General features: G+C 67.0%; 56 protein-coding genes and 1 tRNA gene (1 of these 57 running past the window's edge). 29 read left to right on the top strand and 28 right to left on the bottom strand.

What is annotated here, in order from left to right:
* From nhaA to LGY53_RS34300, 3 genes are all read left to right on the top strand, one after another.
* A protein-coding gene (nhaA, locus tag LGY53_RS34310; protein WP_225730856.1) for a Na+/H+ antiporter NhaA crosses the window boundary here: on the top strand, window positions 1-122 show its 3' end. Its footprint begins 1,108 nt before the window's first position; only the last 122 of its 1,230 coding nucleotides appear in the window; the start codon falls outside the window, past its left edge; it ends in the stop codon at window positions 120-122.
* Window positions 123-217: 95 nt separating this feature from the next.
* The gene (locus LGY53_RS34305) at window positions 218-724 is read left to right on the top strand and encodes a phage holin family protein (RefSeq protein ID WP_225730855.1); all 507 of its coding nucleotides are present in this window, start codon (window positions 218-220) and stop codon (window positions 722-724) included.
* Between the two features lie 28 nt (window positions 725-752).
* Window positions 753-1,703, top strand: coding sequence for an alpha/beta fold hydrolase (locus tag LGY53_RS34300; RefSeq protein WP_225730854.1), 951 nt, complete (start codon window positions 753-755; stop codon window positions 1,701-1,703).
* Between the two features lie 26 nt (window positions 1,704-1,729).
* On the opposite strand, the gene LGY53_RS34295 is transcribed toward LGY53_RS34300, so the two are convergent.
* From LGY53_RS34295 to nth, 4 genes are read right to left on the bottom strand one after another with little or no spacing between them, the layout of a single operon-like run.
* Window positions 1,730-2,914: a MarP family serine protease gene (locus LGY53_RS34295; protein WP_225730853.1), complete on the bottom strand. Its 1,185-nt coding sequence runs from the start codon at window positions 2,912-2,914 to the stop codon at window positions 1,730-1,732.
* Window positions 2,911-3,630, bottom strand: coding sequence for a CoA pyrophosphatase (locus LGY53_RS34290; protein WP_225730852.1), 720 nt, complete (start codon window positions 3,628-3,630; stop codon window positions 2,911-2,913). The genes LGY53_RS34295 and LGY53_RS34290 overlap by 4 nt, the downstream gene beginning before the upstream one ends.
* A 34-nt stretch (window positions 3,631-3,664) precedes the next feature.
* Complete coding sequence (locus tag LGY53_RS34285; protein ID WP_225730851.1) at window positions 3,665-4,330, bottom strand: TlpA disulfide reductase family protein; 666 nt, start codon at window positions 4,328-4,330, stop codon at window positions 3,665-3,667.
* Window positions 4,327-5,160, bottom strand: coding sequence for an endonuclease III (gene nth, locus LGY53_RS34280; RefSeq protein ID WP_225730850.1), 834 nt, complete (start codon window positions 5,158-5,160; stop codon window positions 4,327-4,329). The genes LGY53_RS34285 and nth overlap by 4 nt, the downstream gene beginning before the upstream one ends.
* 106 nt (window positions 5,161-5,266) lie before the next feature.
* Here nth and LGY53_RS34275 point away from each other — a divergent pair, with 106 nt between their 5' ends.
* Together LGY53_RS34275 and LGY53_RS34270 are read left to right on the top strand one after the other, a co-directional pair.
* The gene (locus tag LGY53_RS34275) at window positions 5,267-5,494 is read left to right on the top strand and encodes a hypothetical protein (protein ID WP_167471573.1); all 228 of its coding nucleotides are present in this window, start codon (window positions 5,267-5,269) and stop codon (window positions 5,492-5,494) included.
* A gap of 256 nt (window positions 5,495-5,750) precedes the next feature.
* Window positions 5,751-6,425, top strand: a complete 675-nt coding sequence (locus tag LGY53_RS34270) for a Crp/Fnr family transcriptional regulator (RefSeq protein ID WP_011206875.1) — start codon at window positions 5,751-5,753, stop codon at window positions 6,423-6,425.
* An 83-nt stretch (window positions 6,426-6,508) separates the two neighbouring features.
* Here LGY53_RS34270 and LGY53_RS34265 read toward each other — a convergent pair whose 3' ends face one another.
* The 3 genes from LGY53_RS34265 to LGY53_RS34255 form a co-directional block, all read right to left on the bottom strand.
* Window positions 6,509-7,312, bottom strand: a complete 804-nt coding sequence (locus LGY53_RS34265; protein ID WP_225730849.1) for an MBL fold metallo-hydrolase — start codon at window positions 7,310-7,312, stop codon at window positions 6,509-6,511.
* 118 nt (window positions 7,313-7,430) lie between these two features.
* Window positions 7,431-7,889 carry a RidA family protein gene (locus LGY53_RS34260; protein ID WP_225730848.1) on the bottom strand — a complete coding sequence of 153 codons (459 nt, stop codon included), beginning with the start codon at window positions 7,887-7,889 and terminating at the stop codon, window positions 7,431-7,433.
* Window positions 7,890-7,902: 13 nt separating this feature from the next.
* Complete coding sequence (locus tag LGY53_RS34255; RefSeq protein WP_225730847.1) at window positions 7,903-8,064, bottom strand: DUF4177 domain-containing protein; 162 nt, start codon at window positions 8,062-8,064, stop codon at window positions 7,903-7,905.
* A 130-nt stretch (window positions 8,065-8,194) separates the two neighbouring features.
* Here LGY53_RS34255 and LGY53_RS34250 point away from each other — a divergent pair, with 130 nt between their 5' ends.
* Window positions 8,195-9,232: an ArsA-related P-loop ATPase gene (locus LGY53_RS34250; RefSeq protein ID WP_174867244.1), complete on the top strand. Its 1,038-nt coding sequence runs from the start codon at window positions 8,195-8,197 to the stop codon at window positions 9,230-9,232.
* Window positions 9,229-10,356 (top strand): ArsA family ATPase, encoded by a 1,128-nt coding sequence (locus LGY53_RS34245; protein WP_225730846.1) that lies wholly within the window; start codon window positions 9,229-9,231, stop codon window positions 10,354-10,356. The genes LGY53_RS34250 and LGY53_RS34245 overlap by 4 nt, the downstream gene beginning before the upstream one ends.
* A gap of 84 nt (window positions 10,357-10,440) precedes the next feature.
* Here the strand turns inward: LGY53_RS34245 and LGY53_RS34240 are convergent, their stop codons facing one another.
* Window positions 10,441-10,764: a WhiB family transcriptional regulator gene (locus tag LGY53_RS34240; protein ID WP_014981178.1), complete on the bottom strand. Its 324-nt coding sequence runs from the start codon at window positions 10,762-10,764 to the stop codon at window positions 10,441-10,443.
* A gap of 1,034 nt (window positions 10,765-11,798) precedes the next feature.
* Here LGY53_RS34240 and LGY53_RS34235 point away from each other — a divergent pair.
* Complete coding sequence (locus LGY53_RS34235) at window positions 11,799-14,174, top strand: transglycosylase domain-containing protein (RefSeq protein ID WP_225730845.1); 2,376 nt, start codon at window positions 11,799-11,801, stop codon at window positions 14,172-14,174.
* A 55-nt stretch (window positions 14,175-14,229) separates the two neighbouring features.
* Here the strand turns inward: LGY53_RS34235 and LGY53_RS34230 are convergent, their stop codons facing one another.
* The gene (locus tag LGY53_RS34230) at window positions 14,230-14,694 is read right to left on the bottom strand and encodes a GatB/YqeY domain-containing protein (RefSeq protein ID WP_225730844.1); all 465 of its coding nucleotides are present in this window, start codon (window positions 14,692-14,694) and stop codon (window positions 14,230-14,232) included.
* A 157-nt stretch (window positions 14,695-14,851) separates the two neighbouring features.
* Here LGY53_RS34230 and LGY53_RS34225 point away from each other — a divergent pair, with 157 nt between their 5' ends.
* The 3 genes from LGY53_RS34225 to LGY53_RS34215 all read left to right on the top strand — a co-directional run bounded on the left by LGY53_RS34225 (window position 14,852) and on the right by LGY53_RS34215 (window position 17,939).
* Complete coding sequence (locus tag LGY53_RS34225) at window positions 14,852-15,814, top strand: metallophosphoesterase (RefSeq protein ID WP_225730843.1); 963 nt, start codon at window positions 14,852-14,854, stop codon at window positions 15,812-15,814.
* A 592-nt stretch (window positions 15,815-16,406) separates the two neighbouring features.
* Window positions 16,407-17,804 (top strand): hypothetical protein, encoded by a 1,398-nt coding sequence (locus LGY53_RS34220; protein WP_225730842.1) that lies wholly within the window; start codon window positions 16,407-16,409, stop codon window positions 17,802-17,804.
* Window positions 17,805-17,865: 61 nt separating this feature from the next.
* A tRNA-Pro gene (locus LGY53_RS34215) sits at window positions 17,866-17,939 on the top strand.
* Between the two features lie 108 nt (window positions 17,940-18,047).
* On the opposite strand, the gene LGY53_RS34210 is transcribed toward LGY53_RS34215, so the two are convergent.
* Window positions 18,048-18,464, bottom strand: coding sequence for a nuclear transport factor 2 family protein (locus LGY53_RS34210; RefSeq protein ID WP_225730841.1), 417 nt, complete (start codon window positions 18,462-18,464; stop codon window positions 18,048-18,050).
* 63 nt (window positions 18,465-18,527) lie between these two features.
* Here LGY53_RS34210 and LGY53_RS34205 point away from each other — a divergent pair, with 63 nt between their 5' ends.
* Window positions 18,528-19,502: a YafY family protein gene (locus tag LGY53_RS34205; protein WP_225730840.1), complete on the top strand. Its 975-nt coding sequence runs from the start codon at window positions 18,528-18,530 to the stop codon at window positions 19,500-19,502.
* Here LGY53_RS34205 and LGY53_RS34200 read toward each other — a convergent pair.
* Together LGY53_RS34200 and LGY53_RS34195 are read right to left on the bottom strand one after the other, a co-directional pair.
* On the bottom strand, window positions 19,484-20,041 hold the full coding sequence (locus LGY53_RS34200; RefSeq protein WP_225730839.1) for a TetR/AcrR family transcriptional regulator: 558 nt from the start codon (window positions 20,039-20,041) through the stop codon (window positions 19,484-19,486). The genes LGY53_RS34205 and LGY53_RS34200 overlap by 19 nt on opposite strands.
* Window positions 20,038-21,261 carry a cytochrome P450 gene (locus LGY53_RS34195; protein ID WP_225730838.1) on the bottom strand — a complete coding sequence of 408 codons (1,224 nt, stop codon included), beginning with the start codon at window positions 21,259-21,261 and terminating at the stop codon, window positions 20,038-20,040. The genes LGY53_RS34200 and LGY53_RS34195 overlap by 4 nt, the downstream gene beginning before the upstream one ends.
* A 404-nt stretch (window positions 21,262-21,665) precedes the next feature.
* Here LGY53_RS34195 and LGY53_RS34190 point away from each other — a divergent pair, with 404 nt between their 5' ends.
* A complete protein-coding gene (locus tag LGY53_RS34190) occupies window positions 21,666-22,070 on the top strand; it encodes a GNAT family N-acetyltransferase (RefSeq protein WP_225730837.1) in 405 nt (134 codons plus the stop codon).
* Between the two features lie 1,007 nt (window positions 22,071-23,077).
* Here LGY53_RS34190 and LGY53_RS34185 read toward each other — a convergent pair.
* From LGY53_RS34185 to LGY53_RS34170, 4 genes are all read right to left on the bottom strand, one after another.
* Entirely contained in the window at window positions 23,078-24,544 is a 1,467-nt protein-coding gene (locus tag LGY53_RS34185; RefSeq protein WP_225730836.1) for a catalase, read from the bottom strand.
* A 72-nt stretch (window positions 24,545-24,616) separates the two neighbouring features.
* Complete coding sequence (locus tag LGY53_RS34180; protein ID WP_225730835.1) at window positions 24,617-25,039, bottom strand: Fur family transcriptional regulator; 423 nt, start codon at window positions 25,037-25,039, stop codon at window positions 24,617-24,619.
* 67 nt (window positions 25,040-25,106) lie between these two features.
* Window positions 25,107-26,111, bottom strand: a complete 1,005-nt coding sequence (locus tag LGY53_RS34175) for a tetratricopeptide repeat protein (RefSeq protein WP_225730834.1) — start codon at window positions 26,109-26,111, stop codon at window positions 25,107-25,109.
* A 10-nt stretch (window positions 26,112-26,121) separates the two neighbouring features.
* Entirely contained in the window at window positions 26,122-27,378 is a 1,257-nt protein-coding gene (locus LGY53_RS34170) for a 26S protease regulatory subunit (RefSeq protein WP_225730833.1), read from the bottom strand.
* A gap of 330 nt (window positions 27,379-27,708) precedes the next feature.
* Here LGY53_RS34170 and LGY53_RS34165 point away from each other — a divergent pair, with 330 nt between their 5' ends.
* A complete protein-coding gene (locus tag LGY53_RS34165) occupies window positions 27,709-28,938 on the top strand; it encodes an APC family permease (RefSeq protein ID WP_225730832.1) in 1,230 nt (409 codons plus the stop codon).
* Window positions 28,939-29,099: 161 nt separating this feature from the next.
* Window positions 29,100-30,440 (top strand): serine hydrolase, encoded by a 1,341-nt coding sequence (locus LGY53_RS34160; RefSeq protein ID WP_225730831.1) that lies wholly within the window; start codon window positions 29,100-29,102, stop codon window positions 30,438-30,440.
* A gap of 1 nt (window position 30,441) precedes the next feature.
* Here the strand turns inward: LGY53_RS34160 and LGY53_RS34155 are convergent, their stop codons facing one another.
* Window positions 30,442-30,945, bottom strand: a complete 504-nt coding sequence (locus LGY53_RS34155) for a PaaI family thioesterase (protein ID WP_225730830.1) — start codon at window positions 30,943-30,945, stop codon at window positions 30,442-30,444.
* Window positions 30,946-31,023: 78 nt separating this feature from the next.
* Between LGY53_RS34155 and LGY53_RS34150 the strand changes: the two genes are divergently transcribed.
* On the top strand, window positions 31,024-31,653 hold the full coding sequence (locus tag LGY53_RS34150) for a TetR/AcrR family transcriptional regulator (protein WP_225730829.1): 630 nt from the start codon (window positions 31,024-31,026) through the stop codon (window positions 31,651-31,653).
* Window positions 31,654-31,668: 15 nt separating this feature from the next.
* Here LGY53_RS34150 and LGY53_RS34145 read toward each other — a convergent pair whose 3' ends face one another.
* Entirely contained in the window at window positions 31,669-32,091 is a 423-nt protein-coding gene (locus tag LGY53_RS34145) for a nuclear transport factor 2 family protein (protein ID WP_225730828.1), read from the bottom strand.
* Window positions 32,092-32,182: 91 nt separating this feature from the next.
* Here LGY53_RS34145 and LGY53_RS34140 point away from each other — a divergent pair, with 91 nt between their 5' ends.
* On the top strand, window positions 32,183-32,737 hold the full coding sequence (locus tag LGY53_RS34140; protein ID WP_225730827.1) for a TetR/AcrR family transcriptional regulator: 555 nt from the start codon (window positions 32,183-32,185) through the stop codon (window positions 32,735-32,737).
* Window positions 32,738-32,793: 56 nt separating this feature from the next.
* Here the strand turns inward: LGY53_RS34140 and LGY53_RS34135 are convergent, their stop codons facing one another.
* The 3 genes from LGY53_RS34135 to LGY53_RS34125 form a co-directional block, all read right to left on the bottom strand.
* Complete coding sequence (locus LGY53_RS34135; protein WP_225730826.1) at window positions 32,794-33,828, bottom strand: aspartate-semialdehyde dehydrogenase; 1,035 nt, start codon at window positions 33,826-33,828, stop codon at window positions 32,794-32,796.
* Between the two features lie 3 nt (window positions 33,829-33,831).
* Window positions 33,832-35,097, bottom strand: coding sequence for an aspartate kinase (locus tag LGY53_RS34130; protein WP_167471549.1), 1,266 nt, complete (start codon window positions 35,095-35,097; stop codon window positions 33,832-33,834).
* Between the two features lie 105 nt (window positions 35,098-35,202).
* Window positions 35,203-35,664 (bottom strand): SgcJ/EcaC family oxidoreductase, encoded by a 462-nt coding sequence (locus LGY53_RS34125; protein WP_225730825.1) that lies wholly within the window; start codon window positions 35,662-35,664, stop codon window positions 35,203-35,205.
* A 97-nt stretch (window positions 35,665-35,761) separates the two neighbouring features.
* Here LGY53_RS34125 and LGY53_RS34120 point away from each other — a divergent pair, with 97 nt between their 5' ends.
* Together LGY53_RS34120 and LGY53_RS34115 are read left to right on the top strand one after the other, a co-directional pair.
* Entirely contained in the window at window positions 35,762-36,226 is a 465-nt protein-coding gene (locus LGY53_RS34120; RefSeq protein ID WP_225730824.1) for a MarR family winged helix-turn-helix transcriptional regulator, read from the top strand.
* 29 nt (window positions 36,227-36,255) lie between these two features.
* Window positions 36,256-36,666 (top strand): YjbQ family protein, encoded by a 411-nt coding sequence (locus LGY53_RS34115; RefSeq protein ID WP_225730823.1) that lies wholly within the window; start codon window positions 36,256-36,258, stop codon window positions 36,664-36,666.
* Here LGY53_RS34115 and LGY53_RS34110 read toward each other — a convergent pair.
* A complete protein-coding gene (locus LGY53_RS34110; protein ID WP_225730822.1) occupies window positions 36,646-39,393 on the bottom strand; it encodes a LuxR C-terminal-related transcriptional regulator in 2,748 nt (915 codons plus the stop codon). The two genes, LGY53_RS34115 and LGY53_RS34110, sit on opposite strands and share 21 nt — an antisense overlap.
* A 167-nt stretch (window positions 39,394-39,560) precedes the next feature.
* Here LGY53_RS34110 and LGY53_RS34105 point away from each other — a divergent pair, with 167 nt between their 5' ends.
* Window positions 39,561-40,163, top strand: a complete 603-nt coding sequence (locus LGY53_RS34105) for a dihydrofolate reductase family protein (protein WP_225730821.1) — start codon at window positions 39,561-39,563, stop codon at window positions 40,161-40,163.
* 213 nt (window positions 40,164-40,376) lie between these two features.
* Here the strand turns inward: LGY53_RS34105 and LGY53_RS34100 are convergent, their stop codons facing one another.
* Window positions 40,377-40,949, bottom strand: a complete 573-nt coding sequence (locus tag LGY53_RS34100; RefSeq protein ID WP_225730820.1) for a dihydrofolate reductase family protein — start codon at window positions 40,947-40,949, stop codon at window positions 40,377-40,379.
* Between the two features lie 73 nt (window positions 40,950-41,022).
* Here LGY53_RS34100 and LGY53_RS34095 point away from each other — a divergent pair, with 73 nt between their 5' ends.
* Together LGY53_RS34095 and LGY53_RS34090 are read left to right on the top strand one after the other, a co-directional pair.
* A complete protein-coding gene (locus tag LGY53_RS34095; RefSeq protein ID WP_225730819.1) occupies window positions 41,023-41,595 on the top strand; it encodes a TetR/AcrR family transcriptional regulator in 573 nt (190 codons plus the stop codon).
* 76 nt (window positions 41,596-41,671) lie between these two features.
* Window positions 41,672-41,863 carry a DUF1918 domain-containing protein gene (locus tag LGY53_RS34090; protein WP_167471541.1) on the top strand — a complete coding sequence of 64 codons (192 nt, stop codon included), beginning with the start codon at window positions 41,672-41,674 and terminating at the stop codon, window positions 41,861-41,863.
* A gap of 4 nt (window positions 41,864-41,867) precedes the next feature.
* Here LGY53_RS34090 and LGY53_RS34085 read toward each other — a convergent pair whose 3' ends face one another.
* Entirely contained in the window at window positions 41,868-42,200 is a 333-nt protein-coding gene (locus LGY53_RS34085) for a sporulation protein (protein WP_225730818.1), read from the bottom strand.
* 249 nt (window positions 42,201-42,449) lie between these two features.
* Here LGY53_RS34085 and LGY53_RS34080 point away from each other — a divergent pair, with 249 nt between their 5' ends.
* Window positions 42,450-42,914, top strand: a complete 465-nt coding sequence (locus LGY53_RS34080; protein ID WP_225730817.1) for an SRPBCC family protein — start codon at window positions 42,450-42,452, stop codon at window positions 42,912-42,914.
* Between the two features lie 100 nt (window positions 42,915-43,014).
* A complete protein-coding gene (locus LGY53_RS34075; protein ID WP_225730816.1) occupies window positions 43,015-44,223 on the top strand; it encodes a low temperature requirement protein A in 1,209 nt (402 codons plus the stop codon).
* A gap of 79 nt (window positions 44,224-44,302) precedes the next feature.
* Here LGY53_RS34075 and LGY53_RS34070 read toward each other — a convergent pair whose 3' ends face one another.
* Window positions 44,303-45,139: an ion transporter gene (locus LGY53_RS34070; RefSeq protein ID WP_225730815.1), complete on the bottom strand. Its 837-nt coding sequence runs from the start codon at window positions 45,137-45,139 to the stop codon at window positions 44,303-44,305.
* Between the two features lie 195 nt (window positions 45,140-45,334).
* Between LGY53_RS34070 and LGY53_RS34065 the strand changes: the two genes are divergently transcribed.
* Complete coding sequence (locus tag LGY53_RS34065) at window positions 45,335-46,504, top strand: FAD-dependent monooxygenase (protein WP_225730814.1); 1,170 nt, start codon at window positions 45,335-45,337, stop codon at window positions 46,502-46,504.
* Between the two features lie 27 nt (window positions 46,505-46,531).
* Here LGY53_RS34065 and LGY53_RS34060 read toward each other — a convergent pair whose 3' ends face one another.
* The 3 genes from LGY53_RS34060 to LGY53_RS34050 form a co-directional block, all read right to left on the bottom strand.
* The gene (locus tag LGY53_RS34060) at window positions 46,532-48,190 is read right to left on the bottom strand and encodes a GMC oxidoreductase (RefSeq protein WP_225730813.1); all 1,659 of its coding nucleotides are present in this window, start codon (window positions 48,188-48,190) and stop codon (window positions 46,532-46,534) included.
* Window positions 48,191-48,275: 85 nt separating this feature from the next.
* Window positions 48,276-49,871, bottom strand: a complete 1,596-nt coding sequence (locus LGY53_RS34055; RefSeq protein ID WP_225730812.1) for an alpha/beta hydrolase — start codon at window positions 49,869-49,871, stop codon at window positions 48,276-48,278.
* A gap of 110 nt (window positions 49,872-49,981) precedes the next feature.
* Complete coding sequence (locus tag LGY53_RS34050) at window positions 49,982-50,749, bottom strand: sulfite exporter TauE/SafE family protein (protein ID WP_167471535.1); 768 nt, start codon at window positions 50,747-50,749, stop codon at window positions 49,982-49,984.
* Window positions 50,750-51,045: 296 nt separating this feature from the next.
* Between LGY53_RS34050 and leuA the strand changes: the two genes are divergently transcribed.
* The 4 genes from leuA (at window position 51,046) to LGY53_RS34030 (ending at window position 55,723) form a co-directional block, all read left to right on the top strand.
* Window positions 51,046-52,842 (top strand): 2-isopropylmalate synthase, encoded by a 1,797-nt coding sequence (gene leuA / locus LGY53_RS34045; protein WP_225730811.1) that lies wholly within the window; start codon window positions 51,046-51,048, stop codon window positions 52,840-52,842.
* 305 nt (window positions 52,843-53,147) lie between these two features.
* Window positions 53,148-54,713 (top strand): AAA family ATPase, encoded by a 1,566-nt coding sequence (locus tag LGY53_RS34040; RefSeq protein ID WP_255665125.1) that lies wholly within the window; start codon window positions 53,148-53,150, stop codon window positions 54,711-54,713.
* A gap of 56 nt (window positions 54,714-54,769) precedes the next feature.
* On the top strand, window positions 54,770-55,171 hold the full coding sequence (locus tag LGY53_RS34035) for a VOC family protein (RefSeq protein ID WP_225730809.1): 402 nt from the start codon (window positions 54,770-54,772) through the stop codon (window positions 55,169-55,171).
* Between the two features lie 21 nt (window positions 55,172-55,192).
* A complete protein-coding gene (locus tag LGY53_RS34030; protein ID WP_225730808.1) occupies window positions 55,193-55,723 on the top strand; it encodes a GtrA family protein in 531 nt (176 codons plus the stop codon).
* Window positions 55,724-55,808: the final 85 nt, after the last annotated feature.

Genomic DNA, 55,808 nt, shown 5'->3' with positions numbered 1-55,808 from the left:
CTGTGTTGGTGACGTCAATGGCGGCATCACTCGCCGGTTCGGCGCTACTGTTGCGGCGTGGGCGTGCGCACCAGGCCGCCCGCGATGCGGGTCAGCTAGAACGAGAACAGGGCGCGGCGTGATCAGGCAGGCCCGCAGGCGGTAGCTTGGGGCACCGGGACCGCCGCGAATCGGACGGAGCCGAAGCAGTGCCGGGACAGGGAGAAGGGTCGATCAAGTGAGTTTCAACCAGGGCGGTAACGGAAACGACGCCGGGCGCGGCCACACGGTGACCTCCATCCCGCTTTCCGATGCCAACCCGAATGGCTCAGCCAGCTTCGGCAGCCTGGTCCGCGATGCCACCGAACAGATGTCGACGCTGGTGCGCGCCGAGGTCGAACTCGCCAAGGCCGAGGTCACCGCCGAGATAAAGAAGGGCCTGCAGGGCAGCGTCTACTTCATCACCGCGCTCACCATCCTGCTGTTCAGCCTGTTCTTTTTCTTCTTCTTCCTCGCCGAACTGCTCGATGTCTGGCTGTATCGCTGGGCGGCGTTCGGCCTCGTCTTCCTGCTGATGCTGGTCGGCGCGGGCCTGTTCGGCTGGCTCGGCTACCTCAAGGTGCGCAAGCTGCGGGCCCCGCAGAAGACCATCGACTCGCTGAAGGAAGCGCGCACGGTGCTGCCGCACGGCCTCGGCGCCGGCGCGCACGAGGAACAGCTTTCGCTCGACAAGCCGGCTTCCTGAGTCACGCGACACGGCAAGGCGGACAATCGTGTCGGTGAACTTCGCTCCCGATCCGTCCAGCGTCCGCTACGACGGCCCGTGGACACATCGAGACGTACACGCGAACGGCATCCGATTCCACGTGGTCGAGGCCGAATCCGGGCTCGGCGAAGCCGAATTGGCGCGGGCGCGACTGGTGGTGCTGCTGCACGGCTTCGCCGACTTCTGGTGGTCGTGGCGGCATCAGCTGACCGGACTGGCCGCCGCGGGCTATCGCGCGGTCGCGGTGGATCTGCGCGGCTACGGCGACACGGACAAACCACCGCGCGGCTACGACGGCTGGACGCTGGCCGGCGATATCGCCGGACTCGTTCGGGCACTCGGCCATACCGAGGCCACGCTGATCGGGCACGCCGACGGCGGACTGGTGTGCTGGACCACCGCGGTGCTGCATCCGCGCCTGGTGCGCGCCATCGCGCTGGTGAGCTCGCCCCATCCGGCGGCGCTGAAGAGCGCGGTGCTGCGCGACCGCGACCAGCGCCGGGCCTGGCTGCCGAACTTCCTGCGCTATCAGCTGCCCCGCTACCCGGAGAATCTGCTGACCAAGGGCGACGGCTACGAGATCGAGCGGCTGCTGCGGCTGCGGGTGAGCCCGGCCTGGTCCGGCACCGCCGAATTCGTCGACACCGCACGGCGAATGCGCTCGGCCATCCAGATCCCCGGCGCGGCCCACTGTGCGCTGGAATATCAGCGGTGGGCGTTCCGCAGCCAGTGGCGGCCGGACGGTCGACGGTTCATGGCGACCATGCGGGAGCCGATCGATATTCCGGTGCTCGCGCTGCGCGGCGAGACAGATCCGTATCTGCTGCCCGCCACCTTCCGGCGCGGTCATCAGCTCTCGCCGAACCGGCGGATGGCGACCATCGCGGGCGCCGGTCATTTCGCGCACCAGGAAAATCCGGATGAGGTGACCGCGGAACTGGCCAAACTCCTGGCCTGACCGTACCGGCCGGGCCAGGAGCGATTTCAGCTCAGCACGCAGGCGCCCGTGTCAACCGGCGTTGTCGAGCCAGGCGCCGCGTCGATCTGCTTCTGCACCTCGTTGAGCGTGAGCACATAGCCCGTTTCCTCATCGGTTACCGCGGCACCGAAGACGACGCCGAGCACTCGGCCCTCGGTATCCACCAGCGGCCCACCGGAATTGCCCGCCCGCACCAGGCCGCGGATGGTGTAGACCTCGCGCTGGACCGTGCCGTTCCGATAGATGTTCGGCCCGCTCAGCGGGATGACGTCCCGGATGCGGGAGGGGCTGGCGGTGTACTGGCCGCCGCCCGGATAGCCGAGCACGATCGCGCTGTCACCGGGGCGCGCGTGATCGCCCAGCGGGATCACCGGGGCCGTAAGCCCCGGAATGGCAAGTACCGCAACGTCGGTCGACGGGTCGAACAAGACGACGGTCGCCTGCAGCTGACGCCCAGGGATGTCCACCTTGAGCTGTGTGGTCCCCGCGACGACGTGCGCATTGGTCATCACCCGCTCCGGCGCGATGACGAAGCCGGAACCCTCCAGCGCGCGTTGGCAACTCGGCGCGACACCGTGGATGCGCACCACGCTGCGCTGCAACTGCAGGGGCACCGGGCTGTCCTTCAGCGCCGGATCCGGCGGTGCCGCATCCGCTATCGGGGTGTGGCCGAACGGCGCGATGACCTCCGGCAGGCCGGAAGTGTTGAGCAGCTTGGAGAATTCGTTCGGAACATGCCGCAGCCAATTCGGCGCGACATCGTTGACATCGGCGAGCACCTTCGACCCGTTGATCGCCGACGCGATCGACGGCTGTGCGGAGGAGGCCAGCGGCAGCGCGAGCAGCCACGCCGCGACCAACACCGCGACGCCCTGCAGCAGCGCGCCGAGCACGCTGTCGACGGCGCGGGTAAACGGATGTCGCAGCCCGCCGCGCGCGGCCCGGCCGAGCACCATACCCGCGATCTCGCCGACTACCACCAGCGCGACGATCAGCAGGAATCCGATGAAGACGCGGCCCTTGTCCACGTGGATGAGGATGTGCGGTGCGATCAGGATGCCCGCCACCGCACCGAGGACGACGCCGAGGAAGGACAGCGCGGAGGCGACCGCGCCGTGCCGCCAGCCGGTGGAGGCGAAGACCAGGGCGACCACGACGACACCGATGTCGAGCCAGGCCGAATTGCTCATAATGTCATCCCAACCGCGGCCAGCGCGGATTCGAGGTCACGAACGTCGGCGCGGTCCCAATCTTGTTCCCAGCCAGCGGTTTTGGCGATGCCGGCCAGTATGCCACCGGTGAGGCCCCACACCAGCATGCCGTCCACCTGGAAGGCCGGACTCTGGTAGCCCATGCTGCCGCGCACCATGAATCTGTTTGCCGGATCGAGCAATTCGGTGAGCGGCACGCGAACCACTCGTTCGGTCTCGCTCTGGTCGACCACGCGCACCTCGCTCGGGGTGCGCCAGTAGGCGACCACCGGGGTCACATCGAACCGGGATGGCGGCACGAACAATTTCGGTAGCACCGCAAGGGGTTCGACGCCGTCGCGGAGCAGTCCGGTCTCCTCCCACGCCTCGCGCAGGGCGGTGTCGACCGGACCGGTATCGCCCGGATCCACCGCGCCGCCCGGGAACGCGACCTGGCCGCGGTGCTGGCGCAGCGACGAAGCCCGTTGCGTCAGCAGGATATCCGCGTCGGCGGGCAGTCCACCGGGGCCGCTGGGGTCGCCGTTCGCCGCGCCGCCGAACAGCACGAGCACCGCCGCCTGCCGCGGCGTTCCGGTGATGGTCACCGCCCTGCGCAGGGCTCGGGCCAGCGAGAGCGTGTCGTTCGGGTCGGCCTCGGGTGACTCGACGGCAGCCCGCAGCCACACCGGAATATCCTGTGGCACAGGGATTGTCATGCGGTCACCTCCATTGCCGAACGATCCGTCGTCATCATGCCGACACCCCTAGGTCGTTGGCGACGGTGGCCGCGATGTCGTCGACCCCGGTGAAGGGCCGAACCACGGTTCGGGCGATGGATCCGTCCGGCCGCAGCAGCACGGTGACCGGCAGCACATTCGGCGCACCGACGGCGGCGCGCACCTTCGCCCCGGGATCCTCGACCCCGGGAAAATGAACCTGCGCACGGCCTTTGGCGTTCAGATCGCCGTTCAGGTCGGTGAGCATGGCGAGCGCCTTGGCCGCATCGGGGTCCGAATGCACGGTCAGCACCGTCACCGCGCCACCGGCGCGCTGGGCGTACGCGGCGAGGGCCGGCAACTCCTCGCGGCACGGCGTGCACCAGTAGGCCCACAGGTTCAGCACCGCCGGTTTGCCCGCCAGGGCGGCGGCCAGCGAGACCGGCCGGCCGTCGGCGAGGCAGTCGAGCGTGATACCGGCCAGCGGGCCGCCCCCGGTCACGCCGGGCGCGGGTTCCGGGCACCGCGCCAATTGCGCCGCGGCGCGGTCGGATTCGTCGATTCGCGGGGCGGGCGCCGGGGCGACCGCTCCGGTAGCGGCGGTGTCGCGGGAACCCCGCGGCCACACCGCGACGGCGAGCGCGACAACGGCGATCAACACCGCCAGCGTCCACCGCCACGCCACCGGAAAATCTTTCACCGGCTCACCAGCTCGAGCAGATGCTCCGCCTCGGGTCCCTTGATCAATTTGGCGGCGACATCCGGATCGGTCGGCCCGGCGCCGTACGACGGGCAGTCGGCGGCGAGCAGGCAGGCGCCACAGGCCGGCTTACGGGCATGGCAGACCCGGCGCCCGTGGAAAATCACCCGATGGGACAGCATCGTCCATTCCTTGCGCTCGATCAGCTCGCCGATCGCGTGTTCGACCTTCACCGGGTCTTCCTCGGCGGTCCACTGCCAGCGGCGCACCAGGCGCCCGAAATGGGTGTCGACCGTGATTCCCGGCACCCCGAAGGCATTGCCGAGGATGACGTTGGCAGTCTTGCGGCCGATGCCGGGCAGCTTCACCAATTCGTCGAGGGTGTGAGGCAATTCACCGTCGTGCCGTTCCAGCAGCGCCTGACCGAGCCCGATGAGCGAGCTGGCCTTGTTGCGGAAAAAGCCGGTCGGCCTGATGTATTCCTCCAGCTCGGCGCGGTTCGCCTCGGCATATGCACGGGCATCACGATATTTCGCGAACAGCGCGGGCGTGGTGAGATTCACGCGTTCATCCGTGCATTGGGCGGAAAGGATTGTCGCGACGGCCAATTCGAGCGGAGTAGTGAAATCCAGCTCACAGTGGGCATCCGGGAACTCTTCGGTCATCGACCGGTACATCCGACGCGCCCGGCGGACCAGACCCAACCGCGTTTCGGCCTGTCGCGCCCGCGTTTTCCGCTTGCGCGGCACCGGTGCGGCGGACTGCGCATCGGTCGCCTCGGCGGCGGGCAAAGAGCCGGTCAAGGCGTCTGTGGAGGGGGAGACACGCACGCGTCCACCATACGGAACCATGGCCCGGCGTCGCCCTCCCAGTTCCGCTGCCGTGTTCCATCTGAGACCTAGACCGTGTTTACTGCTCGACATGCAAGGACTCGCTGTGGTGCTCTTCCCAGTGTTGTTGATGCTGTTCGCACTGGGTATGGAGCGGGTCGAGAATCGGCTCCGCAAACTTCTCGAACCCGACGAAGAGGTTCAGCAGTACCTGGACAAGGCAAGCAACGCAGAGGTGAAAGAACTGACCAAGCTCGGATTGCCCGCAGCGGTCGCCAGGATGCGACGGCGCCGGGCCCGGGCCGAGGAGCTCGATGTAGCTCGCGCAAGCTGATTCCGCGACGCGCCCGTCCAGCCCGGGAAACAACCCCAGGGAAACGTCGCGAATCAGGTACACAAGTTGCGGGGCAGGTAAGCACGCAGGGCCCGTAAGCGCCGCAAAGCAGACGCTGCTAGGGTTTACCGCTGCGCCACGCAATCCACTCTTTACGTGGTGTCTGTCACTATGCGATCACTATGCCGCGTAGACTGCACTGTCGGCCGAGTCGCTTCGGCCCAGGACAGAGCCATATCCCATAAGGAGCACATTCGTGGACGAGGCCCTCGCCAGAGCAGGCATCTTCCAAGGCGTCGAGCCCACCGCGGTGGCGGCTCTCGCCAAACAGCTGCAGCCCGTGGATTTCCCGCGCGGGCATGTCATCTTCAACGAGGGTGAGCCCGGCGACCGGCTGTACATCATCACCTCGGGCAAGGTGAAGATCGGTCGGCGCTCCCCCGACGGCCGGGAGAACCTGCTGACCATCATGGGTCCCTCCGACATGTTCGGTGAGCTGTCGATCTTCGATCCCGGCCCGCGCACCTCCACCGCGACCACGGTCACCGAGGTGCGGGCGGTCACGATGGATCGCGACGCGCTCAAGTCGTGGATCGACCAGCGGCCCGAGATCGCCGAGCAATTGCTCCGCGTCCTCGCCCGGAGGCTGCGCCGGACCAACAACAACCTGGCCGATCTGATCTTCACCGACGTCCCCGGCCGGGTCGCCAAGGCATTGCTGCAGCTCGCGCAGCGCTTCGGCACGCAGGAGGCGGGCGCGCTGCGCGTCACCCACGACCTCACCCAGGAGGAGATCGCCCAGCTGGTCGGCGCCTCCCGCGAAACCGTGAACAAGGCGCTCGCCGATTTCGCGCATCGCGGTTGGCTGCGGCTGGAGGGCAAGAGCGTGCTGATCTCCGATTCCGAGCGCCTGGCTCGTCGCGCCCGGTAAGCAACGCCGAAGCTGTCCTGAACACACAGCAACCCGCTGGGCTCGCGCCGCTCCACTGAGCCCGGCGGGTTTTCGTGTGCCGGTCAGTTCCGCGCCGCGCGCTCCTGCCGCAGATATTCCAGCTGCGCCTGCACCGAACTGCGCGCCGCGAGCCACAGCCGCTTGTCCACATCGGCATAGACCTTGCGGACCACCGCCATCGCGCTCGCGTCCTCGCCGAGTACCGCCAGCGCGTCACGCACCTGCTGCAACCGTTCCTGCCGGTGCGCGATGTAGTACCGGGCGACCGGCCCGAGGTCTGGATGGTCCGGACCGTGCGCGGGTAGCAGCGCCTTTCCCTCGCCCACCGCGAGCAGCCGATCGAGCGAGTTCAGGTAGTCGGCCAGGGTGCCGTCGCTGGAATCGAGCACCGTGGTGCCGAAACCGAGGATGGTGTCACCGGTGAGCACAGCGTCGTCGAGGACGAAGCTCACCGAATCGGCCGTATGGCCCGGGGTGTGCACCGCGGTGATCCGCAGGCCCGCCGCCTCGATCACCTCGTCGTCGGTCAGCGGGGTATCCGAATCACGCAGGAACTCCGCGGTTTTCGCGCGAACCGGGGTGCCGGTCAGCTTGACCAGCCGATCGATACCGCCGGTGTGGTCGCCGTGCCGGTGCGTGATCAGGGTGAGCGCGATATTGCCGCCGGTGACCCTGGCGATGTTCTCGACGTGCGCCTTGTCCTTCGGACCCGGATCGATGACCACATGATCCGAACTGTCCGGCGCGCGCAGGATCCAGGTGTTGGTGCCCTCCAGGGTCATCTGGCCCGGGTTCTCGGCGAGCAGTACCGACGCCGTCGGGGTTACCTGCCGCAGTCGGCCGTACGCGGGATGTTCGAGTGCCATGCCATCGTCCTGTTGTCGAAGATCTGAATGTGCCAACCATCCACCGCGATCCCGACGGCTGACAACCGTTTACCTCGAGCGATTCGCGGCCCGGCGGACCGGGCCGCGAATGCCGGACTCAGCGCACCTCGGCGATGAGCTCCACCTCGACCGGGGTGTTGCGCGGCAGTTCCGCGACACCGACGGCGGACCTGGCGTGCACGCCGTCCTCGCCGAAGACCTCACCCAGGAATTCGGACGCGCCGTTGATCACGATCGGCTGATCGTTGAAACCCGGTGCGGAGGCCACGAATCCGACCACCTTCACGATCCGCACCACGGCGTCGAGCCCGACCAGATCGTGCACGGCGGCCAGCGCGTTGAGCGCGCAGATGCGGGCGGCCTCCTTGGCCTGCTCCGGCGAGACCTCGGCGCCGACCTTGCCGGTGACGGTCAGCTGACCGTCGACGAACGGCAGCTGGCCGGAGGTGTAGACGTACGAGCCGGTGCGCACCGCGGGTGCGTACGCGCCCGCGGGCGCGGCCACCGGCGGGATCGTCACACCGAGTCGTTCTAGATTGCTCTTCCATTCGGTCATCGGGATCGCCTTCCTACTTAGCGCGCTTGAGGTAGGCGACATGCTGTTCGCCGGTCGGACCGGGCAGCACGGTCACCAGCTCCCAGCCATCGGCGCCCCACTGGTCCAGGATCTGCTTGGTCGCATGCGTCAGCAGCGGAACGGTCGCGTACTCCCACTGGGTCACATCACTCATGGAGTGGAGCGTAGTTGTCGCGGATTCCACCGACCGATTGACCAGCAGAACCTCACTGTCTGGTACACACGACCTGCGAGAACCCCTATCCCTCGGGCACGATCCCAGAACGAGTTATAGGCTCGCGGACGTGGGAGCACCAACAGCAGAGCCGGTTTCGGCGGAACCCGGCTTGGAGACCGGGTGGCCGCAACGCGCGGAAAAGGCCCGCCTGCACTATGTTTCGGGCAAGGGGGGCACCGGCAAGTCGACGGTCGCCGCGGCGCTCGCGTTGGCGCTGGCCGCGGGCGGGCGCCGGGTGCTGCTGGTCGAGGTGGAGAGCAGGCAGTCGATTGCCCAGCTGTTCGACCTGCCACCGCTGCCGCCCACCGAGACCCGGATCGCCACCGCCGACGGTGGCGGTGAGGTGGTCGCGCTGGCGCTCGATATCGAGCACGCCTTCCTCGAATACCTCGATATGTTCTACAACCTCGGCTTCGCGGGCCGGGCGATGCGCCGGATGGGCGCCATCGAATTCGTCACCACCATCGCGCCCGGCCTGCGCGACGTCATCCTGACCGGCAAGGTCAAGGAGTGCGCGGTACGCACCGACAAGGCGGGCAAGCTCGTCTACGACGAGATCGTCGTCGACGCACCGCCGACCGGACGCATCGCCAGCTTCCTCGATGTCACCAAGGCCATGGCCGAGGTGGCCAAGGGCGGCCCGATCGCCGCTCAGGCCGAAGGGGTTTCGACGCTGCTGCACTCGGACAAGACGATGATCCACCTGGTCACGCTGCTGGAGGCGCTGCCGGTGCAGGAAACCGCCGACGCCGTCGCCGAATTAGCCGCCGCCGATCTGCGCATCGGCACCGTGATCGTCAACCGGGCCGGTGAGGGATATCTCCCGCCGGCGGTGCGCAACCGCGCCGCCAATGGTGACATTGATCGCGAAGCCATTCGCGCCGGACTGGCCGAGGCGGGAATCACATTGCCGGACAACGAATTCGAGGGTTTGATCACCGAAGCCGTCGAGCATTCCGCCACTTTGCGGGCGCAGGACGAGAGCGCGGCGGAGCTGGCCAAGGTCGATGTGGCGCGGATGTACCTGCCGGCACTGCCGGACGGAATGGATCTCGGCGGGCTGTACGAGCTGGCCGAACATCTGAGCAAGCAGGGAGTACGATGAGCGGCCCCATTCCGATAACGGCTGCCCCGCTGGACATTTCGAAGATCATCGCCGACCGTTCCGCGCGGGTGGTCGTGTGCTGCGGTTCGGGCGGTGTCGGCAAGACGACCACCGCGGCGGCCATCGCCCTGCGCGCCGCGGAGATGGGCCGCAAGGTGGTGGTGCTCACCATCGACCCGGCGCGGCGACTGGCCCAGTCACTCGGTGTCGCGGATCTCGGAAATACGCCGCAGCGGGTGGCGCTCGGGCCGCAGGCCAAGGGTGAGCTGTTCGCGATGATGCTCAATATGCGCCGCACCTTCGACGATATGGTGCTCGAGCACACCAGCCCGGAGAAGGCGGAGCAGATCTTCGCCAACCCCTTTTATCAAACCGTCGCATCCTCCTTCGGCGGCACGCAGGAGTACATGGCGATGGAGAAGCTGGGGCAGCTCGCGGCGCGCAAGGAGTGGGACCTGATCGTGGTCGACACCCCGCCGTCGCGCAATGCGCTCGACTTCCTCGACGCGCCGAAGCGGCTCGGAAACTTCTTGAACGGCAGGATGATCCGGGTCATCATGGCGCCGGGCCGCGGCGTCACCCGGTTGGTCACCGGCGCGATGAGCCTTGCGGTGCGCGGTGTATCCACCATCGTCGGCGGGCAGATGCTCAAGGACGCGTCGAACTTCCTGCAGTCGCTCGATTCACTGTTCGGCGGATTCCAGGACCGGGCCGACCGGACCTACGCGATGCTGTCCAAACCGGGCACCCACTTCCTGGTGGTCGCCGCGCCGGAACCGGACGCGCTACGTGAGGCGTCGTTCTTCGTCGACCGGCTCTCCACCGAGCGCATGCCGCTGGCCGGGCTGGTGCTGAACCGGACCCACCCGGCACTGTGCCCGCTGTCGACGGATCGCGCGCTCACCGCGTCCGACCAACTGGCCGAGACGAATCCGCTCACCGCCGCGGTGCTGCAGGTGCACGCCCATCGGATGGCCACCGCCAAACGGGAACAGCATCTGCTGCACCGGTTCACCGGTGCGCATCCGCGGGTGCCGCTGGTGGCGGTGACCGCGCTGCCGTTCGAGGTCTCCGATCTCACGGCGCTGCGTGCGGTGGGCGATCAGCTCACCGCCGCCGGCTAGGGACCGGAACCATCTGGAAGTAACTGTCCGCAAACGGAACTGAGCCCGCATTGCGGGCTCAGTTTCCACGGGCTGCCGGACTTCTTACATCGCCACCTGATGCTGCCGCTGGGCCTGGAAGAAATCGGCCCAGGATGTCACCTCCGGGTGCTGCTTGAGCAGCGCGCGCCGCTGCCGCTCGGTCATGCCGCCCCACACTCCGAACTCCACCCGGTTGTCGAGGGCGTCCGCACCACACTGCATCAACACCGGGCAGTGCCTGCAGATCGTCGCCGCCTTGCGCTGCGCGGCGCCGCGAACGAACAGTTGATCGGGATCCACTTCCTTGCATCGAGCCTGGGCTACCCAGGCAATCCTTGCTTCGGCCTGCTCCACGTCCAATCGAGCGATGGGGGTTGTCATGTGCATTTGGTGTGCCCCTTTGCAGTCCGAACACCGGGTCAACGGCGCTCCAGAATCACGTGCGGTGCGCAGCAACCCATTCCCCGCTGCGAGCCGCACCACATTCCACTTTGAGTGTTAGCTCTATCACACTGGGTTCTCAATCTAGGTAAAGGTATGGCGGTCGCGCAAGACCGTCCCCGGATTTTTTGGTACGACCGTCCCTCCAAAATCACGGGCGAACTGGGCGGTCCGCGCGACACACCGAGCGCCGTTTCCGCGACACGCCAAACGAGGTTGCGCGACACGCCCATTCGCTGGAACAAACCCAATGCCCGACAGCAATGCCCTGTGCGCCACCACAACCGCGATCACGAACCAGCCCCACTCCCCAGCCGCGAGCCGCCCTGCCGCCGTCACCCCCGCGGAACTCCGCCCGCATTGGTACGAGCCACGCTTCGCGAGCACGAGTGCATCTGGCGGGTTGGCGAGGACCACTCAGCAAGCACCACAACCACATGCGGAAGCCACGGCCAGCACGCCCCGGACCCGCCCGAGCACGCGCCGCGTCCGTCGACGCGACCACACCCGCAAGCCCGAGGACACCGGACCACACCAACGCGCGCGACCCACGCCGCCGGCACGAGCGATGCGACACCAACGCCAACACGAATCCGAACAACCCCGATGGCAGGGCCACCCGCAATCAAGGTCCCTACCCAGAAGCACGAACCACCGCACCCGCAAGCAAGATCCCCACCCGAAGCATGAACCACCACACCCGCAAGCAAGATCCCCGCCCAAAAGCACGAACCACCACACCCGCAAGGGAGCTGACCACCCAACCCAACCCCCTGGGAGCGAGTCTTACGAGCGACGTTCGCGGCCCGTCTCGCGTTTGCGCGGTCGAAGCGCATGCGCCGCAGGCGCGAGTCTCGACCGCGCAAACGCGAGACTCCCCGGGGCCGCGAACACGCCGCGCGGAGCGCGGCAGATCAAACAGAGCCGAGAACAGCCGCGCGGAGCGCGGCCATCAGATACAGCCCATTAGGCTGGGCGACGTGCCGATCACACATACGCTCGCGAAGCTGGCCGGCAGTTGCGCGCTGGCCGCCGTGCTCGTCGCCGGGCTGTTGTTCCCGCTCGCAGGCGGTTTCGGGTTTGTGTCCAACCGGGCTGCCGATGCCGTCGACAATGTCTCCGCGGAGTTGGTGGAGGGTACTGTGCCCGCCGTCTCCACGATGGTCGACGCAGCGGGTAACCCGATCGCCTGGTTGTACGAGCAGCGCCGCTTCGAGGTTCCCAGCGACAAGATCTCCAATGACATGAAGTTGGCGATCATTTCGATCGAGGACCGTCGGTTCACCGAGCATGCCGGCGTCGACTGGCAGGGCACGCTGCGCGCCTTCCTGACCAACACCTCCAGCGGTGAGGTGCAGCAGGGCGCGTCGACGCTCGATCAGCAGTATGTGAAGAACTATCAGCTGTTGGTCGTCGCGAAGACCGATGCCGAGCGCCGCGCGGCGATCGAGACCACCCCGGCCCGCAAGATCCGGGAGATCCGGATGGCGCTCACCCTGGACCGCGAGCTGACCAAGGATGAAATCCTCACCAGGTATCTGAATCTGGTTCCGTTCGGCAATCAGTCCTACGGCATCCAGGACGCGGCGCAGACCTATTTCGGGGTCGATGCGGCGAATCTGAACATCACTCAGGCCGCGATGTTGGCGGGCATGGTGCAGAGTTCGTCCAAGTTGAACCCCTACACCAATCCCGAGGGTGTGCTGATCCGGCGGAACACGGTGTTGGACACCATGATTCAGAACATTCCGAGCCGGGCCGAGGAATTCCGCAAGGCGAAGGCCGAGCCGCTCGGTGTGCTGCCGCAGCCGAAGGGCCTACCGCAGGGCTGCATCGCGGCCAACGACCGCGGCTTCTTCTGTGATTACGCGCTGCAGTACCTGGCCAACGCGGGTATCAGCAAGGATCAGATCAACAAGGGCGGCTACCTGATCCGCACCACGCTCGACCCGCAGGTGCAGGACGCCACCAAGAAGTCGGTGACCGATTCCGCGAATCCGAATCTGGACAACATCGCCGAGGTGATGTCGGTGGTCGCGCCGGGCCAGGATTCGCACGCGGTGGTCGCGATGGCGAGCAGCCGCACCTACGGCCTCAATCGAGACGCCAACGAAACCGTGCAGCCGCAACCGTATTCGATGGTCGGTGACGGCGCCGGCTCGATTTTCAAGATCTTCACCACCGCCGCGGCCATGGAGAAGGGCCTCGGCATCAATGCCCAGCTCGACGTGCCGGGCCGGTTCGAGGCCAAGGGCATGGGTAACGGCGGCGCCGCGGGCTGCCCGCCCGCGACCTACTGCGTGGTGAACGCGGGCAACTACAAGTCGCCGATGTCGGTGACCGAGGCGCTGGCCACCTCGCCGAACACCGCGTTCGTCAAGCTGATTCAGGCGGTCGGCGTCGCGCCCGCCGTCGATATGGCGGTGCGCCTGGGCATGCGCTCCTACGCCGAGCCCGGCTCCTCCGGGCACGGCAACCAGAGCCTGGCCGATATGTTCAAGGATCAGAACCTCGGCTCGTTCACCCTGGGCCCGGTCGCGATCAATCCGCTGGAGCTGTCGAATGTCGCGGCCACCCTCGGCTCCGCGGGCAAGTGGTGCCCGCCCTCGCCGATCAAGGAGGTGCTCGACCGCAACGGCAAGCCGGTGCCGCTCACCCAGCAGGCCTGCGAGCAGGTGGTCGATCCGGGTCTGGCCAATACGCTCGCCAATGCGCTGAGCCACGACTCGGTCAGCGGTACCGCAGCCGGTTCCGCGCAGGCGACCGGCTGGACGCTGCCGCTTTCGGCGAAGACCGGAACCACCGAAACCCACCGGTCCTCGGCCTTCCTCGGCTTCACCAACTCGCTGGCGGCGGCCACCTACATCTACGGCGACAGCCCGACCCCGGGCGAGATCTGCTCGTTCCCGCTGCGCAACTGCGGCAGCGGCAATCTGTTCGGCGGTAATGAACCGGCCAGGACCTGGTTCAACGCGATCAAGCCGACATTGGGCAAATTCCCGCCGCCCGCACTGCCGCCGATGGACGAAAAGTATGTGCGCGGTTCGAATAACGCGCAGGTGCCCGATGTCACCGGGCTGACGCAGGGCGAGGCGACGGCTGCGCTGGTGCGGGCCGGCTTCCAGGTTTCACCGGTAACCGGCTCGGGCTCACAGCCGAAGGGCACGGTCATGGGCACCGCGCCGAACGGGTCGGCGATACCCGGATCGGTGATCACCATCTACATCAGCGACGGCACCAAACACGATGCACCGCCGCCCGGACCGCCGGGGGTCCCGATTCCGGGCATACCCGCGCCGCCGCGGCTGCCACCGATCCCGATACCGATTCCGATCCCGGGCATACCCGGCCGCTGAACGAACACCGCCGACCCGAAATATCCGGGTCGGCGGTGTTTTTCGTGCGGGACGGCTACAGCCTCGACTTCACCGCGGCCGAGATCCGGGAACCGTCGGCCTTGCCCTCGGCGAGGGCGCTGGCGATCTTCATCACCTGTCCCATCTGCCGCATGGTCGGACGTTCGCCGATTTCCTCGGCTACCTGTGCGATGGCGGTGTCGGCGAGGTCGGCGACCTCGGCATCGGACAGCTGGGTCGGCAGGTACTCGTCGATGATGCGGGCCTCGGCATGCTCGTTCGCGGCCAGCTCGCCGCGGCCGGCCTGGGTGTACACCTCGGCCGACTCGGCGCGCTTCTTCGCCTCCTTCTGCAGGACGGCGATCACCTCGGCATCGGACAGCTCGCGCGCCTGCGGTCCGGCGACCTCCGCGGTCTGGATGGCCGCGAGCAGCATCCGCAACGTGGAAAGGCGCAGCGTGTCCTTGGCTTTCATCGCGGCGGTCATATCCGCCCGCAGCTGCGATTTGAGTTCCGGCATGTGGCACACGGTAGCCGCTGCACCGCGACAGGCCCACCACATTTGCCCGCGGCACCATCCCGCCGCAGCGGTTGGAGTGCGGAAACACACCTCACGTCAAGTCCTCTGTGCGGAAACACACTCAGCGTTCCGGAGCGGGGTCACCTATGCTGGGCAAATGCCCGTAATCTCGACCTCCGCCGTACGGACGACCGCATTGGGTGCCGCCGGGGCCGCGGCGGCCGGCATCGGCTACGCCGCGCTGATCGAGCGCAATGCTTTCGTGCTCCGCGAGACCACCATGCCGGTGCTGCCACCGGGTTCGTCGAGCCTACGGGTGCTGCACCTGAGCGATCTGCATATGATGCCCGGCCAGAAACTCAAGCAGCAGTGGCTGCGCGAATTGGACCGGCTCGAACCGGATCTCGTGGTGAACACCGGCGACAACCTGTCGCATCAGAAGTCGGTGCCAGCGGTGGTTCAGGCCCTCGGCGGATTGCTTTCCCGCCCGGGCCTTTTCGTTTTCGGCAGTAATGACTACTTCGCGCCGGTGCCCAAGAACCCGCTGAAGTACTTCAAGAAGAACCACCGCAGGGTGTATGGCGCGCCGCTGCCTTGGAAGGATCTGCGCGCGGCCTTCACCGAGCGCGGCTGGCTGGATCTGACCCATGTGCGCCGCGACCTCGAGGTGGCCGGTATCCGCATCGCGACCGCGGGCGTCGACGATCCGCATTTGCAGCGTGATCGCTACGACACCGTCGCGGGCGCGCCGAACCCGCTCGCGCAGCTGCGTCTCGGCCTCACCCATTCGCCGGAGCCGCGGGTGCTCGATCGGTTCGCCGAGGACGGGTACGACCTGGTGCTGGCGGGTCATACCCATGGCGGTCAGCTGGTGCTGCCGGGCTACGGCGCGCTCGTCACCAACTGCGGCATCGATCGGTCTCGCGTTAAGGGCCCTTCACGGTGGGGCGCACATACCCAATTACACGTTTCCGCAGGTATCGGCACCTCGCCATGGGCGCCCTACCGGTTCTGCTGCCGTCCGGAGGCCACGCTGTTGACCCTGGTCGCGGCCCCGCCGAGGCGACCCGCCAGCGATACCGGCCAGGGTGTGTCTGCATCGGAGGCGGTAGCCCGCTAGTGTCCCTGCCGAAAGGTGTATCAGGCAGGGAATTGGAACATTGAGTAGTGGTTTCGACGATGGGCGCGACGAGCCGGCCGTTCTCGGACAGACCGGTGCACCGTCCCCAGATCCGCGGCCGTCTTTCGAGGCGGCACAACCCGAGCCGGCAGGCTCACAACGACTAAGCGGCTCCGACCCGGCCTCCGAGTCCGGGCAAACGGCTGGCCCGGAGCAATCGAGCTCCGATGGGCGGCACGGCGGCGCACCCCGGGCGCCGTCCCGGCGGCCCGGCGCGGAGTTCTCCGGACAGTCCGACCCGTTCTCGCTACCGAGGAGCGGCGCGGGCGCGGCGGCCTTGCCCAGGGCCAACAAAGAGTGGGCACCGTTCGGTCGCCCGCCGAGACGGTTCCGGCCGCACTTCGCCGAGGAGACGGAAGCTCCTTCGGCGGAATCGGATTCGGCCCCGGCCGATTCGACGAAGCCGACCGAGCAATTGCGGCGGCCCGGCAGCGCCACGGCGCCGACCGAGACGATCCACCGACGCCCGGCGGCAGCCGAACCGGACGAATCGCCGAAATCTAGTCCGCAGCAGGATGATTCGGAACTCACGGTGCGCACCGAATACGGTGACAAGCCTTTCTCGATCGATGAACCATCGGACGCGGCAGGCAAGCCCGCGAACGGCAAACCGGATAACGCCACGCAACAGGTGAGTTCGCACGGCCGCACCGAACAGTTGACGCGACCGATCGGCACCAAGACCCCGCACGGAGTCACAGAGCAGCCGAGCGGGACACCGCAGTGGCCATCGACCTTCGGCACGCCGCCGAAGGCGGCACCGACGCCCTGGCAGGCGCCGAACGGTCAGTCCGCGCAGTCCAATTCGCCGTGGCAGGCACCCAGCGTCCCTGCGGCGCAAGCAGATTCACCGCGGCCCGCCTCCGGCACGCAGGCGGCGCAGCCCGATTCACCATGGCAGGCACCCAGTACCGCTGCGGCGCAGCCCGATTCACCGCGGCAGGCACCGGGCGGTACCGCACCACCGGCCGGTTCGCCGCAGGCGAACGCGGGGTGGGGGCAGCACCAGGCCGGGGCGTCCTGGCAGTCCGGCGGGGTGACGCAATACCCCAGCGGCACCGATCCGCTGTACGGCAACGCATCCCAGGTGGGGAACGCGCCCCAGTTCGGGAACCCGCAGCAATTTCCCGCCGCCGCGCGGTTCGGGTCGACGCCGCCCGGTGGACAGCCGCCGGGTAATCGCGGAAAGCTGCTGCTGGGCGTCGGAATCGGCCTCCTGGTGGTCATCGCGCTGGTGGTGGCCGTCACACTCGCGCTGAGTTCCGGATCGCCGGATTCGGAGGCCAAAAGCACGGGAACTACCGAATCGCTGGTGAGCGCGCTCACCACCAGCCCGGGAGCACCCACCAAGAGCCAGACCGCGAAGCCGAGCCCGACCGCGGCCGCCGGCAATATGGCCCCGGTGGTGCCCGGATTCCAGGTGGTCGACGCCCCCGATGTCGGCGCGGCGTACGACGTGCCGTCCGGCTGGGCGATCAGCGCACAGGGCGCCCTCGGCGGGCCGCCCGACGGCATCATCGGCAAGGGATACGCGGTGGACGGCAAGGGCTACTGCCCGGGCTCGTCCCGGACCATCTCGCTGCTCACCGGATCCGATGACAAGGACAGCGTAAGGGTCGCAACGGATTTCGGCGCCAAGTCGGCTCGCGCCGCCTACGCCGACCCGTCCGGCGGCAAACCCGGCGCGCCGCAACCGCTCGCCTCACTGGACGGACTGCAGCACGGCACCTTCGTGGAAACCACGGGCAGCGTCAGCCAGCCCAAACCCGGCTGCGCCAGGCAGTACTCGATCTACACCTTCGCCATGCCCAGCGAGGAGGAGGATGGCAACTTCGTCATGGTGATCGCGGCCGACACCGGCGTCCCCAACGCCATCGACGCCGAAACCGCCAAGCGCATCTTCACCAGCATCCGTCCGCACAAAACATAATCTGACCAGCCGGTTTAACGATCACGCCCGCCCTGTTGTAAGCTACTCCAGGTTCGCTTCACGGGGTGTGGCGCAGCTTGGTAGCGCGCTTCGTTCGGGACGAAGAGGTCGCAGGTTCAAATCCTGTCACCCCGACTCGTGTGGTTGAGACACGAAAACGGCCTTTGGTCCGGGAAACCGGATCAAAGGCCGTTCTTCTTTCGAGGGGTTCGCGGAACTTCGCGCCGCAGAGGCGATTTGGGGCTAAGCGAGTCCGGGCTGGTCCACCACCCGCAGCCACGATCCGTCCGGCTGCCGACGGTCGATCTCGATAGTCGTCAGTCCGGGCTGGTCCACCACCCACAGCCACGACCCATCCGGCTGACGGCGGGCGATCTCGACTGTCGTCTCATTGGGCAGCGTGCACACCGTGAGCGCCAGATCACCGCTCACCAACGCGGGGTGCTGCGTACCCGGCGCGAGCGTCGGCGCGGCCGCGACGAACTCCTCGTACACCTTGCGGATCTCCGCATGTCCGGTCGCGAGATGGCCCGGCGGGAACGCCAGCACGGCATTCGGCTCGTACAACGCCACCAGCCCGTCGACATCGCCCGCATTGGCGCGTTCGATGAAGTATCTGCCCAGATCGTTCGGCTCGGTGGCCACTGTCGTATTCGTCATACTGGTAAGGCTCCCAACGAATCACGACACCCTGTGTCGCGTATTTCCGCGAAGGTTTTCCGTATGCGCGCCGACCGGCTGGTCTCGCTGGTGCTGCTGCTGCGCCGGCACGGCCGGCTGTCCGCGGCCGCGCTGGCCCGGGAACTGGAGGTATCCACCCGCACGGTGCTTCGCGATATCGAGGCACTGTCCGCGGCAGGCGTCCCGGTCTACGCCGAACGCGGTAGACACGGTGGTTTCGCACTGCTGCCCGGTTTCCGGACCGAGCTGACCGGACTGAACCACGACGAGGCGCTCGCCCTGCTGGTCGCCGGGTCACGTTCCGGCGCACAGGCATTCGGCCTCGGCTCGGCGCTCACCTCGGCCATGCGCAAGGTGGTCGACGCGCTACCCGAAAGCCATCAGACCGCCGCTACCGGGTCTGCCCAGCGATTCCTCATCGAACCGGAGACCGATCTCCTCGCGCGCCGACTGGTCGCCGAAGAGGCGCCCGACACCGTGGTGGCCGAGGTCCGGCGCGCGGTGTTCGCCGGACACAAGCTGCGTATCCACTACGCGGCGGCGGATCAGGCCCCGCAGTGGCGGACGGTGGACCCGATCGGCCTGGTCACCGCGCGCGGCCAGGGCTACCTGCTGGCCACGAGATCCGGCGCGGACCGCACCTACCGGCTGTCGCGGATGTTGGCCGCCGAAGAGCTCGACGAACCGGCGCAGCGACCGGACCGGGTCGATCTGGACCGGGCCTGGCAGGAGCGCAGCAGGCGGTTCCGGACCGGCGGCGCGCAGGTCACCGTGCTGGCACGGGTGGACCCGGCGCGGCGGGCGGAGTTGGTGGATACCGCGCTGGCGGTCCGCGCCGAAGCGGTCGACGCGGACGGCTGGCTGCGGTTGGAGCTGACCTTCCAAGATCGCAGGCATGCCGTATGGGCGCTGTGGCAACTCGCCATGTGCGCGGAAGTCCTTGCCCCGCAATGGCTGCGCGCGGAGTTACACGACCGCGCCACGGCGATCGCCGACCGCTACGAAACACCGTCCTGAAGGAACGGCAGCAGGAAGTCGTGCAGGAGGGCGCGTTCCTCCGATTCGTCGGCGGCCGGGAGGGTCAGCAGCGAGACGACGGCGCGGACGGTCCATTGGCCGAGGCGCTTTGCCTGCGGATCGGTGAGATCGGGGCGCAGGGTTGCGACGAAGGTGGTCGCGAGCTTGTCGACGATCTCGGGTGAATTCGACAGTTGGGCAACTATTCCGGCGTTTTCAGGGACGAACCAGAGGGCCAGATGCGGGGTTTCGCGGACTTCGGCGATGGTTTCGAGTATGCCGTCCAGAATCTGATCGAATGTTCTTTTGCGCCACACCCTTTCGACCAAGGCGCGGGATTCGCGGGCGGCGAAGGCGGCGTAGAGCGCGTGCCGGTTTTCGAAGTAGCGGTAGAGAGTGGCGCGGGAACAGCCTGCGGCCCCGGCTATTTCGGCCATGCCGAGCGTGGTGACGGGGCGGTCTATGGAGAGGGTGCGTACGGCGTCGAGGATGCGGTCGGTGGCCGCCCGGGTGCGGGTATCGGTGAGCCAGTCGGTCATTCGGCGCACCGGAACGGGATGGCGGTGGGACGGCGGACGTACGGACCGGGCGCGTATTCGACTGCCTCGGTATCGACCTGGTAGTCCGGAAAACGGGTCAGCAATTCTTCCAACGCGACTCGGGCCTGCATGCGGGCGGCGGCCGCGCCGAGGCAGTGGTGCGGGCCATTGCCGAAGGTGACTATGCGCTGCGGATCGCGGGTGATGTCGAGTTCGGCGGCGTCGGGGCCGTATACGCGTTCGTCGCGGTTGGCCGAGGCGTACACCAGCAGTACCTTGCGGCCGGCCGGAATTGTCTTGCCCGCCAACTCGATATCGCGGGTGACGGTCCGCGCCAGGCCCTGGACCGGTGCGGTCAACCGCGCGAATTCCTCGATGGCCGTTCCCATCAGCGCCGGATCGGCGATCAGGGCGGCCCGCTGGTCCGGATGCCGCTGCAGCAGTTGCACCGCGCCGCCGAGCAACCCGGTGGTGGTGTCGTTGCCGCCGGCCACCATGGTCCAGGCGTAGGCCAGGATCTGTACCAGCCCACGCACATCGGTGTCGTCGGCGGCCAAACCGGTGCGCACCAGCAGCGAGACGGTGTCCTCGCCCGGATCCGTGCGCCTGCGTTTCACGAGTTCGGCGAAATAGCCGAGCATTTCGAGGGAGGCGGCCTGCGCGGCGGCGCCGCGCTCGACGCTGCCCGCGACCACCGCGTCGGTCCAACCATCGAATCGGGTCCGGTCCGCCTCGGGCACGCCGAGATAGTGCGCGACGACCATACTCGGCAGCGGTTTGAACAGATCCTTGACGATATCGCCGCCGCCCGCCGCGGCCAACCGATCCAACCGGGCGCGGACGAACGCACGCACGACCGGCTCGACCTCGTGCACTTGACGCGGCGTAAACCCGCGGGCAACAAGTTTGCGAAATTCGGTGTGCTGCGGCGGATCCTGCATCACCAGCGGCGGGTTGTCGGTGAGGCCGATCCGAGCCAACTCGCCGTATTCGACGGTCAAACCGTCCCCGGAGGAGAAGGTTTCGGTGTCGCGGGCTGCGGCATAGACGTGCTCATGTCTCGTGAGCACCCAATAGTCGTGTGCCGGTTGATCTTTCGGCACCACGTGATGAACCGGATCATGCTCGCGCAGCGCCGCGTACATGGCCCACGGCGACTTCCAGGTCGCACCGCCGCGCAGCTCGAACACCGGAGCTACGCGATACTCATCAGGCGACATGTTTCGACGGTAAGACAAATAGATACTTTTGTCTACGCCGGCCATCAGGGCTGTCGGCACGGCGAATTGCCGCCGATGTTGCTTTGCGCGCCCCCAGTTGCTCTACCCCACAGCGCATTAGGCGAGCCGAGACAAAGTCGCGAATCGGAAGCAAATACGTAGCAATACATTTGACACGAACAGCCATCGGATGACCGAACCGCGACATCCGCACCGCGGGCGGGTGTTCGGCGCTTAAACTACTTCGGGTTGGGCTGCCACGGGCGGCGCGGGCCACTGCCTCCCGGGGCAGACGCCTACGCTTGGGATAAGGCCACGTCTCAGCGCGAGGGAGCACATTGGATTCCGCGACGAGGGCACCTACAGCCATATACCGACTTGCCGAACTGTCGGATCTCGGCCAGATGGCGTCCATCGAGAACGAACGCTTCGGCGACGATTCATACCCGTATTTCGCGCTGCGCCAGTTATTCGATCTGCACGGGGCGCACTGGCTCGTCTGCGAGGTCGATGGACGGTTGCTGGGCCATGTGCTGGTCGCGCTCACCGCGCAACGCCGGGCCTGGTTGCTGAGCCTGGCGGTGACCGCCGACAGCTGCGGCAACGGTTACGGTACGGCCCTGGTGCAGCAGGCATTACGACTATGCCGGTCGATGTCGGTGCGCAGTGTATTCATCACCGTGCGCCCGACGAACCAGGCCGCGCTGAACATCTACCGGCGAGCCGGATTCCGCTGGACCGCACACGACGACAACTACTTCGGCGAGGGCGAACCCCGAGATATCTTGGAATGCCGACTCGACCGCTGACAGCGCGACGAAGATCCGCGGTTCCCAGCCGAATTGATCAATGCGCTCCGCTCTGCGCCCGGTTTCCGTTATCGAATACGAGGATTCGCAGGTTGATTGTCGATTCGATGTCGGCATCACCGAATTACATTGTGCGACAATGTGTTAAACAGATAGGGTGCCGGGCCGGTCCCTCCCCTCCGAGGACCGGCCCGGCCGTGTGAGCACCGCTGGGAACATACGGTCAGCACTGCTTGGTTACCGTCGGCAGGCGCGAATGCCGGACGTCGACGCGAATTCGACTCCCGTAAGCCGGATTTGAACCCCCGTGCGCGGAATCGTCTCTCGCACCGACCGTTTGCTGCTCAGCTCCTGGAAGAGCCAGTCGATGTGTCGCCGTAGTGACTGCCGACCGGGCCGGTCACCCCTCGTGGACCGACCCGGCGGCGCCATCCCCTGGGCTCGGCCTGCCACCCCTCGTAGACAGGCCGGGCCCAGATCCCCACCCCCGGTGGTGGTCTCAGTAGGCGCCCCGTCCGGTCACCGCGATGGCGGTGCGGGCGCACGCCTTTGCCGGATTGCCGATCATCGTCGTTGCCTCCTTCCAGGTCCTACGGTCTTGCTTCGCCGGAGGGAGTTTGTTCGACCGCCGCTCCGGCTGACTCAAACAATGCCGGTCGGGGCTTGCTGCGCCCTTAAAAAGACCTTGTATGGAAAAACCCGCTGGTAGGTACGATTCAAGATCGAAAAGTCGGGGGTCGGCACCACGGATCCGCGATTAGCGGGATGATGGAGGTAAGCCCGCCAAGCAGATTGGGAGCAACGATGGAGACGGTGGTCGTCTGGGTGCTGGCCTGCCTGTTCTACTGGTGGGGCCTGCTCTGAGCGAACTCGATTCGCCGAACCTGGCCGTTGGCGGCCAGGTCCACTACACAAGGTCGTAGCCGAACTCCAACAAGCTCCAGAAATGCGGAACGGGAGGCGTCCGCCGCAGCCGACACCTCCCGCTCTCGATGGTCCGAGGCCGCTCAGCCCCGGTCGTCGCGTCCGGCGCGCACCCCTTCCTCGACCCGCTTGCCGAGGTCGGCGTCCACGTTCTTCCAGTAGTCGAAGACGCGGCTCAGCACCGGCTCCTCGACCCCGCCGAGCACATGTCCGACGATATTGCCCACCAGGCGATCGCGCTCCTCGTCGTTCATCACATCCCGCACCAGCGTGCCCGCCTGACCGAAGTCATCGTCCTCGGCGTGCTGCAGGTAACCCGCCCGCACCATGGCCGGATCGAACTCCCAGGCGCCGCCGTCGGTGGCCGCGGCCGGATCGGCATGCGGCCCGCCGTAGGAGTTGGGCGCGTACACCGGGACGCTCGGATCGTTGTAGTCGTACCGCATCGCTCCCTCCTTGGAGTAGGAGTTCACCTCCGCGGCCTTGGCCCGGTTCGGCGGCAGCTGCGCGTAATTCGTGCCGATCCGGTAACGGTGCGCGTCCGGGTAGGCGAAGACCCGGCCGAGCAGCATCTTGTCCGGCGAAAAGCCAATGCCCGCAACGATATTCGCTGGCGAGAAGGCGGCCTGCTCGATCTCGACGAAGTAGTTGCCCGGGTTGCGGTTGAGCGTGTACTTGCCGACCTCGATCAGCGGATAGTCGCGGTGCGACCACACCTTGGTCAGGTCGAACGGGTTGAACCGGTAGTCATCGGCCTCGGCGACCGGCATGACCTGCACATACAGGGTCCAGCTCGGGAAGTCGCCGCGCTCGATGGCCGCCCACAGGTCGCGGCGGTGGAAATCGCCGTCGACGCCGGCCAGCCGGTCGGCCTCCGCCTGGGTCAGGTGCTGGACACCCTGATCGGACTTGAAGTGGTACTTCACCCAGAAGCGTTCGCCGGCGGCATTGATCCACTGATAGGTGTGCGATCCGTAGCCGTTCATATGCCGCCACGTCTTCGGGATGCCCCGATCGCCCATCAGCCAGGTGACCTGGTGCGCGGTCTCGGGATTCAGCGTCCAGAAGTCCCACTGCATGTGGTTGTCCCGAAGTCCGCTGCCGGGCAGGCGCTTCTGTGAGCGGATGAAATCGGGGAACTTGATCGCATCCTTGATGAAGAAGATCGGCGTGTTGTTGCCGACGAGATCGTAATTACCGTCCTCGGTATAGAACTTGACCGCGAAACCGCGCGGATCGCGCCAGGTGTCGGGGCTGCCGAGTTCACCGGCCACGGTCGAGAACCGGATCAGCGATTCGGTGCGCGCGCCCGGCTGGAACAGCTTGGCCTTGGTGTATCGGCTGACGTCGCTGGTCACCACCAATTCACCGAATGCGCCCGCACCCTTGGCGTGCACGATCCGCTCCGGCACCCGCTCCCGGTTGAATTGGGCCAGCTTCTCGATCAGGTAGTAGTCGTGCAGCAGGACCGGACCCTGCGTGCCCGCGGTGAGCGATTCGCTATCGCTCGGCACCGGAGCGCCGGAATTGGTGGTTGTCGGCTTGGTCATCTCGAAGCCTCCTCGGCTTGCTCTCATCCCGCATTGTCGAGTTGAATGCCGTTGTCGCGGAAACCCTTTCGGCTATTCCGCGGCGCTACGGCACCGTGGGCAGCTGCCCCAGAAAACGACTTCCGCCTCGTCGATGACGTACCCGTGGTCGTCATCGGGCGTCAGGCACGGGGCCGCGCCGACGACGCAGTCGACGTCGACGACGGCGCCGCAGCCGCGGCACACCAGATGGTGATGGTTGTCCCCGGTCCTGGTCTCGTAGCGGGCCGACGAGCCCGCGGGCTCGATGCGCCGCAGGATTCCGGCCCGCACGCAGGCGTGCAATACGTCGTAGACGGCCTGCGTGGAGACCGAACCCAGCTCCGCGCGGACGGATGCGGCTATCTCGTCGGCGTCCGCGTGCGGCCGTTTCGCGACCGTACGCAGCACCGCGACCCGCGGGGCGGTGACCCGCAGGCCGGCGGCCCGCAACCATTCACGGGGATCGGTGTGCATGACACGAGCTTGCCGCCTTTTCTGGATTAAGTCAAGAAAACGACAGATTCCAGCTAAGTGGGGCGGGTCACTGCGTCGGACGTGGTGGCGGCAGGGACGGGAAACGAAGATCCGACGGCAGCACCGGCGGGACGAGGCGGTCCCGTGTCGAAAAGGGTTGGTAGGTAGGAATATCCGGTCTCACCGGCGCGGGCGTACGGTCACGGCCCGAACCATTGAGGAAGTGCGAGAGCGCGATTATGCCGAACACCACCATCGCGGCGATCAGGCGGACGGTGGGTCTCCTTGTGCCACTGCGGGTTACGCTCGACCGCCGGGCGCGAGCCGCCGCGTACGCCGCGGGATAGTTCCGGATGAACGAGCGCATCCGGCCGATCCGGGTCGAGACGGCCAGCTGTGCCCGCACCTCATCGGCGAGCTCCGGATCCAGCTCGGCGGCCTTGCGCAACCCGTCCCTGCCCGCCCTGCGCCGACCGGAGGCGAGCTGGGTCAGCGCCAGGTTGTAGCGGGCGCGAGCATTTTCCGGATCCAGCTCCAGCGCCTTGCGCAGCGCGGTATCGGCCTGCGCGAGCGCATCCGGCCGGGTGGTCTGCCTGCGCAGGATCGCGCCGCGCAGCAGGTGGATATCGGCGTTCTCCGGCTCTAGTTCCATTGCGTCGTCGAGCAATGTCAACGCCTCGCGCGGGTCGGCGAATTGCTGGACCACCGCCAGCGTGCGCAGATTCTCGGCATCCTCGGGGCCGAGTTCGATCGCACGCCGCGCCGCCGCCACCGCATTGCGTCGACGGCTCGACTGCTCCCGCCGATTCTCCCCGGCCCGCAGCGACAGCTGGAATTCCGCGAAAGCCAGGAGCCGCCAAGCGTATTGGTAGGTCGGCAGCGCGCTCAACGCCGACCGGCAACTGGTGATCGTCTGCCCGTAATCGCCTGACTGGTACCAGGCGCTCGCCAGCGCGGCCAGCGCCCCCGCATTGTCCGGCTCCGCGGCGAGCACCGTGGCAAGCAGTTCCCGAGCCGCCGCGGGCCGGTTCAGTTCGATGAGCGTTCGCGCCCGGTCGACCTGTGCGTTCATCGCCGCGAAATCAGCGGAACTTCTTGGCGCGCATGTACTTTGCCAACTCGTCGTAGGAACCGTCGTTATTGGCGAATTCGACGACATTGCGGGCGGATTCGAACCAGGCGCCCGCACTCGGCTTGATCTCGGCCATCGCCGCCTCGATATCGCGCATCGAGATGGGACGGACCGAACCGGTGCGAATCGACTCGGCCATCGCCAATTGCGTTGCGGAGGTACAGATGTGGGCCAAGTCGGCGCCGGAGAACCCATCGGTGCGTGCGACGATGGCGCGCAGATCGATACCGGCGACGGGGCGATCCTTCAAGTGGTAGCGCAGAATCGCGGTGCGCGCCTCCGGGTCCGGCAGCGTCACCAGGATCATCCGGTCGAAGCGGCCGGGACGGCGCAGCGCGACATCGAGATCCCACGGGTGATTGGTCGCGCCGAGAATGTAGACGCCCTCGTTACTACTTGTCGCCGAATCCATTTCGTTCAACAGCTGATTCACCACATTGCGCATCCACGCGCTGCCCGACATCTGGCTGCGCTTGTAGCCGAGCGCGTCGACCTCGTCGAGAAACAGCACGCACGGCGCGTTGCGGCGGGCCAGTTCGAAAACCTGATGCAGGTTGCGTTCGCCGGAGCCGTGGTAGATGTCCAGGATGTCGGCGATTTCGATGGGATAGAAGTTGGCGCCGAGCTCACCGGCCACCGCGGCGGCGATGAAGGTCTTACCGCAGCCGGGCGGGCCGTACAGCAGCAGACCGCCGCGCGCGGAAGTGCCGAAGGCCTTGGCGAATTCGGGATTGCGCATCGGGCCGAGCAGCGTCAGCTCCAGTTGGCGCTTCACATCCGCCATACCGCCCACATCGGCGAGCGAGACGGACGGACGGGAGATGGCGTCGACATCGTGCTCGGTGACGTATTCGGCCGGGCCATCGTTCAGGAATGCGGGCGCGATGATGTCGCCGACCTGGTCTTCGGCCGCGGCCCAATCGTATTCGGGCGCGCCGGCGGAGTAAGCCTGCCGCTCCGACGACACCTCCGCGACGGCCTCCGCCCGCGGCGCTTCGCCCGCGAGCGCGGACGTGCACCGTTGCAGCAATTCCACCGCGATGGTATTGCCCGGATCCTGGGCGAGCACGGTGGCGCACTGGGCCAGCGCCTCGGTGTAGCGGGCGCGCTCGGCAAGCAGCTCGATCACCCGTATCCGCAGCGCCGCCACGTCTGGGCTGCGGTCGAGCGCGGCGAGCATTTCGGCAAGAACCGGGTCATCGGACATCTGACATTCCCCCATTTCGTCCTGAGCCCGTTGATTCTAGTTGCGGCAACCAGCCGGACAGCGTGGCGGTCGTCACATTCGACGGCCGGAATAGGTGCGGGGCCTGCCCCGTTGTAGCTCACTGTCGGCGTCCGGACAGCCCCGGGCCGCACCCCTTGTCGCTTCGAGCGACCACTCGCCGAGAGGCGCTTGTGGGACGCCGACCCAGAGTCGCCACGCTGGCGTGGCGTCGGCGATTCGCGCCGCCAGGCAACCCCCCGGCCTGGCGGCGTTCGTCGTTCTCGGACCTGTCGCCGCGCATATTCGGGCGCGAACGGTGAAGATGCGGGTATGGGTGCGCTCGCGCGGCGGTTGGGACTGCTGGATTCCGTTGTCATCGGGCTCGGCGCGATGATCGGAGCAGGGATCTTCGCGGCGCTCGGACCCGCTGCCGCGGCGGCGGGGCGATGGTTGTTCGTCGCGCTGGGGATCGCGGCGGTGATCGCCTATTGCAATGCGACATCGTCGGCGCGGCTCGCGGCGCGCTATCCGGTATCGGGCGGAACGTACGTGTACGGGCGCGAACGGCTCGGGCCGTTCTGGGGATACCTCGCCGGATGGGGATTCGTTGTCGGCAAGACGGCCTCGTGTGCGGCGATGGCGTTGACGGTCGGCGCGTACGCGTGGCCGGAGCATTCGCGCATCGTCGCCGTCGGCGCGGTGCTGGCGATCACCGCGATCAACTATGCGGGAGTACAGAAGTCGGCACTGGCCACCCGAGTCATCGTCGCGGCGGTGCTGCTGGTGCTGTCGCTCGTCGTGATCATCGGTTTGTTCGGAAAGCATTCGGCGGCAATGCCTTTGCCCGATCGAGTGGGTCCGCGTGGGGTGCTGGCGGCCGCCGGGCTGCTGTTCTTCGCGTTCGCGGGTTACGCCAGGATCGCGACGCTCGGTGAGGAGGTGCGCGAACCGCGGCGCACCATTCCGCGGGCGATCGCGCTGGCGCTCGGCGGTGCGCTCGCGGTGTATCTGCTTGTGGCGCTTGCGGCTTCGGAGGTACTCGGGACGGCAGGGCTGGCGTGCGCCACCGATCCGCTGGCCAGGGTCGTCATCGTCGCGGGCGCACCCGACATGTCACAGGTGGTGCGGGTGGGTGCGGTAATCGCGGCGGCGGGCTCGCTGCTCGCGCTGCTGCTCGGGGTCTCCCGGACGGTGCTCGCGATGGCGCGGGATCGATATCTGCCGCATGCGTTGACCGCGGTCCATCCGCATTTCGGGGTGCCGCACCGCGCCGAGGTGGTCGTCGGATTGCTGGTCGCGGTGATTGCCGCGATCTTCGATCTGCGTGCGGCCATTGGGTTTTCGTCGTTCACCGTATTGGGGTACTACCTGGTGGCAAACGTCTCGGCCATGACGCTGACCGCGGCGGAGGAGCGCCCGCCGCGGTGGGTGCCGATCGTCGGCGCGCTCGGGTGTGCGCTCGTCGGGTTCGCGCTGCCCATCGGCTCGGTATCGGCCGGGCTGGCGGTTATCGGTGCCGGGGCGGCGTGGTACCTGGTGCGCGCCAGGATTGTCCGCTGATCCCGGCTCGATGGTCCGCGCTGCGCGTGGCCGGTCCGGCACCGCTGAGTTGTCCGGTGGACACGCCGGATGGGTCCAATTGTGTTGGGAATTCGACGCGACGGGATCGCGGTGCGTCGAATGCGCATTTCCGATGGGGTCGGGCCGATAGCCTGGCGCGCATGGGGCGTATCCAAGGACTCCTGGCCGGGATCGCGGCGGTGACGCTGCTGGCGGGGAGCGTGTGCGCGGGAACGGCGCGGGCCGACGACGAGGTGCGCTGCGCGGCCTCGTCCGGCCGGGAGCCGGCGCGGGCGACAGCGGAGCAGGTCGGGCTGGACGCCGCCGCGCTGGATGCCGCCATGGATTTCGCGGCCAGCCGAAACCGGCTGAATGTTCAGGTCTTTCGGCACGGTTGTCTGGTCGGCACCGGCCCGCACAATGCGGAAACCGGCGGTATCGCCTGGAATATCTGGAGTGCGACCAAGAGCGTCATCTCGCTGCTCGCCGGAATCGCTTGGGACCGCGGCGAACTCGATCTCGACGCACCGATCGGCCACTATCTGCCGCCCGGCCTCGGCGACGAGGCGCACCGGTCGATCACGGTGGCGGATCTGCTCACCGAATCGTCGGGAATGCGGGTGGGCGTGCTGACGGAGGGTGTCACGGGGGTGATCCCGCTCGACCCGAACAGTGCGGTCCAGTCGCTCGGGGTACCGCTGGACTATCCGCCCGGCACCCATTTCAGCTACAGCCAGCGCAATGTCGATCTGCTGTCCTACGTCATCGAATCGGCGGTCGGCGAACCGCTGCAGCAGTTCGCGCAGCGAGAGTTGTTCGACCCATTGGGAATTCAACGCGGCGACTACTACTGGGCACGCGATCGGGCCGGGCACACCTACGGATACGCGCATCTGATGATCCCGCCCGACGATTTCGCCAAGCTCGGCCTGCTGGTCGGCGACGACGGACGCTGGGGTGCGACGCAGGTGGTGTCCGAGGAGTATCTGCGGAAGGCGCGCCAGCCCTCGCCCGCACTCGACTGCTACGGCTACCTGTTCTGGCTCGGCCCCGGCTGCGCCGAAATTCCGAAGTTCCTGCCCGCCGACACCTACATCATGTCCGGTCTGGCCATGCAGAACGTCTTCGTGATCCCCAGCCTCGACCTGACCGTGGTATGGACCGGCGTCTTCGGAAACCAAAGCAGCCAAGGACTTTTGGGCACGTATCAGAATCAGGCCGAGCTGCCGCACGAATTCTTCCGGCGGCTGATCGCGGCATTGCGGGACCATCCGATACCCGATCCGGGACCGTATGTGGAACCGCCGGAGCACCTCGACCCGCGCGGTTACTTCGACTCCGACATCCTGCTCGCGGTATTCGGCATCGGACCGGACGCCTATCCCGGCTGTAATGTGTTGAGCTGCTTGAACTATCCGCTGGCGGCGCCGTTCGCCGATACCCCGCCCGGCTGTGTCATCGTGGTATGTCTCGGGCCCGGCGCGCCCGGTATCCGCGAATAGGTCAGACGCCGAAGAACGGGATGTCGCCCGCCTTCGCGCCGTGTGCGAAGAAGTGGTCCGGCGAGACGACGACGAACAGGGCATCGGCCTCGGCGATCAACTTGCCGTCGAGTTCCAGCCAGCCGTAGATGTGCAGTTTGCGCTCGCCCACCCGTCGATCGAGTATCGCCGATACGGTCAGCGGCCGGTGCAGCGGTGCGGGCGCGGCGTAGTTCACCTCCAGCTTGGCGGTGACGGCCGGGACGCACATGGAGGTCGGGACCGACCCGCAGGCCTCGTCGAGTACCGCGGCAATGACTCCGCCGTGCGCCAATCCCGGTGCGCCCTGGTGTCTTTCGTCGAGGGCGAGGTCACCGATAATGCGATTCTCGCTGAGCCGCAAGGCGATTCCTACCGCAGCCGGATTGCGGCGCCCGCAGCCGAAACAGTCGTCCGCATGCGTCGGCAATGGGCCGTCCGGCATCGGGCTGTTGAGCGCGAGCGCCACCCGCCCAAGGTCCGCCATACCGCACTCCCTCAATTAGGAATCACATGTCTCCCGAATCAAGCTAAATTCAGGAAACATTTGTGTCAAGATATGCGGATGACGAATCGGGCGCGCACCTACGGCGGCATACCCGCCGACCAACGGCGCGCCAACCGGCGCGAACAGCTGCTGGAGGCCGCGTTCGAGGTGATGGCGCTGGACGGGCCCGGCGCACTGACCATCAGAACGGTGGCCAAACAGGCCGGGCTGTCCACCCGGTTCGTCTACGAGAGCTTCGCCGATTTGGACGAACTGGTCGTCGCGGCCTTCGAACTGGCCTTCCGGCAGCTGTCGGCGGCGGTGCTCACGGCCGTAGCCGATACCGGAGCCGACCGGCGGACCACCGTCGTCGCAACGGTGGAGGCGATGGTGGATTTCTTCCTCGCCGCACCCGCGAAGGGAAAACTGTTATCCACCAAGGCATATGGCCATCCGAAGGTGGCCGAGCGGCGACTCGCCCGCACCGAGGACGCCTCGCGCACCTTCGGCGCGGTGCTGCTGCGGCTGCTACCCGATCGGTCGCCCGATGATCCGGCCATCGAGCTGACGGCGCGATTTCTGGTGGGCGGCTTCGGCGAAACGCTCACCGCGTGGATCCAGCAGGCCATGCCGTATCCACGCGACCAATTCGTGCGCGACAACTCCGAGCTGTTCCTCGCCGCCATCGCCACACTGGAAAACCGCTGATCGCAACTTCTTTCGCTACCGACTCGCGGCAGCGCGGGCCAGGCGCGCGGAATCCATGTAGTCGCGGAACAGCGTCACCTTGCCGTCCCGGACCCGAACCACGTTGACCGAGGAGCGAACAACCGCCCGCTCCGCACCCGGATAGGAGACGTCGACGTCGTTCTCGACGACGATGACCTCCGGGTCCGCGGTCTCGTGAATATGCGGGTACACCCCATGCACCTGGACCTGATCGATCCGAGACCACCTCTCCCCCAAGTGCTTTCGAATCTCCTCCGGCCCCACCAACCGGACCGGGACACCGTCCGGCATGAACGGCATCTCGAACACCCCGTCGGGTGCGAACGCCGCCGCGAACGCCTCGGCACTGCGGGCGGGCAATTCCCGGAACAACCGCTCGACCACCTCGCGCGGGGAACCCTGTGCTGCCTCGACCATGACACACCTTCTTCGATTAAGCGGAACGCATAGCCCGTTTATCATCCGGGGCGAGCGCCCCGCTTGTCAATGGGTCAACTAGACTCGCCGCATGAACGATCCCGGCAGGCCGCTGCGCGCCGACGCCCGCCGCAACCGCGAGCGGGTACTCGCCGCAGCCCAGGAAGCCTTTGCGGCCGAGGGGCTTTCGGTTCCGCTGGACGAGATAGCGCGCCGTGCCGGGGTCGGCGCGGGCACCGTCTACCGCCACTTCCCCACCAAGGAAGCGCTTTTCGGCGCCGCGATCCTGGATCAGATGGAACGCATGATCGGCTACGCCCGCGAGCTGGCCACCGCCGACGACCCCGGCCGTGCCTTCTTCGAATTCCTCGAACACCTGGTGTCCGGCGGTACCCTCAAGCGCGACCTGGCCGAGGCGCTGGGCTTCGAGAATCTGAGGAACACCGCGCCGACCCGCGACCTCAATGCCGCCGTCGCCGTATTGCTAACTCGCGCACAGCAATACGGTGCGGTACGCGACGATATCGAGATCACCGACCTGATGCGCGTGGTCAAGGCGACGTTCGACGCCGTGCACACCGCTGCGACCCCCGAACAGCGCGACCGCACCTTCGCCATCATCTTCGACGGCCTACGCGCCCGCTGAGCTCGTCCGCATAAACGAAAGCGCCCCCGGCGGGAACCGGGGGCGCTGCCGAAAGCTCAGCGATGCTCGAGCAGAACCTCGGCGATCTGAATCGTGTTGAGGGCCGCGCCCTTTCGCAGGTTGTCACCCGAGATGAACAGGGCAAGACCGCGACCGTCCGGCACGCCGGGATCCTGGCGGATCCGCCCGACGAGGGATTCGTCGATGCCCGCGGCCTGCAGCGGCGTCGGAACGTCGACCAGTTTCACACCCGGCGCCTTGGCGAGCAGTTCCTTGGCCCGCTCGACCGAAAGCGGTTCGGCGAATTCGGCATTCACCGACAGCGAGTGGCCGGTGAAGACCGGGACGCGCACGCAGGTGCCGCTCACCAGCAGCTCCGGAATGCCGAGGATCTTGCGACTCTCGTTGCGCAGCTTCTGATCCTCGTCGGTCTCGCCGGAGCCGTCGTTGACCAGCGAACCGGCCAGCGGCAGTACGTTGAACGCGATCGGCGCGACGTACTTGTTCGGCGCCGGAAACGGCACGGCGCTGCCGTCGTGCACCAGCTTCTCGACCTCGCCGATCACCGAACGGGCCTGCGTGGCAAGCTCTTCCACACCGGCCAGCCCGCTGCCGGACACCGCCTGGTAGCTGGAGACGATCAGCCTGCGCAGCCCGGCCACATCGTGCAGCGGCTTGAGCACCGGCATCGCGGCCATGGTCGTGCAGTTCGGGTTGGCGATGATGCCCTTGACCAGATTGCGGGTCTGCTCCGGATTGACCTCGCTGACCACCAGCGGCACATCCGGATCCTTGCGCCAGGCCGAGGAGTTGTCGATCACGGTGACACCGGCGGCGGCGAACCGCGGTGCCTGCACCCGCGACATGGTGGCGCCCGCCGAGAACAGCGCGATATCGAGCCCCGTCGGATCGGCGGTCTCGGTGTCCTCGACGACGATTTCGCCGCCGCGCCACGGCAGCGTCTTACCCGCCGACCGCGCCGAGGCGAAGAACCGCACCTCGTCGGCCGGAAAGTTGCGCTCTTCCAACAGTTTCCGCATGACGGCGCCGACCTGACCGGTCGCGCCGACCACACCTACCCGAACACCCATGAGTTATCGTCCCGTTCCCGCGTGCACAACGGCGACCTCGTCGCCGCCCAGATCGAACGCCTTGTGCAACACCTTGACGGCCTCATCCAGTTCCGTGTCCTTGACCAGGACCGAGATCCGGATCTCCGAGGTGGAGATGAGGTCGATATTCACCCCGGCCTCGGCGAGCGCCTCACAGAATTTGGCCGTGACGCCGGGATGGCTCTTCATACCCGCGCCGACCAGCGACACCTTGCCGATGTGATTATCGAAAATGACCTGGGCGAAACCGATTTCGGCCTGCCGCTTGGTGAGCACCTCGACGGCCCGCGCCACATCGGTCTTGGGCAGGGTGAAGGTGATGTCGGTCTTACCCGTCTCCACCTTCGAGATGTTCTGCAGCACCATGTCGATGTTGATCTCGGCGTCGGCGACGGCACGGAACACCTTGGCGGCGTAACCCGGCACATCCGGTAGTCCGACCACGGTCACCTTGGCCTCGCTGCGGTCGTGCGCGACGCCCGTGAGGATTGCCTGTTCCAAGGGGATGTCCTCCATCGATCCGTAAACGTAGGTGCCCAGCTTGTCGGTATAGGACGAGCGCACATGAACGGGCACGTTGTAGCGGCGCGCGTATTCGACGCACCGCAGCATGAGCACCTTTGCTCCGCAGGCCGCCAGCTCCAGCATCTCCTCGTAGGAGATCTTTTCCAGGCGCTGCGCATTGGGCACGATCCGCGGGTCGGCGGTGAAGACGCCGTCCACGTCGGTGTAGATCTCGCAGACGTCGGCCTGCAGCGCGGCGGCCAGCGCCACCGCGGTGGTATCGGAACCGCCGCGGCCGAGCGTCGTGACGTCCTTACTGTCCTGGCTGACGCCCTGGAAGCCCGCGACCAGCACGATGGTGCCCTCGTTCAGCGCGTCGCGCAGCCGGCCCGGGGTGACATCGATGATCTTCGCGTTGCCGTGCGCGCCGGTGGTGATCACGCCGGCCTGCGAACCGGTGAACGAACGGGCCTCCGCGCCTAGCGAGTGAATCGCCATCGCGACCAGCGCGTTCGAGATGCGCTCGCCCGAGGTGAGCAACATATCCATTTCGCGCGGGGGCGGGGTGACCGCGACCTGCTGGGCCAGATCCAGCAGCTCGTCGGTGGTGTCGCCCATCGCGGAGCAGACGACCACCACGTCGTGGCCCTGCTTCTTCGTCTCGACGATCCGCTCAGCGACGCGGCGGATGCGTTCGGCGGTGGCGACCGAGGAGCCTCCGTACTTCTGAACGACGAGAGCCACGGCGGGAGTCCTCCAAGATCGACAATCAGCTGTTACCAGCCACCAAGACTACCGATCGCGATCCAGGGCTTTTGCCGCCACCTCCCGCACCGCCGCCGAGCCGGTTCAGGCGACCTGGATGGACGGCGCCATCCGCCGGTCGAACATCGCGGAGAGTCCGGCGAGCAGCCAGCCGTATTTGGTGTTCTGGAACGCGGCTATCCGCCATTCGCCGTCCTGGCGCACCACCACCGTGGTCTGCACCTTGGTGTTGCGCTTGGTGCGCTTGCCTTTTCCCTTCACCAGCGCGCCGACGCTCTGCACTATCGCCACATCGGGTGTGAGGAAGCGGAAGCGCAGTTCGGCGCCGTCGAGCCGGGATCCCTTCTGGAACCGCTCGAACAGCGGCGTGTGCATGGTCTCGATCTCGGTGCGGCCCCGGTGGTAGGTGCCGAGGAAGGTGATGTAGTCGGCGTCCTCGGTGAAGACCTCGCTGAACGCCTTGGCGTCACCAGCGGCCCAGGCGTCGGACTGGCGCTGGAACAGCTCGCGAATGGCGAGTTCGTCGGTGTGCTGATCCACGGTCATGGTGATCTCCTCGATACAATCTGATCAGTTCATCAACTGCATGGCTCAATATCTGATTGAGTAAGATATTGATTGGGTGAGAGGGTTTCGTCAAGGGATGGCGGAGAAAAGAACGGAACTGTCCGCCGCGCTGATCTACGCGGCCCAGCGCATCGCGACCGACGGGGTGGTAATGCACCAGCTCATCGCCGACCGGGTCGGCCTGCATGTCACCGACCTGCGCTGCCTGAACACCCTCTGGGTTACCGGATCGGCGACCGCGGGCGAACTGGCCGCGCAGACCGGCCTGACCACCGGTGCGGTGACCCGGATGATCGACCGCCTACTGAAGGCGGGTTACGTGCGCCGCGAACACGACGCGCAGGACCGGCGGCGGGTCATCGTCACGGTCGCCCCCGAACGCATCGCCGAAATCGGGCGGCACTACGAGGTGTTCCCCCGCGAATTCGCCCAGACCACCGCCGATTACACCGATGAGCAGCTCGAGCTGATCCTCGACCTGTTCAACCGGCTGCACGAGACATCGCTGCGGGTGGCCGAGATCCTGCGCGAGGATGGGTAATCGAACCGGAAAAGGAGGGAGACACAATCGTGAAGAGCACCGTATTGGACGTGACCACCGGACGAACCGAGGTGGTGCACGACCTCACCCGCCAGTGCGCGGATTTCGCGCGCGAGGCGGGCGAGGACGGACTGCTGCACATCTTCGTCCCGCATGCCACCGCCGGGATCGCGATCATCGAATTGGGCGCGGGCAGCGATGACGACCTGCTCGCCGCCCTGCGCGACCTGCTCCCCGCCGACGATCGCTGGCGGCATGCGCACGGGTCGCGCGGGCACGGACGCTCCCACGTGATGCCCGCGCTGATCCCGCCCTACGCCACGGTGCCCGTCATCGGCGGCGCACTCGCCCTCGGCACCTGGCAGTCGATCGCGCTGGTCGACCTGAACGTCGACAATCCGGAACGCCAGGTTCGCCTGTCATTCCTCAGCGCCGCTTGACCGTTCAGCACTGAGCCGGGCCAGTTCGGTCCGGTTCGCCACGCCCAGTTTGGCGTAGACGTGCGCCAGATGGGTTTTCACCGTGCCCCGGCCGATGAACAACCGGTCCGCGATTTCCGGGTTGGACATGCCGGACACCGCCAGCTCGACGACCGAGCGCTCGGTGGGAGTCAGGCTCGCCCAACCGCTTTCGGGTCGGTTGCGTTTCCCGCGCGCTCTGGCGGCGTACTCGACCGCGGCCTCCGGTTCGAGTGAGCGGCCCCGCGCAAGTTGTTCGTCCAGTGCCGGTAGGGATTTCAGCTCGGCACGTAGATAGTTGACGAAATATGCTGCGGACGAACCAGTTTCGATGCGGGCCCGCTCGGTCGCGCCGAGCAGCACGGCCGCCGTCTCGGATGCGCCGCGGTCGTGGAGTGTCGCAGCCAATGCCTCCAGGCTCTGTACACAGCCCAGCAAGAGGCCGTGCTCGGCGCGAATCCGTAGCGCGTCGTGGTGTAGGCGCAATGCCTGCTCGATGCCTTCGGCGGCGCCGAACATCGTGCCCCGAGCGAGAAATGCCTGTTCTTCCAACACTTCGGCGCGCAGCGACGGCAGTGCGGATACGGTCGGATCCGTGCCGAGTTCGGTAAGCAATTCGGACGCGAGCCCGGTCGGAGTCGACGCGGATGTGTTGGACCACAGCGAATCCGCGTGCACCGATCCGCCGGCGCTGCGGCGCAGCGCCGACGCGAGCACCAATTTGGTCCACGGTGTCAGCCGGTGAATATCGTTGTGCCCGTATATCTTTGCCTCACGCAGGCACCAATCGATAGCCGTGGCCGCGTCATTCTCGGCCAGCGCGAGCAGCCCGTGCACCCGCTCCCAACCCGGGATATACGGGCGCGCCTCGGCTCCCTCGATGAGCCGGTCCATCGGTGCCAGCGCCGCGGCGGCGGCCGCGACGTCGCCCTGGGTGATCCGGATTTCGGCGAGTACCGCCCTGGCCGTGCCGATGCGGTTGAAATCCCGCAGCGGCTCGGCGACGGCTACTGCCCGTTCGGCAATTTCCGCCGAGGACCCGAGCAGGCCGGACCGTGCCGACGCCATGGCAAGCCAGACCAGCGCCGACGACGCGACGGCACGATCGCCGCGGCGCTGCAAACCGTCGACGGCGGGCCGCAGTTCGGCGACGGCGGATGGCAGCTCATCGCGGAGCAGGTAGGTGAGGCCGAGGAGCGCACGTGCCGCATCCGCGACGAACCCGTCGTCCGCGCGCAGAGCCGCGTCGCGCACCGCGCGGGCCGCGGTCTGTGCACCCGCCGGGTCGGTGCCGAGCAGGCAGATGGTGCAAAGCACACGCGCCAGCAGCCCGACCCGCTCCGCACCCACCCTGTCGGCCAATTCCGCTGCGGCACGGGCGCTTTCGTATCCGATCGCACCGGGTTCCGCGGTGTCCGCGACGAGCGCGAGCCCGACGAGCACCCGCGCCTGGATGTCGTCACCGGTATCCGGTTCGGCGGCGGCGCGTAACCGGCGCAGCCCGTCCCGACCGTGCGGCCCGAGATGCCAGAACCAGGCGATGCCCGCGGCGAGCTCCCGCCCGTCGGCCCGGTCCCGCCTACTCAGCCCCCAGTCGATCGCGGCTCGAATATTCGCGTATTCCAGGGAGATTCGGGCACACCACGCATCCTTGTCGGTGTCGAGCAGCGGCGCTACGCCGGCCACGAAGGTCCGGCACGCCGCGAGATGCGCGTCGCGCGCCCGGGTGACCGCTCCGGCCTCGGCCAGCCTGAGCGCGGCGTATTCGCGGATCACGCCGAGCATCCGGTAGCGAGCGACGAGACCGCCGGTTTCCGCGGACACCAGTGACTTCTCGATCAGGCCGCGTAGTGCGCGCAGCTGCCGACCGGCCGGAAGTTCCGTGGCCCCGGTGAGAATTTCGGCCGAGAACCCCGGCTCGAAGACGGCGAGCGTGCGGAACAGCAGGCGCTCGTCGGCGTCGAGCAGGTCGTGGCTCCAGCGCATGGATTCGGCGAGGGTACGCTGCCGGAACGGCGCGTTCGGGCCGCCGCCGTCGAGCACCTCATACGGTTTGCGCAGCGAATCGGCAAGCTGCGCAAGCGATAACGTACTTGCCCAGCCCGCGGCCAGTTCCAGCGCCAGCGGTAGCCGGTCCAGCCGGTCGCAAACCTGCCTGGCCGCTTCGCGTTCCGGCTGTCCCGCGGAATCCAGGCCGGCCCGGTCCAGGAACAGGGTCAGCGCGTCACGCAGTTCGAGCGGCGGTACGCGGTGCAGCCGCTCACCGGCGAGGCCGAGCGGGGCCCGGCTGGTCGCCAGCACACCGGTCCCGGCACAATGCGCGAGCATGCCCGCGACCACCGCGGCGACCCCCGCGCGCACCTGCTCACAGTTGTCCATGATCAGCAGCCTGCGCTGCTCGCCGAGACCGTGTACCAGCGCACCGACCGGGTCCGCCGCACCCGGTAGCGGCAGCGCCAGCGCGGTCGCGACCCGTTGGACGACCGCGGCGTCATCGGATTCGTCGGCCAGATCGATCCAGCAGACACCGTCCGGCCAGTCCGGCGCCCGCTCCCGGCCGACCCGGGCGGCCAGCCGCGTCTTGCCGCAGCCGCCAGGACCCACCAAGGTCAGCACCCGGCCGGGCGCCAGCGCCGCACCGACCGCCGCCAGCTCCTCGACTCGCCCGACGAATACGGACGATTCGCCGGGGAAATGTTCGACCCGCATTGTGCTCCGCAGTCTTCCATGCCGAACCCGACCCAGCGACCCGGTCGGATATCCGCCACCACGCCGGCCCGATATCCGCCAGCTGGCAGATGTTCCGGCGGCCGTCGCCGGGAAGTATTCGATGCAACGCGGCAAGAGGCCGCGAAACCACTGAAGGAGAACAAACTATGAACGCTGACAACGGAACTCGTCGGGTAGTCGCGAATATCTCGCTGTCCATGGACGGCCGGGTCAATGGGCCGGGCGGCGAGTACGACATGGGCTGGATCGTGCCGCACGCGGTGGGCGATACCGCCCGCGACCGGATGGTCCGGATGACGCAGGCCGCGACGACCGCGCTGCTCGGCCGCAAGAACTACCAGGGTTTCGGCGGGTACTGGCCGACCGTCGCGGCCGACGAGCACGCCGATCCGCGCGATCGCGCCTTCGCCATCTGGCTGGACGAGGTGGACAAGATCGTCTTCTCCAGGACGCTCACCGAGACGCCGTGGCAGCATTCGCGGCTGGCCGACGCGGATCCGGTCGAGACGGTCAAGCGGTTGCGCGGCGAGCCCGGCGGCGACATCGTCGTGCTGGCCAGCAGCAGCGTCATCCGGGCGCTGCTGGCGGCCGGCGAGGTGGACCGGCTGACGATCACCCTGTGCCCGGAGGTGGCGGGCGGCGGTGCGCGCCTGTTCGAGGACGGCATTCCGGCGGCCAGCTGGCGGCTCACCGATCTGTCCACCACCGAATCGGGCGCGCTGTACCTGGTCTACGATCGCGCCGAGTAATGGGGTTCGGGTGAGTTATCCACTGCTCCAACAGAACTCACCCGCAACTCAACGCCTGCCACGCCTGCCCTGCCGCGGCCAGGCTGCCTTCGGCGCGGTGCGAACTGGCCCGCTGCCGAACAGATGCCGAATTTCGTTGATGGAAACCGTATTTGGCTTTTTTCGCATAAGTTTCGTCTTTCGCGCTGGTAGAAATCCGGAACCGTGCCTCGATCAGCTCCGGGAGAACCAGGTGACCTGTGCGCCGCTGTCGAATTCGCGGCGTTGCGTGGGCCGGAATCGGGTTGGCCGGAAGTTGCCGGTGAGGGCCGGGATTCCGGCGCCGGCGAGCACCGAGTAGCTCTTGATGATCAGCTCATCGATCTCGTCGATGAGCTGACCGGCCAGATTGCCGCCGCCGCACAACCAAATGTCTTTTCCTTCTTCCTTTTTGAGCCGACGCACCAGTTCCACCGGGTCGCTGTCGACGAGTTCCACCGCGGGGTCGTCGATTTTGCCGAGCGTGGTGGAGATGACGTACTGCTTCAGATGTGCGTATGGACTGGCCACACCGAGGGCAAGGCCGGGTTCGTATGTGCCACGACCCATTACGACCGTGTCGAACCGCTTGTTCGGCGCATCGGCCAACCCGATCTGTGCGCGAGCAGGACCGAACATCGTCTCCGGGTAGTACTCGCCGATCCAGGCGATCATTTCCTCGGACAGGGGGTAGAAGTCGAACTCGCCATTCGGGCCCGCGATGTAACCGTCGAGCGACACCCCCACGTAGTACACAAGCTTTCGCATGCCCACACCGCCCTATCTGTTGTACTCTGCATGTAGTGATCTGAAGGTAGTACTACGATTGGAGTGGTGTCAAGTGCGGACCAATCCCGAGCGACGGCATGCGCTGCTGGACGCCGCCCTGGAGGTGCTGGCCCGAGATGGCGCGCGCGGCTTGACCTTTCGCGCGGTCGACAAGGAGGCGAAGGTGCCCGCGGGCACCGCGTCCAACTACTTCGCCAACCGCGACGATCTGCTGACCCAGGCGGGCGGACGGTTCTATGAGCGGTTGCAGCCGAGCGAGGAGACCATGGCCAAGCTGGTGACCGGCCCCAAGACCAAGGCCAATATCACCGAGCTGATGCGCGATGCGGTCGGCAGGCTGGAGGCGTTCCGGAACGGCTATCTCGCCCTGCTCGAACTGCGACTGGAGGCGACAAGGCGGCCGGAGCTGCGCGCGGTGCTCACCGAACGGGTGCGCGCGGATATCGAATTCAACGTGCGCAACCATATCGACGCCGGACTGCCCGGTGACGAAAAGTCGGTGCTGCTGCTGTATCTCGCGCTGAACTGGCTCATCGTCGACCGGCTCACGCTGCCGGAAGTATTCGGCGAGGAACAGAGCCAGGACCTGATCGCCACGGCCGTCGACCGGTTGATCGGCGCCTGACCGACCGGTCGCCAATCCGCACTAGCCGACCGGTCGGTCCTTGTGACGCGCGTCACGCCCATTCGATAATGATCGGATGCAGGCAAATGTCGGAGACCGATTGCACGTGCACGGACATGTTGTGGGACAAAGCGATCGACAGGGCGAGATCATCGAGGTCCGGGGACCGCAGGGCAGTCCGCCCTACGTCGTCCGCTTCGATGACGGCCACGAATCGCTGATGTACCCGGGCCCGGACGCCATCGTGGAACCCGCGATCGCGGACTGAACCCTTACCCCCGCAGACGGCGGGGCAGACGAAGCAGGCCGAACGCGACGATCCCGGCGCTCAGCACCCAGCCGACGGTTTGGACGATCGTGTTCACATCGACGGCGGGCTGCCAGGTGACCACGCCATCGCGCAGCACGAAGGCGCCGACCGGGCGACCGCCGAACGCCAAGGCCAATCCTTCGCCGCCCTCGTCCGGGATGCCCGCGCCACCGCCGCCGCCACCGACGATGGCGGCCGGAATTACCACCGCGCCAGCGGATTCGTATGGCTCGCCGAATACCCGACCCATCGCGATGGCATCGCGAGCCCGCTCGCGAATTTCCGAGTTTTTCACCGTCACCTCCCGCGCCCCGGCCGCCGGTCCGCGCGCCGGGCCATTCGATCATAGGCGCAGACGCGATCACCTCGGTAAACATCGTGATCGCCCATCCGGCGAAACTCGTTGCCGCCGTTGGCGAAGACATGCATTACCCGCCGGTACGCCCAAGAAATTGGCGTCTGGTGTGCTCCGAGACTGTTGACGGATCGAACGGCGCATGGGAAGAATCGGCCGAGTTGACCCATCGGGGGGCGGAGGTAAGTGATGCGCACGAAAACCGATATTCGCTTCGTCGTCGACACCGACCCCGCGCAGGTGCTGGATGCGCTGTCGGCGGTGGAATTACTACCGGAATGGTCGCCGACCCATCGCGACGCACGCGTCGCGACCAGGGACGAACAGGGCAGACCGCGCCGGGTATTCGTCAAGGCGGATGTGATGGGCAGCTCGGATCTGCAAGTGCTGGAATACGATTGGACCGACGATCGAATGTCCTGGCAGATCACCGACAGCACCAGAGGGGTCAAAGGGGGCGGCTGGTTCGAGGTTTCCGCCGACGCCGACGGCACCCGGCTCTGGTATCACACCGAGGTATATCTGCCGATGCCGGTGCCGGGAATCCTGTTGAAACGCAACATGCGGAAATCCGGTGAGCTCGCGGTGCAGAATTTCATCGAGTTCGCCGATCGTTATCCAGAGGCCGAGAATTATCGGACGGAATCCGTATAACCGCAGGTCTATTCGAGTGCGGTCGTGCGGTGAGCGAAATTTGCCGACGCGCGGATGATTCGGCGCGCCGCGATAGTGTGCGGATGCGACGATGAGCGGCATGAGCAAAGCCACACGCGTTCGAACGGTGCCGGTGACCGAGGGCGCCTCGGTCACCCAGCTAGAGCTCTTCTTCGATCTGGTGCTGGTCTTCGCCTTCACCATGGTGACCGATCTGGCCGCCGAGGAGACCAGCGCCGTCAACGTGCTGCGCGCCTTCCTGGTGCTCTCCATCATGTGGTGGCTCTGGGTCAGCTACGCGTGGCTGGGCAATGTGGTGCGCGCCGACGAGGGCTTCTCCCGGGTGGCCATCTTCATCGCGATGGGCGGCGCTTTTCTCGCGGCGCTCACGGTGCCGGAGGCGTTCCACGATCTGCCCGGCGGCTGGTACGGGCCGCTGGTCTTCGCCATCGCGTATACGGTTGTGCGCCTTGTGCATCTGGTGATGTTCTGGCTGATCAGCGCGGAGGACCCGCAGCTGCGCGCGCAGGTGACCCGCTGGGCCATCGGATCCACAACCATCGGCACGACGCTGCTGGTGATCGCGGCAATGACCTCCGGCGGCGTGCAGATCGGCCTGTGGATCGCCGCCATCGCCGGTGACATGCTGTGGACGATGCTGTCCGGCGACGGCTGGCGGCTGTATTCGGCGAGCCATTTCGCCGAACGGCACGGGCTCATCGTCATCGTCGCGCTCGGCGAATCGATCGTCGCCATCGGCGTCGGCGTCGCCGGGCTGCCGATCTCCTGGCCGATCGCGCTGGGATCGCTACTGGGCCTTGCGATTTCGGGCCTGCTCTGGTGGGCGTATTTCGATATGGCCGCGCTGGCGGTGGAACACGCGCTGAAGCAGGCGCGCGGCGAACGCCGGATCAAGATCGCCAGGAACTGCTACACCTTCTGGCATTTCCCGATGATCGTCGGAATCATCGCGCTCTCACTGGGTTTGAAGAAGGTGCTGTACTACGTCGGCGACGAATCGCACCACACGCTGCGGGACGCGATGTACGGCGTTCCGCTGTACGCGCTGTACGGCGGCGTCGTGCTGTATCTGGTCGCGCTGGTGGGGTTCAAGCATTACGGCACCGGCAAGGTCTCCAGCTCCCGGGTCGTCGCGGCGATCGTGCTGCTGGCGCTGATCCCGCTGGCGGCGGCGCTGCCCGCGCTCGCATCGCTGTCCATCCTGTGCGCCGTGCTCGGCGCGATGGTCACCTGGGAAACCCTCCGATACCCCGACCACCGCGACGAAATCCGGCACGGCGCACACTGAACCGCGGCGTGCGGTCAGGCGCGGAGGCAGCAGCGAAGCATAACCACGCAGCGCCCCGAACGCCGCAAATTCAACTTCGTCAGCTGGGGTGCGGCCGCTGTTGGGCGAGAATGGCGCGCGCGGTCCGATCGACCGGGGTCGGACCGTACGCCGACGGCGGCACCCGCACCCCGGCCGCCACCGCGGCCCGGATCTGATCCACGTTCTCCCGCAACGCATCCGCGACGAATTCATCGGTGCGCGGATCGTCGAGCACCTCGAAGACGAGGCGGAAGACGGTATCGGCGATCAACCGGATGATGTCGTCGTGGAACGGGATATAGCGGATCTTGCCCGCCTGCGGATCCTTCTTGATGAGCTCGAGGATCATCTCGTCCATCTCCGCGCGGTTCTCCTGTAGCGCGGAGGCGATATTGCGGGTGTAGTTGCCGCAGCGCAGCACCTCGGCCACCTCGTCGAGCACCGCGGTCGCCACCGGCCGCTTGATCGCCTCGACGATGGTGTTCAGGAAGCGGTTCACCACGGCGGCGGTGATCCGGTCGCCGAAGGCGCGGTCGGCCGCCCTGGCCAGCCGGACCACGATGACCACGATCCGCAGCAGCCGGAACCCGCGCAGGAACGGGCTGGTCATCGGGATCATGCCCAGCACCTCGTACCAGTAGACCAGCGGGAAGGTCCACGGCCAGCCGTCGCGCCGCCAGCGCCAGACGAATTCGGCGAAGAAGACCGCGCAGGTCGCGTAGTCGACGAACACGATGGTCCGGTGCGTCTGCGCCGAGACCTGGAAGAACGTCACCCAGATCAGCAGCCCGACCGAGATCACGGCCAGCGCGAGCATCAGGAAATCCGTCCACAGAGCGGGCGGTTTGCGCGGGTAATCCCCCTCGGGTGGCACGGGGTCTTCCGGCCTGAGCATCGTGCCCCTATAGGGGTCGTGTTCCACCACGTTGGATCCCTTCAACACCGAATGGTCCCGGCCGAGGGTAATCGGCGCTTCCGCGTTCCGGACCGGCCCGCCGGATCCGAAGCAGAGCTTTAGGTTCCTCATTACTAGTTGCGTTGTAACTAGTAATGAGGTAACTATTAATCACCAGCTCTTACGGAGGAAGACATGAAGACCATCGAGACGGCATTGGTGATCGGCGGCGGTATCGCCGGACCGGTCACGGCGCTTGCGCTACGCAAGGCCGGCATAGCCGCGACCGTGTTCGAGAGCCACCTCAGCGCCGCCGACGGCATCGGCGCGACGCTGAGCCTGCAGCCCAACGGCATGAACGCGCTGCGCATCGTCGGCGCCGACAAGGCGATCGAGGCCGTCGGCCAGCCCGTGCCCGGCACGGTTATGGCCGACGGATCCGGCAACGAGCTCGGCGAATTCACCGGATTTCCGGGTCTGCCCGCCACGCATGCGATGAACCGTGCCGATCTGTTCCACGCGCTGACCGAGCACGCCGCGGCCGAGGGCATTCGATTCGAGTACGACAAGCGTCTGGTCTCTGCCGTCGAAACCGGCGACGGCATCACCGCGACCTTCGCCGACGGCAGCATCGCCACCGGCGATATCCTCATCGGCGCGGATGGCATCCGCTCCACCGTGCGCGGCCTCATCGACCCGGACGCACCGGGACCCGAATATCAGGGCGTGCTCGGCTTCGGCGGCTACGCCGACGCGGGCGCCGCCGCGGCGAAACCGGGATTCATGTACTTCGCCTTCGGACGGACGTTCATCGGCTACTGGCCCGCGCCGGACGGCCGGATCGCCTGGTTCGTCAGCCTGCCCAGCCAGGAGCCGTTGAGCACCGCCGAGGTAGCCGCGACACCCGCCGCCGAATGGCTGGCCCGGATTCGCGAGCTGTACGCGGGTCATGTGCCCGGCGAGGCGCTGGTGTCCAAAACCGACCCGGCCACGCTCATGATCACCGGGCCGATGGAACGCATGCCGAGCGTGCCGCGCTGGCATCGGGGCCGGATGGTCTTGGTCGGCGACGCCGCGCACGCGCCGTCGTCCAGCTCCGGCCAAGGGGCGTCCCTGGCCATCGAGAGCGCGATCGAATTGGCGCGCGCCCTGCGCGATGTGCCGGGCTACGCGGAGGCATTCGCCGCGTACGAGGCCCTGCGCCGCCCCCGGGTGGAGATGATCGGCGGCGCCGCCGCGCGGACGAATCAGGCGAAGGCCGGCGGCGGACGGCCGGCGATGCCGACGCCCGAGCAGATGTTCGGGCCCGTGCACCGGTACGAGATCGACTGGGACCGACCGTTCCCGAACGCCGAAAACGGCTGATACCAACGAACTTTCGTGTCGGGCGGCTCAGTGGCCCGCGCGGATGATCGCCTCGATATTGCGCTCCGCGATGGCGGCGATGGTGAGCGATGGGTTGGCGGTGGCGGTGCTGCCGGGGATACCCGCGCCGTCCATCACATAGAGGCCGGGGTGGCCGTGCACGCGGCCGTAGTTGTCGGTCGCGCGGCCGAGCACCGCACCGCCGAGCGGATGCGCGGTGAATACGGCGTTCGCGTCATAGCCGAGCAACCCGTAGTCCGCGAGCGCACCGGCCCGCTCGGCGATCCGCCGATCGACCGCGCGCGCCGCGGCGACAACGCCGTCGCGGTTGGCGGTGGACCAGGACAGGCCGACGCCGTTGTTGGCCGGGTTGTAGCCGAAGCGGGCGCGAGCCGGGTCCAGCACCATGCCGAGCGAACCGAGCGCGCCGGTTTCGAACGGAATACCGGGGATGTACCAGCTTTCCAGGGTGAGCGGGGCGCCGGATTCGTCGTAGATCCGGCTCGCGCTCGGCACCCCCTGCCCGGACCGGGCCAGCTGGCTCGCGCCGCGGCCGAGCACCACGTCACCGTTGGTGCCCCAACCGTCGCCGACGTGCTCGTTGAGATTGGGCAGCGCACCGGTGGCCTGCGCGCGCACCAACAGCTCCGAGGTGCCGACCGAACCGGCGCCGAGGAACAGGCGATCGCAGGTGAGGGTGCGGTTGCCGAGCACCATGCCGGTCGGGTCGAGTTTGGTCACGGTGACCGAGTAGCGGCCGTCCGGCTCCTGCGCGATCGCGTCCACCCGGTGGCCGGGGTAGATCCGTGAATTACCGGTTCCCTCAGCGTATTTCAGGTAGTTCTGGTTGAGATCGAATTTGGCGCCATTGGAGTTGCCGAGGTTGCTGCGGGCCGCCGTCGCCGATGGTCTGCTGGCGCCGGACAATTCGGCGCGCACGATATCCCAGTTGAAGATCGAGTCGTTGGGCTGCGGGTCGTAGCCCGCCTTGCGCACCTGCTCATCCCAGGCCCTGGAATGCGAGAACGGCACCGAGTTGTAGATATCCGGCGGCATCGTGCTGAGCCGCAACATTTCCCGCACCCGCGGGTAGTAAACCGCCTCCAACTCACCGTAATCGACGGTGCCGCCGAAGACGCTGTCGAAGAGCCTGCGCTGCGGCGCGACCATGGCGCCGGTGAAGATTATCGAGCCGCCGCCGACCGCGGCCGCGCGCCACACATCGATGCCGGGGTATTGGGTGCAGTCGAGCACACCGCCGAAGTCGGAGAAGCTCACCGGCACCTTGGAGACGCCGGTGAACGTGGTGCGATGCCAGAAGCCGCGGCCGTCCGGCAGATCGTCACCGGTGAAGATCTCCCGCCACGGATCGTTCGGCCAGCGCGAACCGCGTTCCAGCACGGTGTTTTCCATACCCGCCTCGGCAAGGCGCAGCGCGGTGACCGCGGCGCCGAAGCCGGAGCCGATGACGATGGCGGGCGTGTGATCCGGCGGATCGGGAAGGGGCGCAAAGATTTCCGGCACCCAAATGCGGAAGAGCAGATCCCAGATGGGATCACCGGCCGCGGCGCGTGGCGCGCGCAGGGCACTGCCAACGGCGCCGCCCGTCGCGCCGAGCAACGCGGCGACTCCGGCCGCCTTCAGAAAGGCGCGTCTGCGCACCAGGCCACCTCCCTCATCACGCATGGCCGAGCGCAGACTACCGGGATTTCAATACCCTTGACCAGGTGTTGCCATTCCAAAAGTGACGTTCGTGACAGTTCATGAGGGATCAGTCGGCGAACGGGGCGTGATCGGCGGCGCAGCCGAAGCCGGGCGCGGGCAATTGGAGATCCACCAAATAGCGTTCGCGAACCTGTTTCACGCAGGTGCCGGGCGGTTCGTGACCGTAGGCGTCGTTGACGACGAGGCGGGCGTTGCCGAGCTGCTGGACGGCCCGTTCGGCGAACGGCAAACCGGTGACCGGATCGAAGCGATTGTTGATCAACAGTGCCGGTGTCTCGGAGCGCAAGGTCCACGGTCCGGTGTACCGCTGGGGATAACCCGCCGGGGGCGATGGCCACGCGGCGCACGGCTGGTCAAGATAGATCCAGTGCGGACCATAGGTCGGTGCGTCCGTTGCCAATTGGCGAGCCATCGCGGGCCAGTTCCCCGGATTGCGCGGCAGCGAGGTGTCGGCGCAGGTGATGGCCGTGAAGGAATCCAGGAAGTCGGACCGGAAGTTGATGGCGCCCAATACTTCCCGCACCACCGCCGGATCACCGTCCTGGCCGCGTTCCAGGTTCGTCATCAGGTCGGACAGGCCGGGCCAGCCCTGTTCCGCGTCATAGAGCAGGGACGCGTGCAGCGGAATCACCTCGGCATAGGTGAATTTCTCGGCCCGCTCCCCCCGACCGACCACGATCGGTCCATCCTCGAGACGTTGCAGCACAGCGGAATTCCGGGCGCGCAGCGCGGCAACGGGATCGGCCGAACCCGGCGCACCACCGGCGGGGCCGCCCGCGAAGGCGCATTTGGGGCTACCGACCCGGACACAGTTGCGCAGGAATTCCGTCAGCACCTGCTCGGTGCCGACCGATGAATCATGAATATGGCTCACCGTATCGGTGGTGTACGAAATCGGGTCGATCATCGCGCTCAGCTGCAGCGCGCGCACCCGATCGCCGAACAGTGCCCCATATACCTCGCCCAAATAGCTTGCGTACGAACCGCCTTCGTATGTCAGCTTGGCGTCGCCGACCGCGCGGCGCAGCAGGTCGAGATCGCGAGCGGCGTGGACCGAGGTGAGATGACCCAGCAGCGGACCGGCGTTGGCCGCACAGCTCGCGGCCAACTGCCTGCTCGCCGCCTCCGCGGACTGCTCCTGCTCGGGATTCACCGGCGGCATCATCCGGCCGCGCCAAAACTGTTCTTGCGCTTGGGCATCCGGAAAACAACGGATCTGCCCACTGCGGCCGATACCGCGCTGATCGAAGGTCACCACATCGAAGCGGCGGGCGATCTCGCTGTCCGGGAACAGCTCTCCGTGCCTGGCCCAGTCCAGGCCCGAACCGCCCGGACCGCCGACCGCAGTGAACAGCGTCCCGATCCGCCGCGCCGGATCCTTCGCCGGTTGTTTGAGCACCGCCAAATTCAGGGTCTCCCCTTGCGGTTTCGCGTAATCGATCGGCACCTTGACCGTCGCGCATTGCCGTCCCGACAGCCCGGGCTCCTGGCATGGCGCCCAGTCCAGCTTCGGCGTCGGCACCGCATCGGCCTGTGCGACGAGTTCCGCGGCCGCATCCCGCGACGCGGGCGCGGAACACGCGAGCAGCGCCGAGACGAGCCCGGCGATGCCCGCGAGAACAACCACCTTCGAGGTACGCATACCGGAGATCGTCCGGCACTTTCGCGCGGCCGTCGTCCCCCATACGAAGGAGACGAACCCGGGTTTTCCGACGAAACCGCTAGGGGAGAAACCCGAATCGCCGCGCGATGCTAAGTCAATAGCAACCGGATCACCGCGATGGTGCCGACAACCACGATGACGCCGCGCAATACGGTCGGCGAGAGCCGCCTGCCCAGTTTCGCGCCGAGCTGCCCGCCGATGATCGAGCCGACCGCGATCAGCGCGACAACCTGCCACGCCACATCGGCGACGAATACGAAGATCAGCGCCGAGACCGCGTTCACGATCAGCGCGAGCACATTTTTCACGCCGTTTAGCCGCTGCAGTTCGTCGTGCACGAAGACGCCGAGCAGGCCGATCAGCAAAACCCCTTGTGCCGCACCGAAATACCCACCGTAGATACCGGTCGCGAATACCGCGGCGAACAGGATCGGGCCGCCGTGTTCCGGTACCGGGCCGTCGCCGCCGTCGCGCCGCTGCTTGACCCATCGGGCCAGCCGCGGCTGCACCATCACCAGTATCAGCGCGAGCACGATCAGCACCGGAACGATCGCCTTGAACGCCGCCGCGGGTAGCACCAGCAGTAGCACCGCGCCGACTATGCCGCCCAGCAATGAGGCGGCGCCCAACTGGAACAGTCGCGCCCGCTGCCCGGCCAGCTCGCGCCGGTAGCCGTATACGCCGCTGATCGCGCCCGGCACCAGGCCGATGGTGTTGGAGACATTCGCGGTGACCGGCGGATAGCCGAAGGCAAGCAGTACCGGGAAGGTGATCAGGGTGCCCGACCCGACGATTGTGTTGATGCCGCCCGCGGCGATGCCCGCGCCGAGGATCGACAGCTGTTCCAGCAGTGTCATATTCACTTTCCTTCACGTCCCGTCGGGCCGCGGCCGCAGCGGCGGACCGTACAAGCGTTTGCTACGGGGCCGACCGTAGCGAGCGCTCATGGGACGTTTGCTGGCGGGTTGGCAGCGCGGACCGGGACCGCACTTTCGGCCCTCGCCGAGGGCGCGGTAAACTCGCCGACATCATGCAGCGGGCACTTCTTCTCGGCCGCCGCGACGGGGTCTGATCGGACCGGCTCCCGTCGCGGGGTTCATCTGCGCCGGTCGACCCAAGAACTGGGAAACACCACACCCTCCGGAGAAATCGCATGTCCCCCGCTGACGCCTTCGTATCCGCCTCGCGCACCATCACTCCCCCGGCCAAGCCCGCCCCCGCGGATCAGGCCGCCTGGAACAAGCAGCTGAACTCCGCGATGCCGACCTTCCGCTATCGGCCGTTCGCCGAGGAGGTCGAGCCGATCACGCTGCCCGACCGCACCTGGCCGGGCAAGATCATCGATCGGGCGCCCGGCTGGTGCGCCGTAGACCTGCGCGACGGCAACCAGGCGCTGATCGATCCGATGAGCCCGGCCCGCAAGCGCCGCATGTTCGATCTGCTGGTTCGCATGGGCTACAAGGAGATCGAGGTCGGCTTCCCCTCGGCCAGCCAGACCGACTTCGACTTCGTCCGCGAGATCATCGAGGACAACGCCATTCCGCACGACGTCACCATCCAGGTGCTGACCCAGTGCCGTCCGGAACTGATCGAGCGCACCTTCGAGGCGTGCGTCGGCGCGGCCAATGTGATCGTGCACTTCTACAACTCCACCTCGATCCTGCAGCGGCGAGTGGTGTTCCGCGCGGACCGCGCGGCCGTCAAGAAGATCGCCACCGACGCGGCGAAGCTGTGCCTGCAGCTCGAGAAGAACTATCCGGACACCAACTGGCGCTACGAATACAGCCCCGAGTCGTACACCGGCACCGAACTGGAATACGCCAGAGAGGTCTGCGACGCGGTCTCCGAGATCATCGCGCCGACCCCGGACAAGCCGCTGATCATCAATCTGCCCGCGACCGTCGAGATGGCCACCCCCAACGTGTACGCCGATTCGATCGAATGGATGAGCCGCAATCTGGCCCGCCGCGAATCGATCGTGCTGTCGCTGCACCCGCACAACGACCGCGGCACCGCCGTCGCCGCCGCCGAACTGGGCTACCAGGCCGGCGCGGACCGGATCGAGGGCTGCCTGTTCGGCAACGGCGAACGCACCGGAAACGTCTGCCTGGTGACGCTGGGCATGAACCTGTTCTCCAGGGGCGTCGATCCGCAGATCAACTTCTCCGATATCGACGAGATCCGCCGCACCGTCGAATACTGCAACCAGCTGCCGGTGCACGAGCGACACCCGTACGGCGGCGACCTGGTGTACACCGCGTTCTCCGGCAGCCACCAGGACGCGATCAACAAGGGCCTCGACGCGATGAAAGCCGCGGCGGACGCGGCGGATTCGGATGTCGACGACATCGTGTGGGAGGTGCCGTACCTGCCGATCGACCCGAAGGATGTCGGCCGCACCTACGAGGCGGTCATCCGGGTGAATTCGCAGTCGGGCAAGGGCGGCGTCGCCTACATCATGAAGACCGATCACGGTCTGGCGCTGCCGCGGCGGCTGCAGATCGAGTTCTCCCAGGCGATTCAGCAGATCACCGACGGCGAGGGCGGCGAGGTCACGCCGAAGGAGATGTGGGACGTCTTCCACCAGGAGTACCTGGCCCCGATCCGGCCGCTGGAGCGGATCCGGCAGAAGGTCACCGCGTCGGAGACCGACGGCGGCACCGACACCATCGTCGCGGTGGTGAAGGTGGACGGCGTCGAACAGGAGATCACCGGAACGGGTAACGGCCCGCTCGCGGCGTTCGTCGACGCGATCGCGACGGTCGGCTTCGACGTGCGGGTGCTCGACTATTCCGAGCACGCGATGTCCGCCGGTGACGACGCGCAGGCCGCCGCGTACGTCGAATGCGCGATCGGCGACAAGGTGGTGTGGGGCGTCGGCATCGCCACCTCGATCACCACCGCGTCGCTGCGCGCCGTCGTCTCCGCGGTGAACCGCGCGACCAACTGATTTCGCCCGGCGCGGGGCGTGCCGATCCGGTACGCCCCGCGCCGTTTTCGCCGGTTGCGAATTCGGCATCATCGCCGGATAACCGCCCAGCCCAGGCTGGCTCCGGCAGGACATGGCGCACACTCACCGTGCTAGCGTTTAACTCGCACCAGCGCCGAGCTCTCCTGCTCGAATCCCGAGCAGATGGGGGAAACGTGACAACTAACGACCATAATCCGACCTCTCCGCCGTGGCTGCAGAGTCATTCGGTGGATACGGCCGCAGTCACCACCGAATCCACCGGGCAGCACGCGGCGCAAGACGAGATGACGGACCAGCCCGCCGAGCCCGATGGTGCGGACCCGCGCGAGCCGGAGGCGGCCGAACAGGCCGCGCCGAATTCGGAATCGAGCGCGCCGGAATCCGGACAGTTCCCGGGTTTCGCGAGTCAACCCGACCAGACAACGGTGTACCAGCAGGCGGGCTTCCCGGGCGGTGCGCCCGAGCCATACGCCCCTTACCAGACCGGACAGTACGGCGCGAGCCCGTACCCGGCGCAGAGCGGGCCGAACCCGCAGACCAGCGGCAACCACCCGACGGTCGATCCGCAGTTCGGCGCGGGTGAATACCGGCAGGAGATCGGCCCGGACGGGCTGGTCCGGCGGGTGTTCCCGGATGCGCCACAGCAGGAGTCGCCCGACCATCCGGCCGGCCCCATCTACAGCTGGGCGCCGCCGCCACCGCCGATGCAGCCGCCCGCGCCGCCGATGTACCAGCCCGGCCCGCCGCCGATGGGCCCCGCGCATCCACCGATGGATCAGTCGCAGCCGTGGCAGCAGGGGCCGAGTCACGGTCCGCTGGGCCCGAATCCGCATCAGCCGCAGACGCCGTTCCAGCCGCAGCATGTGCCCGCTCCCGGCCAGCCAGGACATTCGGTCAACGATCTGAACCTGCTCAAGCGGGCCCGGCGCGCGCCGCGCAGTGGCTGGCGGCGCGCCCTGCACAAGGCCTCCGGCGGCGTCATCAACCCGGGCGAGTCCGCGGCCGACATCGTCTACCGCGACCTGGTCGACCGGGTGAACGCACCGGTCCGCGGCGATTACCGGATCGCGATCCTGTCGCTCAAGGGCGGCGTCGGCAAGACCACCACCACGATCGGGCTCGGATCCACCTTCGCCTCGCTGCGCGGTGACCGCGTCATCGCCATCGACGCCAATCCGGACCTCGGCACGCTGGCCCACCGGGTGCCGAGGCAGACCCGCTCCACCGTGCGCAATCTGCTGGAGGATCCGCACATCACCAGGTACTCGGATGTGCGGGCACACACCTCGCAGGCCCCGAGCCGGCTGGAAGTGCTTGCCTCCGAACAGGATCCGGCGGTTTCCGAGGCGTTCAGCGAAGCCGACTACCGCAAGGCGATCGGCATCCTGCAGGCCTTCTACAACATCATCCTCACCGACTGCGGCACCGGCCTGATGCATTCGGCGATGGCGGGCGTACTCGATATGGCCAGCTCGCTGGTGCTGGTCACCTCGCCGGCCATCGACGGTGCGCGCAGCGCGTCGGCCACGCTGGACTGGCTGGATCACCACGGCTACGGCAAGCTCGTCGAGCGAACCGTTGTGGTGGTCAACGCATCTCGGCGCGGCGCCTCCACCGTCGACCTGGACCAGCTGCGCAAGCTGTTCCTGGACCGGACGCGCGCCGTCCAGGTCGTCCCGTTCGACGACCACCTCGCCGAGGGTGCGGAAATCGACCTCGAGCTGGTCAGCAAGCCGACCCGGCGCGCGCTGCTGGAGCTGGCGGCCATGGTCGCCGACGACTTCGGCTACATCAGCGGGCAGGCACAGCATCCGCTGCGGCATCCGGGCCATCCCGGCATGCCACACTGAATCACGATGCGGCCCGGCGGTTTTCGCCGGGCCGCGCCGCTCGGTATTTTCCGAGCATGCATCTGGAGCTGGTCAGCATCGTCGTGGCCGAGTACGACCCCGCGATCGAATTCTTCGTCGAGCTACTCGGATTCGAATTGGTCGAGGACACACCGGCTTTCACCACCCATGGTGGCCGACCGAAACGCTGGGTCGTGGTGCGGCCGCCGGGTGCGACCACCGGAATCCTGCTCGCCCGCGCCGACGGCGCGGCGCAGACCGCGGCGATCGGGCGCCAGGTCGCGGGACGGGTCGGTTTCTTCTTGCGAGTGGACGATTTTCCGGGCGCATACGAGCGGATGGCCGCCCGCGGTGTGCGATTCGTCGACGGCCCGCGCGACGAACCATACGGCAGGCTCGCGGTATTCCTCGATATCGCCGGTAACCGCTGGGATCTGCTCGGGCCTGCGGCGGCGTGAATACGCGGATACGCTGGCGGAGTGTCCTTTGCTCAGTTGGTGACCGGGTGGGTGCCCAAGCCGCTGCTTTCGGTGTTCATCCGGCATGCGGAACTGCTGAAGTTCCTCGTCGTCGGGGCGATCGCGTTCGTCACCACCTCGGTGCTCTTCTTCGGGCTGAAATTGACTGTGCTGCAAGGTAAGCCGGTGACGGCGAATATAGTTGCGGTGCTCGTCGCCACGGTGCTGTCCTATGTGCTGAACCGGGAGTGGGCGTTCACCGCGCGCGGCGGGCGCGAGCGCAGGCATGAGGCGGCACTGTTCTTCCTGGTCGCCGGGATCGGCATGGTGATCAATCAGCTGCCGCTCGCGGTGTCCAGCTATGTGTTCATGCTGCGGACACCGCATGTCTCGCTGCTGGTGGAGAATATCGCCGACTTCATCAGCGCCACCATCATCGGCACGCTGCTCGCCATGATCTTCCGCTGGTGGGCCATGCGGAAATTCGTCTTCCCCGAACAGTTGGTGCCGGATCTGGAACTCGACGACACCGAGTCGCGGCAGCGGCGTTAGGCCCTGTGTCGAAGTCCGGCCGGATGCATCCGCGGTCCAGCTCGTCGCCTGGCAAGGCGGAGGAGGAGCCGATACCGGGTTTGTA

Source organism: Nocardia sp. JCM 34519.1, assembly GCF_020361265.1.
GTDB classification, from domain to species: Bacteria; Actinomycetota; Actinomycetes; order Mycobacteriales; family Mycobacteriaceae; genus Nocardia; species Nocardia arthritidis_A.
This window is presented reverse-complemented; position numbering and strand designations above follow the sequence as displayed.

Excerpts from the sequence above, each read along its gene's own strand:
- LGY53_RS34295 (WP_225730853.1), bottom strand. The coding sequence starts at position 2,914 with ATGAGCAATTCGGCCTGGCTCGACATCGGTGTCGTCGTGGTCGCCCTG.
- LGY53_RS34290 (WP_225730852.1), bottom strand. The coding sequence starts at position 3,630 with ATGACAATCCCTGTGCCACAGGATATTCCGGTGTGGCTGCGGGCTGCC.
- LGY53_RS34265 (WP_225730849.1), bottom strand. The coding sequence starts at position 7,312 with ATGGCACTCGAACATCCCGCGTACGGCCGACTGCGGCAGGTAACCCCG.
- LGY53_RS34260 (WP_225730848.1), bottom strand. The coding sequence starts at position 7,889 with ATGACCGAATGGAAGAGCAATCTAGAACGACTCGGTGTGACGATCCCG.
- LGY53_RS34255 (WP_225730847.1), bottom strand. The coding sequence starts at position 8,064 with ATGAGTGATGTGACCCAGTGGGAGTACGCGACCGTTCCGCTGCTGACG.
- LGY53_RS34245 (WP_225730846.1), top strand. The coding sequence starts at position 9,229 with ATGAGCGGCCCCATTCCGATAACGGCTGCCCCGCTGGACATTTCGAAG.
- LGY53_RS34240 (WP_014981178.1), bottom strand. The coding sequence starts at position 10,764 with ATGCACATGACAACCCCCATCGCTCGATTGGACGTGGAGCAGGCCGAA.
- LGY53_RS34230 (WP_225730844.1), bottom strand. The coding sequence starts at position 14,694 with ATGCCGGAACTCAAATCGCAGCTGCGGGCGGATATGACCGCCGCGATG.
- LGY53_RS34225 (WP_225730843.1), top strand. The coding sequence starts at position 14,852 with ATGCCCGTAATCTCGACCTCCGCCGTACGGACGACCGCATTGGGTGCC.
- LGY53_RS34210 (WP_225730841.1), bottom strand. The coding sequence starts at position 18,464 with ATGACGAATACGACAGTGGCCACCGAGCCGAACGATCTGGGCAGATAC.
- LGY53_RS34205 (WP_225730840.1), top strand. The coding sequence starts at position 18,528 with ATGCGCGCCGACCGGCTGGTCTCGCTGGTGCTGCTGCTGCGCCGGCAC.
- LGY53_RS34200 (WP_225730839.1), bottom strand. The coding sequence starts at position 20,041 with ATGACCGACTGGCTCACCGATACCCGCACCCGGGCGGCCACCGACCGC.
- LGY53_RS34195 (WP_225730838.1), bottom strand. The coding sequence starts at position 21,261 with ATGTCGCCTGATGAGTATCGCGTAGCTCCGGTGTTCGAGCTGCGCGGC.
- LGY53_RS34190 (WP_225730837.1), top strand. The coding sequence starts at position 21,666 with ATGGCGTCCATCGAGAACGAACGCTTCGGCGACGATTCATACCCGTAT.
- LGY53_RS34185 (WP_225730836.1), bottom strand. The coding sequence starts at position 24,544 with ATGACCAAGCCGACAACCACCAATTCCGGCGCTCCGGTGCCGAGCGAT.
- LGY53_RS34180 (WP_225730835.1), bottom strand. The coding sequence starts at position 25,039 with ATGCACACCGATCCCCGTGAATGGTTGCGGGCCGCCGGCCTGCGGGTC.
- LGY53_RS34175 (WP_225730834.1), bottom strand. The coding sequence starts at position 26,111 with ATGAACGCACAGGTCGACCGGGCGCGAACGCTCATCGAACTGAACCGG.
- LGY53_RS34170 (WP_225730833.1), bottom strand. The coding sequence starts at position 27,378 with ATGTCCGATGACCCGGTTCTTGCCGAAATGCTCGCCGCGCTCGACCGC.
- LGY53_RS34165 (WP_225730832.1), top strand. The coding sequence starts at position 27,709 with ATGGGTGCGCTCGCGCGGCGGTTGGGACTGCTGGATTCCGTTGTCATC.
- LGY53_RS34160 (WP_225730831.1), top strand. The coding sequence starts at position 29,100 with ATGGGGCGTATCCAAGGACTCCTGGCCGGGATCGCGGCGGTGACGCTG.
- LGY53_RS34155 (WP_225730830.1), bottom strand. The coding sequence starts at position 30,945 with ATGGCGGACCTTGGGCGGGTGGCGCTCGCGCTCAACAGCCCGATGCCG.
- LGY53_RS34150 (WP_225730829.1), top strand. The coding sequence starts at position 31,024 with ATGACGAATCGGGCGCGCACCTACGGCGGCATACCCGCCGACCAACGG.
- LGY53_RS34145 (WP_225730828.1), bottom strand. The coding sequence starts at position 32,091 with ATGGTCGAGGCAGCACAGGGTTCCCCGCGCGAGGTGGTCGAGCGGTTG.
- LGY53_RS34140 (WP_225730827.1), top strand. The coding sequence starts at position 32,183 with ATGAACGATCCCGGCAGGCCGCTGCGCGCCGACGCCCGCCGCAACCGC.
- LGY53_RS34135 (WP_225730826.1), bottom strand. The coding sequence starts at position 33,828 with ATGGGTGTTCGGGTAGGTGTGGTCGGCGCGACCGGTCAGGTCGGCGCC.
- LGY53_RS34125 (WP_225730825.1), bottom strand. The coding sequence starts at position 35,664 with ATGACCGTGGATCAGCACACCGACGAACTCGCCATTCGCGAGCTGTTC.
- LGY53_RS34120 (WP_225730824.1), top strand. The coding sequence starts at position 35,762 with ATGGCGGAGAAAAGAACGGAACTGTCCGCCGCGCTGATCTACGCGGCC.
- LGY53_RS34110 (WP_225730822.1), bottom strand. The coding sequence starts at position 39,393 with ATGCGGGTCGAACATTTCCCCGGCGAATCGTCCGTATTCGTCGGGCGA.
- LGY53_RS34105 (WP_225730821.1), top strand. The coding sequence starts at position 39,561 with ATGAACGCTGACAACGGAACTCGTCGGGTAGTCGCGAATATCTCGCTG.
- LGY53_RS34100 (WP_225730820.1), bottom strand. The coding sequence starts at position 40,949 with ATGCGAAAGCTTGTGTACTACGTGGGGGTGTCGCTCGACGGTTACATC.
- LGY53_RS34090 (WP_167471541.1), top strand. The coding sequence starts at position 41,672 with ATGCAGGCAAATGTCGGAGACCGATTGCACGTGCACGGACATGTTGTG.
- LGY53_RS34080 (WP_225730817.1), top strand. The coding sequence starts at position 42,450 with ATGCGCACGAAAACCGATATTCGCTTCGTCGTCGACACCGACCCCGCG.
- LGY53_RS34075 (WP_225730816.1), top strand. The coding sequence starts at position 43,015 with ATGAGCAAAGCCACACGCGTTCGAACGGTGCCGGTGACCGAGGGCGCC.
- LGY53_RS34070 (WP_225730815.1), bottom strand. The coding sequence starts at position 45,139 with ATGCTCAGGCCGGAAGACCCCGTGCCACCCGAGGGGGATTACCCGCGC.
- LGY53_RS34065 (WP_225730814.1), top strand. The coding sequence starts at position 45,335 with ATGAAGACCATCGAGACGGCATTGGTGATCGGCGGCGGTATCGCCGGA.
- LGY53_RS34060 (WP_225730813.1), bottom strand. The coding sequence starts at position 48,190 with ATGCGTGATGAGGGAGGTGGCCTGGTGCGCAGACGCGCCTTTCTGAAG.
- LGY53_RS34055 (WP_225730812.1), bottom strand. The coding sequence starts at position 49,871 with ATGCGTACCTCGAAGGTGGTTGTTCTCGCGGGCATCGCCGGGCTCGTC.
- LGY53_RS34050 (WP_167471535.1), bottom strand. The coding sequence starts at position 50,749 with ATGACACTGCTGGAACAGCTGTCGATCCTCGGCGCGGGCATCGCCGCG.
- leuA (WP_225730811.1), top strand. The coding sequence starts at position 51,046 with ATGTCCCCCGCTGACGCCTTCGTATCCGCCTCGCGCACCATCACTCCC.
- LGY53_RS34040 (WP_255665125.1), top strand. The coding sequence starts at position 53,148 with ATGACGGACCAGCCCGCCGAGCCCGATGGTGCGGACCCGCGCGAGCCG.
- LGY53_RS34035 (WP_225730809.1), top strand. The coding sequence starts at position 54,770 with ATGCATCTGGAGCTGGTCAGCATCGTCGTGGCCGAGTACGACCCCGCG.